A 56,522-nucleotide genomic window follows, 5' to 3' on the forward strand; every position below is an offset into this window, starting at 1 on the left:
CCAACCCTTCCACCAGGCCACCCAACCTTGCGCCGTTGCCTACAACTACGCCAGAATCCGCCCGCTTGTGCGCCTTGTCCCCGGGTTCTATCGTTTCCCTGCCACTGCCCATCAGTGGTCGGGTTTAGTAGCCCGAGGTATTTAGTAGGTGCATTAGCTCCGTCAGACAGGCGTCTCCATGCCTGTATTTGATGGCGGTTGTGCGCAGGGCGCCTTCGGGCGCGCCGGCTTGCTAAGTCCCCGGTCTACTAACCTGCGTACAGCTGCCTCCCCTTGTTTAGTAGCTAGAGGGTTGCGGCTTCACCTATAGGACTTAGTACATGTTCAAACCTACACCGAATCCGCCAGAGGCGGACCGTACTTCCCCGCACACCAAATCCAAGGCCAAAAAGCACGACGAAGTCACCAATCGCGCCTTGGATTACTACCTGCTACCAAAACCGGAAAAATCAGAAGATACGTCCCAACCGGGTCAGCTCTTCACCGTCGCAAAAAACGCCGACAACGAATCCCTTCTCGCAAACCTCACCGAAACCCTGGCGGCAGCCGACGCGATGGTCAGCAACCTCGCCTTCGACCTGGAAGGCCCCCGCCGTCATATTGCTCTCGGTATCCAGCAATTGATCGAATTGAGTTCATTGCTAGCGAATCGGGTGTTGGATAACGTTGATCCGCGATAGCGGGTAAGCATCCTCTTAAAAAGCAAATCCGGCACCCGTGTCGGGTTTGCTTTATTTGTGCTTGTTTCAAGGGAACAACAATCATGAGGGACATTAGTTGCCTGCGAGGGCACCAGTTGCGTCGGGTATGGCCTCTCCGGCCCGCTCGGCGGGTACCTCAGCGGTCTTCTGATGTTCTAGGCCGCTGCTGGGCATTGTGACTTTGGCGATACGATCTGAAAAATACTTGTCGAACGGTTCCAATTCCGGATATTCATCAGGTGCAACCAACAAGGCTGTCAGGCGCCCGATAAGGCCGCAGATCCAGTCGGCGCACTGGATGGTTTGGAACAAGTGGCTTTCGGTAGCCGGAAGAATCAGGCCAGCAAATCCGAAAGCGGGATGGGTTTTGTACCTTGGATGGTGACGTGAGACGTACTGGCCGACGTGCCCGAATTTGTCCAGGTACACGACGTAATGCGTCATAGTGACCGGATTCCTTGCCATAGAAACACGAAAGCCCGCAGAGATTTCTCTCAAGCGGGCCTCGGAAGGTAGGCACGAGAGTCACCCCTCATGCGTTGGGATAAGTATTGTTGCGGGACAATCGCTATGTCAATCACGTTGATGGATGCCCATGATCTTGAGGGCCTTTCCTTAACGCCGCATATTTCCGAGCAAAAAAAAAACGGGCCTGCATTCCCACGCAGCCCCGTTTTTTCACCACCCGATCAGATCAAAACGCCGGCAAAACCGCGCCTTTGTACTTCTCAAGAATAAAAGCCTTCACTTCCGGCGTATGCAGCGCAGCAACCAGCTTCTTCATCGCCTCACTGTCCTTGTCATCCTCACGAGCCACCAGGATGTTCACATACGGTGAGTCGCTACCTTCGATAACCAAAGCATCCTTGGAAGGATCAAGCTTCGCCTCCAACGCATAGTTGGTATTGATCAACGCCAGATCCACCTGGGTCAGTACCCGCGGAATGGTCGCCGCTTCCAGCTCACGGAATTTCAGGTCCTTCGGGTTCTCAACGATGTCCTTGGTGGTCGACAGGATGTTGCTCGAATCCTTCAACTTGATCACCCCAGCCTTCGCCAGCAGCAACAACGCACGGCCGCCGTTGGTAGCGTCGTTCGGGATCACCACGTTGGCGCCGCCTGGCAGTTCGTCGAGCTTCTTGTACTTGCTGGAGTACGCGCCCAGGGGTTCCAGGTGCACACCGGCCACGCTCACCAGGTTTGTGCCCTTGGCCTTGTTGAACTCATCCAGGTACGGCTGGTGCTGGAAGAAGTTGGCGTCCAGGCGCTTTTCCGCGACCTGTACGTTCGGCTGGATGTAGTCGGTGAAGACCTTGACCTTCAGGTCGACGCCTTCTTTGGCCAGGGCCGGTTTGACGAATTCGAGGATTTCCGCGTGCGGCACCGGCGTTGCGGCGACGGTCAGGGTGTCGGCGGCGTGGGCGGAAAACGCTGCGGCGGCAGCGAAGGCAACCAGTAGTTTTTTCATTCAGCTAACTCCTTTTGAGGCGCCTGCTCTCGGCGCCTGCCAGCGAATGGCCGGCTCATGGTTTATTGGCCGCGAGGCCTTATTTTCTAGAGAAATGCACAACCAGTTTGTCGCCCACGGTTTGCAGCACCTGGACCAGCACCAGCAGCAACACCACCGTGACCACCATGACGTCGGTCTGGAAACGCTGGTAGCCGAAGCGGATCGCCAGGTCGCCCAAACCACCGGCGCCGACCACACCGGCCATGGCCGTGTAGGACACCAGCGTAATCGCTGTCACCGTAATCGCGGCAAAAATGCCTGGGCGGGCTTCTGGCAGCAAGGCGTTGACGATGATCTGCCGCGTGGTGGCGCCCATGGCCTGGGTCGCTTCGATAATGCCGCGGTCGACTTCGCGCAGGGCCGTTTCCACCAGGCGGGCGAAGAACGGTGTCGCGCCGACCACCAGCGGTGGGATCGCGCCGGCCACGCCCAGGGAGGTGCCGGTGATCAATACCGTGAACGGGATCATCACGATCAACAGAATGATGAACGGCAGCGAACGCAGGATGTTCACGATCAGCGACAGCAGCGCATACACACCGCGGGCCTCAAGCAACTGGCGCGGGCTGCAGAGGAACAGCAACACGCCCAGGGGCAGGCCGAGCAGCACGGTGAACAGCAGCGAACCGAACAGCATCAGGAAGGTGTCGCCGGTGGCCAGCCAGATTTCCAGCCAGTCGATGTTGGAGAAGAACGAACTCAACAGTTCCATTAGCGCAGCACCTCCATGTGGACATCGGCCGCGGTGAAGCGGGCGAACGCCGCCTCCATGTCACCGCCGGTGATGGCGAGGGTCAGTTGCCCGTAGGGGGTGTCTTTGATGCGGTCGATACGACCGGCCAGGATGCTGTAGTCCACACCGGTTTCCCGGGCGACGGTGCCGAGCAATGGCGCGTAGGTCGCGTCGCCCTGGAACGTCAGACGCACGATGCGTCCGGGCACGTGGGCAAAATCGTCGCGCTGTTCGCTTTCGTCGATCTGCTCGTCCTCCTGGACGAAACGCTTGGTGGTCGGGTGCTTGGGGTGCAGGAACACCTCGGCCACCGGGCCTTGCTCGACGATCACACCGGCGTCCATCACCGCCACTTGATCGCAAACACGGCGGATCACGTCCATTTCATGGGTGATCAGTACGATGGTCAGTTTCAGCTCGCGGTTGATTTCCGCCAGCAGTTGCAGGACCGAGGCGGTGGTCTGCGGGTCGAGGGCGCTGGTGGCCTCGTCGCACAGCAGGATCTTGGGTTTGGTCGCCAGGGCGCGGGCGATGCCGACGCGCTGCTTCTGGCCGCCGGACAATTGCGCCGGGTACTTCTTGGCGTGGTCGGACAAGCCGACGCGGGCGAGCAACTCGGCGACGCGCTGGTCGATTTCGCTGCGGGACAATTCACCCGCCAGCGTCAGTGGCAGCGCCACGTTGTCGGCCACGGTCTTGGACGCCAGCAGGTTGAAGTGCTGGAAGATCATCCCGACTTGCTGGCGGAAGCGGCGCAGACCGCTGGCGTCCAGGGCGGTGACTTCTTCGCCGTCGACGATGATCTTGCCGCCAGTGGAGTCTTCCAGGCGATTGATCAGGCGCAGCAGGGTACTTTTTCCCGCACCGGAATGGCCAATCAGGCCGAAGACCTGGCCGTTCTCAATCGTCAGACTGGTCGGATGCAGGGCGGGGATATCCCTACCGGCGACCCGGTAGGTTTTATGGACGTCTTGAAACTCGATCACGTAGCGAACCTTGTGGGGCGCGTTGGAAAAGGATCAGCGGTTAGCCGGGCGCGCATTTTAGCCTGTCCGTATAGAGGTTCTTAGCATTTATTTGCGATCAGACCAGTCATTTGGCAATAACGCGATCAAAGGCCATAAAAAAGGAACACGGCCAAACGGCATGGGTCACTCATTAAGCCACTCGAAAATGCCCGGGTACGGAACCTGCGGTATCGAACTCAAAAGTCCTGGCCTCCGGGATCGCAAAGAGGAGTTATGCCTGATGAGTACCAAAAAACCCACGGCCAACAAGAGCCAACTGGCCGGGACCGACACCCTGGATCGCGGCAACACCAACGCCAAGCTCGAGAGCCTGGAACAGTTTCGCTCCGACGCCACCGAACAGGCGTTGCGCACCAATCAGGGTGTGAAGATCGCCGATAACCAGAACACCCTCCGGGTCGGCGCCCGGGGCCCGTCGCTGCTGGAAGACTTCATCATGCGTGAAAAAATCACGCATTTTGACCATGAACGCATCCCGGAACGCATCGTTCACGCCCGTGGGACCGGCGCCCATGGCTACTTCCAGAGCTATGAAGCGCATTCGGCGCTGACCAAGGCTGGTTTCCTACAGGACCCGAGCAAGAAAACCCCGGTGTTCGTGCGTTTTTCCACCGTGCAAGGTCCACGGGGTTCCGGCGACACCGTGCGGGACGTTCGTGGCTTTGCGGTCAAGTTCTTCACCGATGAGGGCAACTTCGACCTGGTGGGCAACAACATGCCGGTATTTTTCATCCAGGATGCGATCAAGTTTCCCGACTTCGTCCACGCGGTGAAGCCCGAACCCCACAATGAAATCCCTACGGGCGGTTCAGCCCACGACACGTTCTGGGATTTCGTCTCGCTGGTGCCGGAATCGGCGCACATGGTGATCTGGGCGATGTCCGACCGGGCCATTCCTAAAAGCCTGCGGAGCATGCAGGGCTTCGGTGTGCACACCTTCCGCATGATCAACGCCGAAGGCAAAAGCAGCTTCGTCAAATTCCATTGGCGGCCAACAGTCGGTACCTGCTCGTTGGTTTGGGACGAAGCCCAGAAGCTGGCCGGCAAGGATACGGACTACCACCGTCGCGATCTCTGGGAGTCGATCGAGATGGGCGACTACCCGGAATGGGAGTTCGGCGTGCAGATCGTTGCCGAGGAAGACGAGCATAAGTTCGACTTCGACCTGCTCGACCCGACCAAGATCATCCCTGAAGAGCTGGTGCCCATCACGCCCCTGGGCAAGATGGTGCTCAACCGTAACCCGGACAACTTCTTCGCCGAGGTCGAACAGGTTGCGTTCTGCCCCGGGCATATCGTGCCGGGCATCGACTTTTCCAACGACCCATTGCTGCAAGGCCGGCTGTTTTCCTACACCGATACGCAGATCAGCCGACTCGGTGGGCCGAATTTTCATGAGCTGCCGATCAACCGTGCCATCACGCCTGTGCACAACGGTCAGCGCGATGCGATGCACCGCACCACCATCGACAAGGGCCGCACCTCCTACGAGCCGAACTCCATCGATGGTGGCTGGCCGAAGGAAACCCCACCTGGCCCGGAAGATGGCGGCTTCGAAAGTTATCCAGAGCGCATCGATGCCTACAAGATCCGCCAGCGCAGTGAGTCGTTCTCCGACCATTTCTCCCAGGCGCGGTTGTTCTACAAGAGTATGAGCGCCCACGAGCAAGAGCACATCATCGCGGCCTACAGCTTCGAGCTGGGCAAGGTAGAGCGGGAGTTCATCCGGGCGCGGCAGGTCAACGAGATCCTGGCCAACATCGATTTGGAACTGGCCGCGCGGGTGGCGAAAAACCTGGGCCTGCCCGCCCCCACCGCCGGCACCGTCGATGTGCCGAAACCCTCGCTGAAGCAATCCCCGGCCTTGAGTCAGGCGAACCTGCTGTCTGGGGACATCAAGACGCGAAAAGTGGCCGTGCTGGTGGCTAACGGCGTCGATGGGGCGATCATCGAGGCGCTCAAGAAGGCTTTGAAAGCGAAGGGCGCCCACGCCAAGGTGCTGGGGCCGACTTCTGCGCCAGTGACCACCGCTGATGGGAAAACACTACCGGTGGATGCGTCCATGGAAGGGTTGCCGTCTATTGCCTTTGATGCGGTGTTCGTGCCGGGTGGCGCGGAGTCGATCAAGGCCTTGAGTACCGACGGCGTGGCCCTGCATTACTTGCTGGAAGCCTATAAGCACCTCAAGGCCATCGCTCTGAATGGCGAAGCGCGGCAGTTGCTGGTGTTGTTGAAACTGGAGGCGGATGCGGGGCTGATTCCTGACGTGGATGCTGGCAAGTTCCAGGCGTTCTTCGACGCGATTGCCCAGCATCGGGTGTGGGCGCGGGAGCCTAAGGCGAAGGCGATTCCGGCTTGATGAGTGTCTGAAAGAGCTTGGTTGCTTGATCGGACGCTATCGCGGGCAAGCCTTGCTCCCACAGATCAGTTCTCACAGGGAAGATATTGACCTATGGGGGCAGCTCTCACAGGGAACACATTGAGCTGTGGGAATTGCCCTGTGGGAGCAAGGCTTGCCCGCGATGCTTTTAGGGTTTGCGCGGAGTCAGCACGATCTGCGCCGGCACACTGCGCACAATCTGCTTCTGCAGTTTCAGATCAAACCCGGGATCAAGTTTCTTGACCCGCTTGGTCAGCAACGTCGCCAACCACGGATAATCATCGGTGCGCGGCGCCTGAATGCTTACGTCGCACTGGTAATTCACCACATCCGCGGCAATGGCATCCAGTTGCCGACGCATTTGCTGTATATCGGCGAGGTTGAGCGCAACCGTGGTGCTGGGGGCGCTCGGGTCGATCACTTTGGCGACCGGTTTGGCTTCGGCGGCCTTGAGGTCGGCCTCGGCTTTTTCCAGGTCGGCCTTGCGGGCTTCGGCGATGGCGCTGTTGACCTCGCCGGTGAGGGCCGGGGCCTTGGGCATCAACGCCCGGGCACGGCTCAGGGCGGTGGCGGCGGCGTTTACGTCGCCTTTTTGCAAGTCGATCTGGCTGCGGCGCAAGTACGCCTCGGCCAATTGCCGCTGGTAGGGTTCCAGCGACCGGTCTTCGGGCGACTGGGCTTGCAAGGCAGCCAGCTGGTCTTCAGCGGTGGCCAGCTCATTGCTGGCCAGGCTTTGCTCGAGCTGCGCGATGGCCGGGCCCCGCGTATCGGGAGCCTGGGTGACCGGCGGTATACTCTGGCAAGCGCCCAGCAGCAGGGAAAATGCGACAAGGAGCAGATAACGGGAGGCGAACGGCTTCATTCCTGCGACTCTCTATTTGCGCAAAAAGCGAGCAAGTCTACACCCCTCGACGAGGCAGGACAAAACTCAGCAGAAACAACGCAGCGGCGCTGACCACGATCGACGGGCCGGCCGGGGTGTCCTTGAACCAGGAAAGCGCCAGGCCGCCACACACCGCGAGCATGCCCAGCAGGCTCGCGCCGAGCGCCATCTGCTCGGGCGAGCGGGCGTGACGCTGTGCCGCAGCCGCCGGGATGATCAGCAATGACGTAATCAGCAACACACCGACGATTTTCATCGCCACGGCGATGACCACCGCAATCAGCAGCATCAGCGCCAGTCGCAAACCCAGTACAGGCAAGCCTTCGACCCGGGCCAGCTCTTCGTGCACGGTGACGGCCAGCAATGGTCGCCAGAGCGCCACCAGCAACAGCAGCACCGCCGCGCTACCGCCCAGGATCCACGACAGGTCCGTCGGACTGATCGCCAGCAGGTCGCCGAACAGATAGGCCATCAGGTCGATGCGCACGTCATGCATGAAGCTCAGCACCACCAGCCCGAGGGACAAGGTGCTCGGCGCGAGGATGCCCAGCAACGTGTCGGACGCCAGCGGCTGGCGGTGTTGCAGGGTCACCAGGACCACCGCCAGCAACAGGCAACCAACGGTCACGGCTACCGCCGGGCTGACATCCAGCAGAAACCCCAGGGCTACGCCGAGCAAGGCGGCGTGGGACAAGGTGTCGCCGAAATAGGCCATGCGCCGCCAGACCACGAACGAACCCAGGGGGCCGGCGACCAGGGCGAGTGCCAGGCCTGCGAGCAGGGCGTACAACAGAAAATCAGCCATGCTTGCAGCCATCTCCATGAACATGATTGGAAGCGGAAGGGGCGCTGACCACCGAGCCATGCAGGTCGTGGGCGTGGTCATGGTGGTGGTGATAAATCGCCAGGCTTTGTGCGTTTTTTCCGAACAGCTCGACAAAGGCCGGATCGCCACTGACCTGCTCAGGGTGCCCGGAACAGCAGACGTGGCGGTTGAGGCAGACCACCTGGTCGGTGGTGCTCATCACCAGGTGCAGGTCGTGGGACACCATCAGCACGCCGCAGCCGTGACGGTCGCGCAGGCGGGTGATCAGGCTGTACAGCTCGGCCTGCCCCGCCACATCGACGCCTTGTACCGGTTCGTCGAGCACCAACAGTTCAGGCTCGCGCAGCAGGGCGCGGGCCAACAGCACGCGTTGCATCTCGCCGCCGGAGACACTTTGCACCGGGCTGTCGATCACCTGTTCGGCACCGACTTCGTTGAGCGCGGCCAAGGCCCGTGCGCGGTCCACGCCAGGCACCAGGCGCAGGAAGCGCAGCACGGACAGCGGCAGCGTCGGATCGACGTGAAGTTTTTGCGGCATGTAGCCGACGCGCAACCTGGGCTTGCGCCAGACGCTGCCGCTGTCGGGCTTGAGCAAACCCAACACGGCGCGCACCAGGGTGGTCTTGCCGGCGCCATTGGGGCCGATCAGGGTCACGATCTGCCCCGGCTCGACGCTCAGGTGAATGTTGTCCAGCACGTTCTGCCCGGCGAACGTCACGGCCACCTGCTCGAGACGGATCAACGCATTGCTCATCAGGCCCCCTGGCAGCCGGAGCAGAGACCGACCACTTCGACGGTCTGGGTGTCGACCACGAAGCCGACCTCCTGGGCGCTGGCGATAATGGCATCGCTGATGGACTTCTGTTCCAGCTCGATGGCGGCGTGGCATTCGCGGCAGATCAGGAACTGGCCTTGGTGGGCGTGCTCCGGATGGTTGCAGCCGACGAAGGCGTTCAGCGACGAAATGCGATGCACCAGGCCGTTTTCCAAGAGGAAATCCAGCGCCCGATAGACCGTTGGCGGCGCGGCCCGGCGGCCGTCCTGTTCGCTGAGCACGGCCAGGATGTCGTAGGCGCCCAGCGGCTTGTGGCTTTGCCAGACCAATTCCAGCACGCGCCGACGCAGGGCGGTCAGGCGCAACCCTTGGCGCGCGCAGATGGCGTCGGCCTCGGACAGCGCGGTGTGCACGCAGTGGGAGTGATCGTGGGGACGACTGGCAAGGGGTGTAATAGGCATGGGCAGCGACGAGTTTAGTGAGAGACGTTATTATGTTACCCGTTCTCGCCTCTTCGAGTGGTCATCGTGTCCCGATTTTTTTCGCTCTTTGTCGCTTTTGTCGCAAGTTTTCTACTGATTGGCCCGGCCCAGGCCGAGGTCAAGGTCCTCACTAGCATCAAGCCGTTGCAGTTGATTGCCGCCGCCGTGCAGGAGGGCGTGGCCGTTCCGGAAGTGTTGCTGCCGCCAGGGGCTTCGCCGCATCACTATGCGTTGCGGCCATCGGACGTGCGCAAGGTGCAGTCGGTGGACCTGCTGTACTGGATTGGGCCGGACATGGAAGGTTTCCTACCACGCGTGTTGAACGGTCGTACGCTGCCGTCGGTCGCGGTGCAGGCGCTGCCGGGGCTCAAGTTGCGTCACTTCGCCCAGGACAGCGCGTCCCACGAGGACGATGACCATGACGGCGATGAGCACGATCACGACCACCGCCCCGGCACCGTGGATGCCCACCTGTGGCTATCGCCGCACAATGCGCGGGTGATCGCCGCGAAAATGGCGGCTGACCTGAGCGCGGCAGATCCGGCGAATGCGGCCCGCTACCAGAGCAACCTCGCGGGTTTCAACCAGCGTCTCGACGCTTTGGACGCGCGCCTCAAGACGCGACTGGCCGGGGTCGCGGGCAAACCGTATTTCGTGTTCCACGAAGCGTTCGACTATTTCGAAGACAACTACGGCCTCAAGCACGCCGGGGTGTTCGCCGTGGCCGCCGAAGTCCAGCCCGGCGCCCAGCATGTGGCGGCGATGCGCACGCGCTTGCAAGCGGTGGGCAAGACCTGCGTCTTCAGCGAACCGCCGTTGCGCCCGCGCCTGGCCGAAACCCTGGTGGCCGGGTTGCCGGTGAAACTGGCGGAGCTGGATGCACTGGGCGGCTATACCCCGGCGACGGCGCAAGGGTATGAGCAGTTGTTGGAGAAGCTGGGGAATGATCTGGCGGGGTGTCTGGAGTCGCTATGACCCCAGCCCCGCGCGCTCCTGCCGAACATGGATCCTGTGGCGAGGGAGCTTGCTCCCGCTCGGTTGCGCAGCGACCGCAAGATTTTGGGGCTGCTCCGCACCCCAGCGGGAGCAAGCTCCCTCGCCACAAAAGCAGCGTTCGGCGAAAGCCTTCTATTGGTACTTAGAGGGCGAACGGCAGCAACGCGTGAACCGTCTGCCGCTGCGCCAGGCGCTGCTGGAACTCCATCGGATCGTGAATCAACACATCCTGCCCGGCGAACGACTCGGCGGCGATCAACCGCGACAGCCAGAACCGCACGCACGCCACGCGCAGCATGGTTGGCCATAGCTGGGCCTCGGCGGCGGTGAACGGCCGCAGCGCCGCATAGGCACCCAGTAAAGCTCGCGCCCGAGGGCCATCGAGCACACCGTTGTCATCCGAACACCAGTCGTTCAAGGCGATGGCGACGTCATACAGCATCGGCCCGGAGCAGGCGTTGTAGAAGTCGATCAGCCCGGTCAGGTGCGTGCCCTCGAACATCGCGTTGTCGCGGAACAGGTCCGCGTGGATGTTGGCCCGGGGCAGCGCCAGGATGCCTACCTTCTTCAACGAAATTTCATCCAGCGCAGCCTCCAGCAACTGACGCGGCGCGGTATCGAGGTGCGAGAGCAGCTTGGCGCCCTCCTCCTGCATCCAGTCCAGGCCACGATCGGTCTTGCGCTTGATCATGTTGTCGCGGGTCGCCAAGTGCAGATGCGCCAGCAGCTCCCCGACCTGGGCGCAGTGCTGGGCGTTGGCCTGCTTGATGTGCTTGCCCGCCAGGCGCGGTTGCAACAGCGCCGGCTTGCCCGCCAGCTCCCGCAGCGCGACGCCGTCGGTGGTGCGCAAGGCGTAAGGTACCGGCAGGTCGGCGTCATGCAGCACGTCCAGCAGTTCGATGAAGAACGGCATTTCCTGCACCGGGCCGCGCTCGACCAGGGTCAGGACGAATTCGCCCTGCTCCAGGCTGATGAAGAAATTGGTGTTTTCGCTGCCGGCGGCGATCCCCTGGAAATCAAGCAGACGGCCAAGCCCGTAAGGGGCGAGAAAGGTTTCCAGCTCGGGCCGAGCCAGGGGCGTGAACACAGACATGGTTAAAACTGCCAGTACGGGCGCCCTTCAGCGGGCGCCGGTTGAAGTGCAGAGTGGGGCTACCACTCAAAGATTTTCCACGAAGGGATCAGCATATCCGGCTGGTCCGAGCGGATGAAGTTTGCATCAGTGCCATCGGCGCGTACCAGGAAATAAGGCTTGCCGTTCTTGGGCGTGACCTTGATCGCGTACAAAAATCCGTTTTGCCGATACTCCTGAATGGTTTTATCGCCTTCGGTGCGGATGGTGACATCCGGGTCCGCCGAGGGTGCGTCATCCGCTGCCATGGCGGCCAACGGGGTGATTGCAAACAAGCCAGCCAGTAACAGGCGATTTAGTGTACGCATGATAACCTTGTCCCTTTGTCGTCAACGGTCCCGCTATTCTAGCCCCGGACCCGCCGAAAAGGTTGATGCTGCTCATGAGCCAAGCCCCCCTCGTCCTGGTGGACGGTTCTTCTTATCTGTACCGCGCCTTTCACGCGCTGCCACCGCTGACCACGTCCAAAGGCCTGCCGACCGGTGCGGTCAAAGGCGTGTTGAACATGCTCAAGAGCCTGCGCAAGCAGTATCCGGACAGTCCGTTCGCCGTGGTGTTCGACGCCAAGGGTGGGACATTTCGCGATGCGCTGTACGCCGAGTACAAGGCCAACCGCCCGAGCATGCCCGACGACATGCGCGTGCAGATCGAGCCACTGCATGCCAGCGTCAAGGCCCTGGGCTTCCCGCTGCTGTGCGTGGACAACGTCGAAGCCGATGACGTGATCGGCACCCTGGCCCGCAGCAGCGCGGCGGCCGACCGCCCGGTGGTGATCTCCACCGGCGACAAAGACATGGCGCAGTTGGTCGATGGGCACATTACCTTGGTCAATACCATGACCGGTAGCGCCCTGGACGTGGCTGGCGTGAAGGAGAAGTTTGGCGTCGCTCCAGAGCAGATCATCGATTACCTGGCGTTGATGGGCGATTCGTCCGACAACATCCCCGGCGTTCCGGGCATCGGACCGAAGACCGCTTCCGGCCTGCTGGTGGGCGTCAATGGCGGCTTGACCGAGCTGTACGCGCAACTGGATATCGTCGCCACCTTGCCGATCCGTGGCGCCAAGACCCTGGCCGCCAAGCTCGAAGAGCACAAGGAAATGGCGTTACTTTCCTACGAGCTGGCGACCATCAAGACCGACGTGCCATTGGATGTCGGCCTGGACGACCTGCAAATGGGCGCACCCGATCACGAGAAGCTGGCCGAGCTGTACACGTTGCTGGAGTTCAAGAGCTGGTTCGAGGAAAACCAGCGGGACGCCAAGCGTGCCGGCCAGGAGATCGTCGAAGTGGCCGAAGAACAGCCTGGCGCCGCCGAGGCCAAGTACGAGGTCATTCTCGATCAGGCGCGCTTCGAGGCGTGGCTGGCGAAACTGGACAAAGCGCCGCTGTTCGCTTTTGTCACCGAAACCAACGGCGGTGATGCCCAGCATTCGCAACTGGTCGGCTTGTCGTTCGCCGTGGCCCCTTTCGAGGCGGCCTACATCCCGCTGACCCACTCCTACATGGGCGTGCCGGAGCAGTTGGACCGCGACACGGTGCTCAAGGCGCTCAAACCGCTGTTGGAAAACCCGAACAAGCTCAAGATCGGCCAGCACGCCAAGTTCGAAACCAACATCCTGGCCAACTGCGCCATCGGTGGCGATCAGAACAACGGCATCCTGGTCCAGGGCATCGCCTTCGACACCATGCTCGAATCCTACGTGCTGGACTCCACCGCGACCCGCCACGACATGGACAGCCTGGCGCTCAAGTACCTGGGCCAAAGCAAGACCGATTTCCAGGACATCGCTGGCAAAGGGGTCAAGCAACTGACCTTCGACCAGATCTCCCTGGAACTGGCCGGCCCTTACGCCGCCGAAGACGCCGACGTGACTTTCCGCCTGCATCAAGCCTTGCAGGAAAAGCTGGCCGCCACGCCAAGCCTGGGGCGGGTGCTCAACGACATCGAAATGCCGCTGATGCCGGTCCTGGCGCGCATCGAGCGCCAGGGGGCGTTGGTCGATGCCAACCTGCTGGGCGTACAGAGTGTCGAGCTGGGCGAAAAACTGGTGGCGCTGGAGCGTGAGGCGTTTGCCATCGCCGGCGAGGAATTCAACCTGGGTTCGCCGAAGCAATTGGGCGTGATCCTGTACGAAAAGCTCGGTTTGCCGGTGCTCAGCAAAACCGCCAAGGGCCAGGCGTCCACCGCCGAAGCGGTGCTCGCCGAGCTGGCTGAGCAGGATTACCCGCTGCCCAAGGTGCTGATGCAGTACCGCTCCCTGAGCAAGCTCAAGAGCACCTACACCGATCGCCTGCCGGAACAGATCAACAGCCGCACCGGCCGCGTCCACACCAATTACCAGCAGGCCGTCGCCGCGACCGGGCGCCTGTCATCCATCGACCCGAACCTGCAGAACATCCCGATTCGCACGGCCGAAGGCCGACGCATCCGCCAGGCGTTCGTCGCGCCGAAAGGCTACAAACTGCTGGCGGCGGACTATTCGCAAATTGAACTGCGAATCATGGCGCACCTGGCCAAGGACGAAGGGTTGCTTCATGCGTTTCGTAATGACCTGGACGTGCACCGGGCCACGGCGGCCGAGGTGTTCGGCGTCGATTTGGACGCGGTTACCCATGACCAGCGCCGCAGCGCCAAGGCGATCAACTTCGGTTTGATCTACGGCATGAGCGCGTTCGGCCTGGCCAAGCAGATCGGCGTCGATCGCAAGCAGTCCCAGGCCTATATCGACCGCTACTTCACTCGCTACCCGGGTGTGCTGGCGTACATGGAGCGCACCCGCGCCCAGGCGGCCGAGCAAGGTTTTGTCGAAACCATTTTCGGTCGCCGGTTGTACCTGCCGGACATCAACGCGAAAAACCCGGCCCTGCGCAAAGGCGCCGAGCGCACCGCCATCAACGCGCCGATGCAAGGCACGGCCGCTGACATCATCAAGAAAGCCATGGTCGCCGTGGACCGCTGGCTGACTGCTTCAGGGCTGGATGCGAAGGTCATCCTGCAGGTCCACGACGAACTGGTGCTGGAAGTGCGTGAAGACCTGGTCGATCAGGTGCGCGAAGAAATCCGCCAGCACATGAGCACCGCGGCCACGCTGGACGTGCCGCTGTTGGTGGAAGTGGGTGTGGGCAATAACTGGGACGAGGCGCACTGATTCCCAAGCCCTGAGGTCGAGGGCTCTTGTGGCGGCTGATAAATCTGCGGGGAATGAAATATGGTCATCGCGAGCAAGCTCGCTCCCACAATGGTTTTGTGTCGAGCCGAATACCGAGCCCAACACCCATTCCCTGTGGGAGCGAGCTTGCTCGCGATAGCGTCGGCCCAGACACCCATGCTCCATTGAGTCACCGAAAACCCAGGTGCGGCCTCATTAGCTCGGAAAATTCCTACGGTTATTTCCAAAAATAATCTGAACTAAACCCGTGAATCGCCACTCAGAGATTTTGAATGGCTGGTGAAGCCCTTCAATGCTCCTATGTTGTGTTAAGTGTTGGCAGATATCTGGACCCCGCCCTAGCGGTCCGGAACTTGGACCCCGAACTTCCCCCTCCCCATAAGAAGTCCGGGGTTTTTTTTGCCTGCGATTTGGCTTATTCGGCCTCTTCGCTGCCCTTGTCCGCCAATTCCATCCAGTCGGCCAGCACCGTGTAGGCTTCTTCCAGGCCCATGCGCTTGGGCGCCGAGAACAGTTGGATGGTGATCGCGTCGCCCCAGCCCTTGCGAATTTCCGACTGCACTTTGAGCAAGGTATTTTTCGCCGCGCCGTAGGTGAGCTTGTCGGCCTTGGTCAGCAGGATGTGCATCGGCATGCCGCTGGCGACCGCCCAATCGAGCATCAACAAGTCGAAGTCGGTCATCGGATGGCGAATGTCCATCATCAGGATCAGGCCTTTCAAACTCTCGCGGCTGCCCAGGTACGCTTCCAGGTGGCGCTGCCAGTGTTGCTTGAGCGGGATCGGTACTTTCGCGTAGCCGTAGCCGGGCAGGTCGACCAAACGCCGTTCATCGTCTAGCTTGAAGAAGTTCAAGAGCTGCGTGCGACCCGGGGTTTTCGAGGTGCGTGCCAGGCTCGCATGGGTCAAGGTGTTCAGCGCGCTGGATTTGCCGGCGTTGGAACGCCCGGCAAAAGCCACTTCGAAGCCTTCGTCGTCTGGGCATTGATCGACTTTGGCGGCGCTGAGCATGAAGGTGGACTGTTGGCACAGGCCAAGGATGGGGTTCTTCAGTTGCATGGGATTTCCGATGTGGGCGGCGTCGGGAATGGACGCGGCAAGCTGTGTCGTTTCCGTTTCAGTGACGCCAGTATATAATGCCGCAGATTTTGTGTGCGCTTTGTCCCAGCGTAGGATGAAGCTCACGGGAGCGACCGACCGAAATTGCGCATTAGAACGCAGCTCGTTCCCAACCCTGAAAAGGTCGTTTTATGACGAAATGGCTGCTAGCTGCCGGTGTCTTGATGCCGCTTTACAGCGCTCAGGCTACACAGGATCCGGAAGCTGTGTACAACCGTGTTTGTGGTGCCTGTCATTCCGGCCAACTCCCCATGGCGCCCCGCAAGGGTGATCAGGAAGCTTGGACGCCGAGGTTGGCGAAAGGTATGGAGACGCTGGTGCAACACGTGACCCAGGGTTTCAAGGCGATGCCGCCGCGTGGTTTGTGCATGGACTGCAGTGCCGAGGATTACCGAGCCATCATCCAGTGGATGAGCGAGTAAACCCGGTCCATAACTCTTTAACCCTTAGCCGTAGTTGGATTAGCTGATGAACAAACTGATCGTGAGTCTGCTGTTGACCTTGGGGATATCCGGCGTAGCCCACGCCGCTGGCGATGCCGCTGCCGGTCAGGCGAAAGCGGCCGTATGCGGGGCCTGCCACGGCCCGGATGGCAATAGCATGGCGCCCAACTTTCCGAAACTGGCGGGCCAGGGCGAGCGTTACCTGAACAAGCAACTGCACGACATCAAGTCCGGCAAGCGCACGGTGCTGGAAATGACCGGCCTGCTGACCAACCTGAGCGATCAGGACCTGGCGGACATCGCGGCCTATTTCGCCAGCCAGAAGGGCAGCGTCGGCGCCGCCGATCCAAAACTCGTGGCTCGCGGTGAAGCGCTGTTCCGCGGCGGCAACCTCGACAAAGGCTTGCCAGCCTGCACCGGTTGCCACTCCCCGGATGGCAAAGGCAACGCGGCTGCCGGTTTCCCACACCTGGGCGGCCAGCATGCCCAGTACGTCGGCAAGCAACTGGCCGACTTCCGTAAAGAAGAAGGCGGCCGGACCAACGATGGCGACACCAAGCCCATGCAGAGCATCGCCAAAAAGCTGAGCGACGAAGATATCGCGGCAGTCTCCGCCTACATTCAGGGCTTGCACTAAGGCCGTTGAGGGGGATACACCTCTTGCAACGTTAACGCTCGATTAATCTGTCGATGCGAGCATCAAAAGGGTGGCTTTGGCCGCCCTTTTTTGTGGCCGCTGCCGTTACACTAGAGAACTTGAACCCGCCACGGTCTGTCTTAGAAGCAGGTCTTGCGAGGCCCCCTCATTGTCCAGGAGTAAAGCATGCGTAATCTGATCATCAGCGCCGCGCTCGTCGCCGCCAGCCTGTTCGGCATGACTGCCCAAGCGGCTGAAAAGCCCGCCGCACCCTATGTCGAATTGACCAACCCCGTTGCGGTGGCAGCGCCTGGCAAGATCGAAGTCGTGGAGTTGTTCTGGTACGGCTGCCCGCATTGCTACGCGTTCGAACCGGTCATCAACCCATGGGTCGAGAAACTGCCGTCCGACGTTAACTTCGTTCGCATCCCCGCCATGTTCGGTGGCCCATGGGACGCTCACGGCCAGATGTTCCTGACCCTCGAAGCCATGGGCGTCGAGCACCAGGTTCACGCAGCCGTTTTCAACGCGATCCAGAAAGAACACAAGAAGCTGACCGACAAACAAGACATGGCCGATTTCCTGGCGACCCAAGGCGTGGACAAGGACAAGTTCCTGGCCACCTTCGACTCCTTTGCCATCCAGGGCCAGATCAAGAAGGCCCGTGACCTGGCGAAGAAATACGAGATCACGGGCGTGCCGACCATGATCGTCAACGGCAAATATCGCTTTGACATCGGCTCTGCCGGCGGGGCCGAACAAGCGCTGCAACTGGCCGACCAACTGATCGCCAAAGAGCGAGCGGCCACCAAGGCTGTCGCCAACTAAGCGCGGCCCACGCCCATGGCCCGCTGGAGTACCGAACGCATCGTTGGCCTGCATGAACCACGGGTCAACGAGCACCATGTCACGTCCACGGGCCTGCCTGGCGACAGCCGCTTGCGGCTGCTCAGCTTCAATATCCAGGTGGGCATCAGCACCGAACGCTACCGGCATTACCTGACCCGCGGCTGGCAGCATTTGCTGCCGCACACCGGGCGTGCCGGCAACCTGCAGAAAATCGGCGACCTGCTCAAGGACTTCGACCTGGTGGCCCTGCAAGAGGCCGACGGCGGGAGCCTGCGGTCAGGCTACGTCAATCAGGTGGAACACCTGGCCCAATTGGGCGCCTTCCCCTACTGGTATCAACAACTCAATCGCAACCTCGGACGTCTCGGCCAGCACAGCAATGGCGTGTTGAGTCGTTTGCGTCCCTGGGCGATCGAGGACCATCCGCTGCCAGGCCCCAAGGGGCGCGGGGCGATTCTTGCGCGTTTTGGCGAAGGTCCGGAAGCGCTGGTCGTGGTCATGATGCACCTGGCACTCGGGGCGCGTACCCGGACGATGCAGCTGGCGTACATTCGCGAGCTGATCGGCGGCTACAAGCACCAGATACTGATGGGCGACATGAACACCCACGCCACCGACCTGCTGCAGACCTCGCCCCTGCGCGATCTCGGTCTGCTCGCACCACAACTGGAAGCGACATTCCCCAGCTGGCGCCCCCAGCGCTGCCTGGACCATATCCTGTTGAGCCCGACCCTGACCCTCGAACGTGTCGAGGTGTTGGCCCAACCCATTTCCGATCACCTGCCGGTCGCGGTAGAAATTCGTTTGCCGGGTTCGCTCACGGCCGATGCATTCCCCGCGCTGAGTACTGCCCCTCGCGGATCCGATGAATGAGCGACGAAGCCGAACGCTGGAGAGAGAAATACCTCAAGAGTATCGAACAGCAGGAAAAGCTCGAGCGCCGTTGGGATGCTCGACTCGACTTGCTGCGTCGTGGCCTGGTGCGCAGCACCCTGGCCGCCGAGGGCACTGATCGGGTCGTCGACCAATGCATGAAAGAGATGCGCGAGGTGGTGCGCACCGATGACATGGACGCCGGCCTCGCCGCCCTGCTGCCGCGCCTGGAGAAAGCCGTACTCGATTCCGAGCAGCGCCGCGAAACCCGCATCGAGCAGATGAGCACCGCATTGACGGCCCTGGTGGCCCAGCTGCAAAGCCTGCCGCTGCCGAAGGAAGTCAGCCGGCCCCTGAAGAAATTTTCCAAGCAGTTGGAAGAGCGGGTCGGCCAGGCCCGGGAGATTCCGCTGCTGCTCAGCGAATTGAGCGGTTTGCAAGGCAAGGCACTGAGTGCCCTGGACGCCCCTGTCGAACCGAGCCGCCCCGGATTGCTGCAACGGCTGTTTGGTGGCCAAGGCCATGAGGAAGCGACGCCCCAGCCTCACGAGCCTGCCCAGGCCAGCGTGGCGCCTCTGGCAGACACGGCCCTGCCAGTCGTCGTTGAGCCGGCAGTTCACACAGCATCCGTCGCACCAGCACCAGCACCAGCACCAGCACCAGCAACCGTCCCGTCGGTAGCGGAGCAAGCTCCCACGCTGGAGGCAACGCCCGAACCGGTCGGCCAGGTTACCCCGCAGACCGAACCTGCGCCGACGTCCGCTCCGGCACCAGCCGCTGAAGTGGCTAAGCCGATCAGCGAGCCGGACGAAGCCGCCGAGCCCGCCCCCTTGCAGACGGTGGCCGCCGACGAACTCCCGGTAGCGACACCCGCCCTGGAAAATCCCGACGAGCTGATGTCCGAAGAGGTGTCACAGACCCTCCCCGACCCCTCGCCGCCTCCAGTTGAAGCCGAGCCTGACGAGCCTTTGGCCGCCGCCGATTTGGCTGATGCCCAATACGCCCTGCCCGATTCGCCGGAACCGTCCTACAGCTCGGTCGCCAAGCACATCGAAGACACTTTGCTGGGCCTGTTGGGCGACCTGACCTTACCCGAGCGTCATCGACCACAAGCCGAGGCCATGGGTGAGCGGTTGCGAAATGGCTTGAACTGGTACGAACTGCTGCCGATCCTCGATGATCTGGCGGTGTTGATGCTGGCCATCACCGACACCGGCCAGCATGAATTCGAAGCGTACCTGCAACGCCTCAATGATCGTCTCGAGTCCTTCCAGAGCAGCCTGCAGGCCGCCAGTGAAGACCACGCCGACAATCTGTCGGCCTCCCGGGAAATGGACACCCAGATTCGCGAACAGGTGGATGGCCTGCAAAGCAGCGTGCAACAAGCCGATGACTTGGAAGGCCTCAAGCAGGTGCTTGAGAATCACCTTGAAGGCTTGCTCGGGACAATGGACCAGCACCGCCGGCAACGTGATCAACGCGAGCAGGAAGTCTCGGCGCGCCTCAAAAGCCTGGCCGATCGCGTCGCGCTGATGGAGCAGGACGCCCAGGTCGTGCGGGAAAATCTCGAGGAACAGCGGCAGAAAGCGCTGGTCGATCCGCTCACCGGGTTGCCCAACCGCGCCGCCTGGTCCGAGCGTCTGGAGCATGAAGTCGTCCAGTGGCAGCAGCACGGCAACAGCTTGCTGCTGGCCATGCTCGATCTCGATCATTTCAAGCGCATCAATGACAACTACGGCCATCTGGCCGGTGACCGGGTGTTGAAGCTGATCGCCTCGGTCCTGCGCAAACGCCTGCGTGGCGGCGATTTCATTGCGCGTTTTGGTGGCGAGGAGTTTGTCCTGCTGGTGCCGGATACCCCCCTGGCGGCTGGCGCCAAGCTGGCCGAGGCGCTGCGTCTGGCCATCGAAGCCTGCCCGTTTCATTTCAAGGGCGAACCGGTGACGGTGACGGTATCGGTGGGCATGACGGCTTTCAAGCCAGGTGAACACAGCGATTTGGTGCTTAAAAGAGCCGATCAGGCGCTCTATCGGGCCAAAAATGCCGGACGCAACCGCGTGGAGCTGGGCTGAGGGCTAATTGTTCCAATTTGTTTAATATCGACCCGCGCACCGGATCATCGCGGGGCGATACGTTACACTGTTGCATTACTTCCAGCGCGTAATGCCCTCCGCCATGAAATTTTTCTCGCTCATTGTTTCTTTATTTATCCTTGCCGGCTGCACCAGCGGCCCTCGTTTCGATACCAGTCACCCCTCCGTCAACCATGACAACCGCATCCAATTCGTGGTGGTGCATTACACCTCGGCGTCCCTGGAGCGTTCACTGGCCCTGCTGACCCATGGCGAAGTCAGTGCCCACTACCTGATTGGCGACGATAAAGACGCGACCATCTACAAGCTGGTGGATGAAAGCCGGCGCGCCTGGCACGCCGGGGAAAGTGAATGGGAAGGCCGGACCTGGCTCAATTCCAGTTCCATCGGCATCGAAATCGTCAATCCGGGTTTCCTCGACACGCCCACCGGGCGCCTCTGGTATCCCTACAGCGAAGCTCAGGTCCAGGCCTTGACCGTCTTGCTCAAGGACATCATCCAGCGCAACGGGATCAGCCCGCGCAGCATCATCGGCCACAGCGACATCGCGCCCCTGCGCAAGCTCGATCCGGGGCCGCTGTTCCCCTGGAAGCGTCTGGCGCAAGCGGGCCTGGGTGTGTGGCCGGATGAACAGGCCGTCGCACGCCAGCAGGTTTTCTTCGCAACGCAGCTACCGCCTGCCAGTTGGTTCCAGGCCGAGCTGGCCCGTCTGGGCTACCCGACGCCCCAGACCGGCGAATGGGACGTGGCCACCCACCACGTGCTGGCCGCGTTTCAGATGCACTACCGGCCAACCCGCTTCGATGGCATGCCGGACCCGCAAAGCGCGGCGATTCTGCAGGTGCTCAACCAGACAAAATAATGACGCCCGTCCGACGAATCGGGCCAAATCCAAATCAGAAGCTATAACTCATTGGTAACTTTCGGATTACCCATGATGACGGCTGCCCGCGAAACCTTACAGAGCTGGCTCCATCGCCCCCTGTTCCTGGCGATGATGGCGGCTGCCCTGAGTACCTTCCTACTGCTGACGGGCAGTCTGTTCGTGGTCGTGCAGCAGATCCAGCAGCGTGAAAGCGACCAGATGAATGCCCAGGGCGAGCGCTTCCTGCAACGGCTGGAACAGCTTTTCGGGCAATTGCGGGAAAGCCTCGACGACCTGCAAAACCAGCCGTTGCGCGGCTGCGACGATGAGATGATCGCGACCTTGCGAGAGGTCAGCTTCAATTACCGTTTCGTTTATGAAGCGGTGTACATCGATGGCAGCGGCGTCTGTTCCAATCGTCCGCGCCAAAGCGGGCTGTCGGTGGCCCGTCCGCCCGATCTTCGAGGCCCGACCTACAGCTATTGGCTCAATACCACCACCGAACCCAACGAAGACCGCGCTGCGTTGATGCTGGGCCGTGGCAATTTCCGAGTCGCCACCTCCCGGGGGCATTTGGCCGACGTGGTCGACCTGCCACCGGGCAGCAGCCTGCTGGTGGTCCTGGATCATGGCACGCGGGCCATTCCCGTGTTGGGCACTCAACAATACTGGCCGCCCACAGAGCCTTGGCCACCGAAAAGCCAGAATGCCTTGCAGGTGACGCAGACCCGGCTGATTTATCGGATGCCCACCGACAGCCCGGAATATCAACTGGTGCTGATCGCCCAGCGCAACGGTTTCAAGATCCCGGCCAATGCCTGGTGGATGCTGCCCATCAGCCTGGTGCTGGGCCTGGGGATTGGTTTCCAGGTGTTTCTGCTGGCGCGCCATCGCCAGTCCATGGATGCTGAGCTGCACGGGGCCATCCGGCGCGGTGAATTGCAGGTGCTGTACCAGCCGATTTTCGACCTGGACAGTCGCAACTGCGTCGGTGCCGAAGCCTTGCTGCGCTGGCGACGACCGGACGGCACCCTGACCAGCCCGGACTTGTTTATCCCGATGGCCGAGAACACCGGGCAGATCCGCCAGATCACCGATTTCGTGCTGCAGCGGCTGTTCGATCAATTGGGCCAGCTGTTGCGGGCCAATCCGCAGCTGTATATCTCGGTGAACCTGGCGGCCTGCGATGTGATGGTGCCGCGTATTGGCGAAGTGATCGCTCGCCTGCTGGCGTTGCATCGGGTCTCGGCGCGCCAGATCGCCTTCGAAGTGACCGAGCGCGGGCTGATCGACGTGTTGGTTGCCCGGGATAACCTGCAATCGCTGCGCGACGTCGGGCATCAGGTGCTGATCGACGATTTTGGCACGGGTTATTGCAGCCTGGCCTACCTGCAAACCCTGCCGGTGGACTGCCTGAAAATCGACAAGGCCTTCATCGACGCCTTGGGCCACGATGCCGCTAGCAGCGGCGTGGCCCCGCACATCATCCGCATGGCCCACGCGCTGCAGCTCAAGGTGATCGCCGAAGGCATCGAGCATGAAGCCCAGGCCTCTTATTTGAGCAGCGAAGGGGTGAGGTTCGGCCAGGGCTGGCTGTTCGCCCATGCCCTCAGCGCGGTCCAACTCATCGAATTGATTACCCGTGGCCGACGCCTGCGTGGGCGTCGCCTTGATGATGAAGCCTAGGTTTCCCAGGCCTTGCGCTCAGACTGACAGCGCCATGTAGAACTGCGTGCCCTGCCCCGGCCTTGAATAAACGCCCATGCGGCCACCGTGGAGCTGGACGATCTCCTTGCACAGGGCCAGACCGAGGCCGGCGCCACCCTTCTTGCGTCCGACCTGGACGAAAGGCTCGAAGATCCTTCCCTGTTGGCCGTAGGCAATGCCTTCGCCGTTGTCTTCGACACTGATGATCACCCGCTCGCCGTGGCGTCGGGCCTGCAAGCGGATCTGGCCGTCTTCGCCGGTATGGCGCATGGCGTTGTCGATCAGGTTATCGAGCACCCGATCCAGTTGCGCAGCGTCGGCATGCAGCCGTGGCAATGGGCCCTGGATCGCCACGAGCAGCTCGATACCCTTGGCTTGGGCCTGTTCGGCGAACCGTAGGCGGGCCTCTTCCAACAGGTCGTCGATGGAACAAGGCGCCAGGGTCAGCTTTTGCAGGCCGTTCTGGTAGCGAGAGAAATTCAGCAGGTCGTTGATCAGTTGCATCAGCCGCTGCATTTCTTCCGTGACGGTGTTGAGCAGGTCCGCCTCGCGGGACTCCGGCGGGAAGTGCAGGCGCTCCTGCAACAGGCCGAATGCCATGTGCATGCCCGTCACCGGCGTGCGCAGCTCATGGGAGGCTCGCAGGACGAACTCGCTGCGCACCCGTTCGAAGGCGCGCTGTTCGGTGACGTCATGCAGCACCATGACCGCGCCGAGGATGTGGCCCTGGGTGTGGCTGACCGGCGTGAGGCTGTAGGTCAGCACCCGCGACTCGCCATCGACCTCGATGGTCAGGTCTTCCGGCGCCCGCTCCAGGGTTCCACCGCGCAGCACCAGGTGCAATTCTTCATCCAGTTCCAGGCGTCCCAGCGCCTCGCCGAGCCCTTGGCCCAGGCGCGCCTCATCCCAGCCCAATTGACGCTGGGCCACCGGGTTGAGGTGCTCCAACTGGCCTTGGCGATCGATCATCAGCAAGCCGTCGTCGATACTGTCGAGCACCGCTTGCAAACGCTGCTGGCCGGCGAGCAGTTCATCGACATTGGTGGCCTGATGTTCGCGCAGTGCCTGGGCCATGACGCCGAAACGACGGGTCAGCAAATTCAACTCGGCGGCGGAAGAAACGGGCAGCGTGACCTCGAAATTGCCCTGGCCGATGTCATCCGCCGCCGCGGCCAGCGCCTCGATCGGTGCGCCGAAACGCCGGGCAAGGCCATGGGCCGTGATAAAACCGATGACCAGGACCGCAAACCCCACCAGCCCCAGCAGCCCGGAAATCCACAAGGCGCGTTCGCGTGCGCGGTCCTGGGTTTCACCGATCTTGGTCAGGGCCTGGCGATAACCTTCGATCAGTCCATTGCGCAGCACGTTGAATTTTTCGGTGAGGTCCTTGATGCCCGTGAGCTGTCTCGGTTGCTGGCGAGACGCGCTGAAGGCCTCGAGAAATTCAACGTAGTCGGCCTTGGCCCTGCTGAAGCTGGCGGCCGTGTTGTCCAGCTTTCTTTCGTGGGCGATCCCTTGGTCGATCAACGCCAGGTATTGCCGCTCGGATGCCTCCAGAGCGGCCAGGTCGGGGTTGTCGTCGAGCATGATGATCAACTGATCGCCGAGGGTCTGGCGCAGCTTGAGACCCAGGTCCAACAGGATGAAGTTGTCGCGTACCGATTGTTCCTGGGTATTGGCCATTTGCATGACGCTGACCAAGCCAAGCACCAATCCCAGCAATGCCACGGTGATCAGGGCCGAGATACTGAGAAACAGCCGTGTGCGCAGCTTCATCGCCAGTTTCATAAGGTGTCGCTCACAGGTTGTACTGCTTGCGTTTGCGATACAGCGTGGAGGCATCGATACCCAGGGTCTTGGCCGCCTGATCGAGGGTATCAGCCGTGGCCAGCACCGCCCCGATGTGGGCTTTTTCCAACTCGTCGAGGCTCAGTGCGGCACCGATGCGCGGTGCATTGTTGACTGGCTGCTCGGCCATGCCCAGGTGACTGATTTCGACTTTTTCCTGCGGGCAGATGATGCTGGCGCGCTCGACCACGTTGCGCAGTTCACGGATGTTGCCGGGCCATCGGTAACCTAGCAGCGCTTCGCGAGCCTCGTCGCTGAAGCCCCGGGCCGGGCGCGCATATTCCTTGACGAAGCGGGCCAGGAAGCGGTCGGCCAGGGTCAGGATGTCTTCGGCGCGCTCACGCAACGGTGGCAGATGCAGGGTGATGACGTTCAGGCGATACAGCAGGTCTTCGCGAAAGCGCCCGTCGCGCACCATGTCCTCGAGGTTGAGGTTGGTGGCGGCGAGAATCCGCACGTCGGCGCGGCGGGTGACTGGGTCCCCTACCCGCTCATATTCCTTGTCCTGGATGAACCGCAACAACTTGGGCTGCAACGTCAGGGGAAAATCGCCGATCTCGTCGAGAAACAGCGTACCGCCGTCGGCCTGGTTGACCCGTCCCAGGGTACTTTCGCTGGCGCCGGTGAAGGCCCCACGGCTGTGGCCGAACAATTCGCTTTCCATCAACTCGGCGGTCAGCGACGGGCAATTGATGGTGACGCAGGATTTTTTCGCCCGCTTGCTCCAGCCATGGATCGCCCGGGCCAGCTCACCTTTACCGGTACCGGATTCGCCGAGGATCAGGATGTTGGCGTCGGTGCTGGCGACCTGGCGGGCGGTCTCCAGGACGACTTTCATCGCCGGGCTGTGGGAATCGAGGCCGTCCTTGGGCTTGCGCACTTCCCCTTCCAGGGCTTCGAGCCTTGCCGACAGCTGGCGCACTTCCAACTGCTTGGCGGTGGCCAGGCGCAGTTGATCCGGGCTGCAAGGCTTGACCAGGTAGTCGGCGGCCCCGGCCTGGATCGCATCGACTGCGGTGTCGACGGCCGAGTGGGCGGTGACGATGACAACCCGCATCCAGGGCGCCTGGATACGCATTTGTGCCAGGACATCCAGGCCGTTGTCCTCCCCCAGGCGCAGGTCGAGAAAACACAGGTCGAACACCTGGCGTTGCAGGAGTGTGTCGGCCTGGGCGGCGCTGTTGGCGGTGGCGACGGTATAGCCTTCGTCTTCCAGGCAGTAACGGAACGTACGCAGGATGGCGGACTCATCGTCTACCAGCAGAATGCGGCCTTGGTGCTCAGTGGCGGATTCCATTTTCCTACGCTCCTTAATGAATGATGTTGGTTAGTGTCAGAAAAATCGGGCAAGTTGCATGGTCGATTCTGAGGGGATATTACCCATCGAACCTGCCTCTGTAGACGTCTGACTCCTAAAAGACTGATTTGAGTTCCTTTTTTTATGATTCTTACGGTGCGGACGGTTCGCATCGCTGATTCCGACGGCTGCGTCTGACAGGAAATTCCAAAACAACCTTACGCCTTTTCCTTTCCATTCGTGCAATACGCACGACGTGCGCATGGGCCATCGTGCAGGATGCGTTCCCCATGTCTCGCAATCATTTATTAACTATTTGATTTTAAAGGGGTTTATCTCTTAAAAAATCCTGGCACGCCGGCTGCAATGCTCTGGTCAACGTGGCGTAAGAGCGCCTCAACCAGATCACCACACCCGGGTGGGAGGAATTTCAGGATGAATCGTCAATGTGCCGCGCAGTTTCGACTCTCTTCCTTGAACATCCAGCAGGGCTTATGGGCTGCCCTGGCATTGCTGGTCACGCTCGTGATCGGCCAGCAATGGCTGCTTTGGCACGAACGTCAACAGCCAGAGGCGCCACAGGTCTCCATTTCCCGTGCCCCACAAACCCATTTCACCGCCGTCAGCGTCGCAGAAGCTTCCGCTTCCATGCGCATGATGGATGTCGATCAGGCTCAGCCAGTGACCGACATGCCGCGTGAAGAGCGCTGGGTGTTTTAACCCGATGTACCGGTCGTCCACTGTGCCGGAACCATCACCGCGAGACCCTCACTAAATAGAAAAGCGTAAGGAGAATCACCATGTTGAGCTGGGCAATTACCTTCCTGATCATTGCCATCATCGCCGCCGTACTGGGCTTCGGTGGTATCGCAGGCACCGCCACGGGCATCGCCAAGATTCTCTTTGTCGTGTTCCTGGTGATGTTTATCGCTTCCTTCTTCTTTGGCCGTCGTGGCCGAGGCTGACCATGAGCGTTTCATTCAAAGGACTGGCCGCCGCCCTGTTGTTGGGCGGCAGTGCCGTGGCAATGGCTGCCAATGACGGACAGATGCGCGCCAACCAGTTGCTGGAGGCGGACCCGCAATACCGCGAGACTTGGCAGCATGTCGTCAAAAAAGAAGAACGCCTGCCCGAATGGGTGATGAACCTGTCAGGCGATTCGGAACAGATGAATGCTGTCGAGGAGGACGGCGACAAGTACTTGGTGGGACCGCTGTGTGAAACCCAGGCCACGTGTCGCAGCAAGCGCCTGATCGTCGCCTTCAGTTTCGACAAGGACGAGGCCTACGCCATGTTGGTGGAAGTCCCTGCCGGACTGCCGGCCGACAAGTCGCCGACCCGTCATGCCGACTACCGTTTTCTCGGTAATCCCGATGACGGTATGCAAAAACTGTTAATGGAACAACTCAAGAAAGATCCGAACTGGTACTGATTCTGAAATGGAAAAAGCAGCCCTGTTTTTTCCTGTTGCACAGCCCGAGGAGGGCCAGTGCATGACCAAGGGGCTGGGACGTTCTGGCGGATGTGCGTCGGAGTGACCTACGGGCACAAGGGGTGCCTGCGAAAGGGCCGGGTCAGGTAAAAAGCTGTGACGCAAGTTCGCAAAGCCCTCCCGGCTTGGCGAACTTGCGTAGAGCTTCGTGTCGCACCCTGCGTGGGCCAGAGCGGTTGCTCGATTCTGGCGTCGCAAGCAGGCCGCGATGCGGCATTTTGTCTCCTCTCGCCAATTTATTACCCTTTCCCTGACCGTATATCGGAGAATAGCGAGACGATTTCTCTCGTGGATCGCGTCTCGACCCGTTGCCGTTTCATCGAATCCTCACGCTTGGAAGAAAAAGCCCAGCTACGCTGAAATGGCCGGTTCACGGCACTTATGCCTGCAAAAATGTCGCATTCGAACCGCTTGTAATGCGGGTTTCGTTTGGAAATTCTCATGCCGATTCGGCATGGGGTAGGCGTTTACGGCATTAGACGAGCCCCCCTGGCATCGCAATAGTTGCGCCTTTTTTCGCCTGCCAGTAAGCCGCTAATGCGCTCGGGGTGACCTTATACGGGGGCAGTGGCGCGAACGTTTTTCGTCATCGACGAGCCGTTCGTGCCACTGCCCGAGTCCAACTGAAGTAAGGGTAACGATATGAAGAAGGCACGACTAAGCCTCGCCTGGCAGATCCTCATCGGTCTGGTGCTCGGGATTGCATTGGGCGCGCTGCTCAACCATTTCAGTGCCGAAAAGGCCTGGTGGATCAGCAATGTGCTGCAACCGGCGGGCGACATCTTTATCCGTCTGATCAAGATGATCGTGATCCCGATCGTGATTTCCTCGCTGATCGTCGGCATTGCCGGGGTCGGTGATGCCAAGAAGCTCGGGCGTATCGGCCTCAAGACCATCCTTTACTTTGAAATCGTCACCACCATCGCCATCGTCGTCGGCCTGCTATTGGCCAACTTCTTCCAGCCGGGCAGCGGCATCGACATGAGCACCCTGGGCACGGTGGACATTTCCAAGTACCAGGCCACCGCCGCTGAAGTCCAGCATGAGCATGCGTTCATCGAGACCATTCTCAACCTGATCCCGTCGAACATCTTCGCAGCGGTCGCCCGCGGCGAGATGCTGCCGATCATCTTCTTCTCCGTATTGTTCGGCCTGGGTCTGTCCAGCCTGCAATCGGACCTGCGCGAACCGCTGGTGAAGATGTTCCAGGGCGTGTCGGAAAGCATGTTCAAGGTCACCCACATGATCATGCAATACGCGCCGATCGGTGTGTTCGCCTTGATCGCGGTGACGGTTGCCAACTTCGGCTTCGCATCCCTGCTGCCGCTGGCGAAACTGGTGATCCTGGTTTATGTCGCTATCGCCTTCTTCGCCTTCGTGGTGCTGGGTCTGATCGCCCGTCTGTTCGGCTTCTCGGTGCTCAAGCTGATGCGCATCTTCAAGGATGAACTGGTGCTGGCCTACTCCACCGCCAGCTCCGAAACCGTGTTGCCGCGGGTGATCGAGAAGATGGAAGCCTACGGCGCGCCGAAGGCCATTTGCAGTTTCGTGGTGCCCACCGGTTATTCGTTCAACCTCGACGGTTCGACGCTGTACCAGAGCATCGCGGCGATCTTCATTGCCCAGTTGTACGGCATCGACCTGTCCATCAGCCAGCAATTGCTGCTGGTGCTGACCCTGATGGTCACCTCCAAAGGCATCGCCGGCGTACCGGGCGTGTCGTTCGTGGTGCTGCTGGCCACCCTGGGCAGCGTGGGCATTCCCCTGGAAGGCCTGGCCTTCATCGCCGGTGTCGACCGCATCATGGACATGGCCCGTACCGCGCTGAACGTCATCGGCAACGCCCTGGCCGTGCTGGTCATCGCCCGTTGGGAAGGCATGTACGACGATGCCAAGGGCCAGCGCTACTGGAACTCCCTGCCGCACTGGCGCAGCAAGGAGCCGCTGCCGGCGGGGGAACCTTCCAGCCATTGAGATCCATTGTGGGAGTTTGGGCCAGCAGCCAAGTGCCTGAACAACCCCGGCCATTGTGGGAGCCGAGCTTGCTCGCGATTGCGGTGTGTCAGCCAACATCAATGCTGACTGATCCGACGCTATCGCGAGCAAGCTCGGCTCCCACAGGAATTTTTGTCAGGCGCAAAGATTCTGAACAACCCCGGCTCCCACAGGATCTGCCATAGGACTTCTGTCAGTCCCCGCGCAGTGCCAAGCAAACCCCGGAGAAATCCGGGGTTTGTCGTTTCTGCCAGCCCCGCTATCATTCGCCGCATCTTCCGGGGGATTTAACCGATGCTCAATGGCCTGTGGCTTGGCTTCTTTATCGTGGCAGCCGTGTCGGCGCTGGCGCAGTGGCTGATCGGTGGCAACGCCGGGATCTTCGCGGCCATGGTGGAAAGTATTTTCGCCATGGCCAAGCTGTCGGTGGAGGTCATGGTCCTGCTGTTCGGCACCCTGACCCTCTGGCTGGGCTTCCTGCGCATCGCCGAAAAGGCCGGCATCGTCGACTGGCTGGCCAAGGCCCTCGGCCCGCTGTTCTTGCGCTTGATGCCGGAAGTGCCGGCCGGCCATCCGGCGATCGGCCTGATCACCCTCAACTTCGCCGCCAACGGCCTGGGGCTGGACAACGCGGCCACCCCCATCGGCCTCAAGGCCATGCGTGCCCTGCAAGACCTCAACCCCAGCCCGACCATCGCCAGCAATGCGCAGATTCTGTTCCTGGTGCTCAACGCCTCGTCGTTGACGCTGCTGCCGGTGACCATCTTCATGTACCGCGCCCAGCAAGGCGCGCCGGACCCGACCCTGGTGTTCCTGCCAATCCTGATCGCCACCAGCGGCTCGACCCTGATGGGGTTGTTGTCCGTGGCATTCATGCAGCGCCTGCGCCTCTGGGACCCGGTGGTGCTGGCCTACCTGATCCCGGGGGCGTTGCTGCTGGGCGGCTTCATGGCGTTGCTGGCGACGCTCTCGGCCACGGCCCTGGCGGGGTTGTCATCGATCCTCGGCAATCTGACCCTGTTCGGCCTGATCATTATGTTTCTGGTGGTAGGCGCGCTGCGCAAGGTCAAGGTGTACGAGGCCTTCATCGAAGGCGCGAAAGAAGGGTTCGACGTTGCCAAGAACCTGTTGCCGTACCTGGTGGCGATGCTTTGCGCCGTCGGCGTGCTGCGAGCGTCGGGGGCGCTGGATTTCGGCCTGGACGGCATCCGCCACCTGGTGCAATGGGCCGGCTGGGATACGCGGTTCGTCGATGCCTTGCCGACCGCCATGGTCAAGCCGTTCTCCGGCAGCGCCGCCCGGGCGATGCTGATCGAGACCATGAAGACCTCCGGCGTGGACAGCTTCCCGGCCCTGGTAGCGGCGACTATCCAGGGCAGCACCGAGACCACGTTCTACGTGCTGGCGGTGTACTTCGGCGCCGTCGGCATCCAGCGGGCGCGCCACGCCGTGGGTTGCGCGCTGTTGGCCGAACTGGCGGGCGTCCTGTCGGCGATCGGGGTCTGCTACTGGTTCTTTGGCTGAGGCCGTCAGGGGGCCGGCGTGGCGAAACGCTGGCCCTGCTCCAACGTCCAGTTCACCACCTCGGCGGTCAGCCGGTCGCTGGCCCGGCCGAAGCCGTCCACCACCGCTGGCACCTTCACGTCGTTCAATGGCTGGCGCACTTCGAAACGGCGGCTGGCCAGGATGCGCTGGTCGAATCCTCGCACCAGCAACGCGTCCAGGCGGACCACCACGCTGGCGGCGCTGCCCTGGTACTCGGTCTGGAACGCCTGCAATTGCCCGCCCAGCTCCAGGTCTGCTTGCAGGTTGCTGTCAGCGACACTCAACAGCCGGACCCGCCCGTCCTGGGCAAAGCCGTCGAGCAAGCGGTTGCGCACCAATACCGGGGCGGGGTCGCTCCAGCGCGAGGCGGCGTAGCTGCTGAACAGGTTGCCTTGGGGAATGACCGCGATTTTCGGGCTGTTGAGCACTTCGCTGGCCTGCGGGCTGGCCAGGCGCAACGACCAGCTCACCGGCGTGCCGGCGGAGGCCGGTGCCTGGGCGGCGGGCAGGCGATAGATGTCCGAAGGCTCGGCCTTGGGCAGGATCGAACAACCGGCCAACAGGATAAACCCCGCCAGCACCAGGCCCGGACAGACGAATCGATGGAACGGTTTCATGGCGTGAATTCCTTGTCCTTGTCATTGCCCAGCAAATAGCCGCTGGGGTTGGCATCCAGGCGTCGGGATATACCGCGCAGGGCACTCAGGGTTTCGCGCAGCTCGCGCACGGCTGGCGCCAGGGAATTGAGGCCCTGCATGCCGTTGTTCAGCGAATCGCGGTTGTCGTTCAGCAGTTTGTCGAGGGTCGCGGTGCTGCGGGCCAGAGAATCCATGGCCTGGCCGGCACTGCCGAAGGCCTGTTTGCCCTGGTCGTTGAGCAGCCCATTGGCATTGCGCATCAACGCCGTGGTCTGTTCCAGCGTGGCGCTGGCCTGTTTGCCGACGGCCGCCAATTGCTGCATGGCCTGGCGAATATCGCCACGCTGATCGGCGATGACCCCGGTGGTTTGCTCCAGATGATCGAGGGTATTGCTCAGGCGCTGGACGTTGTCCGAGGAAAACACTTCATTGGCGTTGTGCAGCAGCAGGTTGATGCTGGTCATCAAGTCATCGCTGTTGTTCAACAGGCGGGCGATCGGCGAGGGCGCGGCGATGATCACCGGCGGTTCGCCGTCGTGCCCGGTCAATGGCGGGCTCTGGGGCGTGCCGCCGCTGAGCTGGATGATCGAGGTGCCGGTGATGCCGGTCAGCGCCAGCTTGGCCTGGGTGTCTTGCTTGATCGGGGTCTCACCGCTCAAGCGCACCCGCGCCAGCACCCGACGCGGGTCGTTCGGGTCCAGGCGCAGGTTCACCACGTCGCCGACCTTGATGCCGCTGTATTCCACCGAGCTGCCCCTGGACAAGCCGCTGACGGCCTCGTTGAACACCACTTCGTAATCCTTGAACTCGCTGTCCACGCTGGACTTGGCCAGCCAGAGGCCGAACAGCAGGGCGCTGACCACCACAATGACGGTGAACAGGCCGATCAGCACATGATGGGCTCGGGTTTCCATGTCAAACCTCGTTGGACTGTGTAGCGGCGGATAAAGCCGCGCGGCCGCGAGGGCCATGAAAGTATTCATGAATCCAGGCGTCGTCGGTTTCCGACACCTTGTCGATGACATCGGCCACCAGCACTTTTTTCTGCGCCAGCACCGCCACCCGGTCGGTGATGGTGTAGAGGGTGTCCAGGTCATGGGTGACCAGGAACACGCTCAGGCCCAGGGCGTCGCGCAGCGTCAGGATCAACTGGTCGAACGCCGCCGCGCCAATGGGGTCGAGGCCGGCGGTGGGTTCGTCGAGAAACAGGATGTCCGGGTCCAGGGCCAGCGCACGGGCGAGGGCGGCGCGCTTGATCATGCCGCCGGACAGCGAGGCGGGGTACTTGTCCGCGGCCGAGAGCGGCAGCCCGGCCAGGGCGAGTTTCACCGCCGCCAGGTGTTCGGCATCGGCCCGACTGAGGCCGGCGTGCTCGATCAGGGGCAGGGCGACGTTTTCTGTCACGGTCAGGGATGAAAACAGCGCGCCTTTCTGGAACAGCACGCCAAAGCGCCGTTCCACCCGCGAACGCTGCTCCTGGGACAGGCTCGGCAAGTCCTGGCCGAACACCCGCACTGAACCCTCGCTGGGCTGGTTCAGGCCGACGATGCTGCGCAGCAGCACCGACTTGCCACTGCCGGAGCCACCCACCACGGCGAGGATCTCGCCCTTGTAGACGTCCAGGTCGAGGTTTTCATGCACGCTCTGGCGGCCAAAGCGGTTGCACAGGCCACGCACTTGAATCACCGCCTCGGCGGGCGTCCTGGAAGGTCGACTCACCAGCTCATCTCCATGAAAAACAGCGCGGCCACGGCATCCAGCACAATCACCACGAAAATCGACTGCACCACGCTGGAGGTGGTGTGGGCCCCGACCGATTCGGCGCTGCCGCTGACCTTGAAGCCTTCCAGGCAGCCCACGGCAGCGATCAGGAAGGCAAAGATCGGCGCCTTGACCATCCCCACCACGAAGTGCTGCACGCCAATGTCCGATTGCAGCAGTGACAGGAACATCGCCGGGGAAATGCCCAGCGACAGCGCACACACGACACCGCCGCCAATGATGCCCGAGAGCATGGCCACGAACGTCAGCATGGGCAGCGCCACCAGCAGGGCAAGCACCCGCGGCACCACCAGCAGCTCGACGGGGTCGAGGCCAAGGGTGCGGATCGCGTCGATTTCTTCGTTGGCCTTCATCGAGCCGATCTGCGCGGTGAAAGCGCTGGCAGTGCGGCCCGCCATGAGAATCGCCGTCAGCAACACGCCGAATTCCCGCAGGAACGAGAACGCCACCAGGTCCACGGTAAAGATACTGGCGCCGAAATCCGCCAGCACCGTCGCCCCGAGAAAGGCCACCACCGCGCCCACCAGGAACGTCAGCAAGGCCACGATGGGCGCCGCGTCCAGGCCGGTCTGCTCGATGTGCACGACCATCGGCGTGATGCGCCAGCGCCGCGGGTGAAACAGCCCGCGGGCCAGGGTTTCCAGGATCAGGCCGACAAAACCGAGCAATTGCAGGGTGTCCTGCCAGACCTTCTCCACGGCGCGACCGATGCGCGTCAGCAACTGGGTCACGACGCTGACTTTCGGTTCTTTGTCCGGTACGCAGAAATCCGTCAGCGAGCAGTACACCGTCTGCAACAACGCGCGCTCGGCTGCCGGCAAACTGCAGTCCGGGTGTTCGGTGGTCTTGCCCAGCCGTTCGGAGCCCAGCAGTTCCACCAGTAACGAGGCCCCGGCGGTGTCGAGGGCACCGAGGCCGTTGAGGTCGACCCGGGTGTTTTCGTCGTACCGGCCGCGCAGCGATTCGCCCAGGCGCTTGAGCTGTGGGTAATGGGCCAGCGTCCAGTCGCCGCTGATCCACAGCTGCGCCGGCGAGCCGGACGTGTCGAGTCGGGCACTGCCCATGTGGGGGCTGGGGGTCATAAGCTCCATGCTCGTTCGGCTTGAACAGCGCTACCTGATAGCACAATCGCCATCATTTTGCTTCGGGTGCAGCGGCGCTCACGTTGAAACGCAGCACACCGATCATCTGGCCATTTTCCGTCAGCACCCGCACCTGCCATTTGCCGGTCGGGTCGTCCGGGAAATTCTGTTTGTGCGTCCAGGCGCGATAGCCTTCCTTGCGCCCGCCATGGATGTCCAGGGCGATACGATCCACTTCCTTACCGTTGAACTGCCAGACGTGATAGATCCGCTCGTCGAGCCCACGTGGCGCGTTGATCGCGGTGTAGGCGTACAGGCCGTTGCCGCGGATCTGGGCGGCGCTGACCTCCTTGAGGCTGGCCCCGGGGGTGCGGTCTTCCAGTTGGGTGCTGATCGCCACCTCGGTCATCCACAATGTCGCTGGCGGCACCCAGGAGCGCAGCACCCAGCCGGCGGCACCAATCCCGACGGTGATACACAGAATGGCCAGGGCGTTGCGCACGGTGCGGATCGGAAAGATCGAAGCCAGGCTGGGGAACGACAGCAGCATGGCAATGTCCAGGGCCAGCTTGAAGCTCTGGTCGGTGGTCAGGTGCAGGATGACCGGCAACGCGGTGAGCAGGGCGGCGAACAGGGTTAGCGTGTGCAACGCCAGGAACGCCCAGCGCCGTGGCGCCAGCCATTTGTAGTACAGCGGATCGGTGATCGAGATCAGCGCCGCGACCGTCAGCAGGCCGGTGAAAATCAGTTGGCTGCTGTTCCAGGTGGTGGTGATGAAGAAAAACGGCAGGACGAAAAACAGGCTTTCCTGGTGAATCATCTGCGTGGCGTAGCGCAACAGCGGCTGGGGGATCTCCCGTTTGAAAATCCGCGTGAACAGCCGGGTCATGCTGTTCTCGACCATCAGCCAGAGCCAGCTCACCAGCATCATGATGGCGATCCAGGTCGCCAGGCCCTGCTGGCGGTCCACCAGCATGAAACTGCCGACCCCGGAGATGAAACCACCGAGCGCAATGACCCCTGGATAGCGCTTCATCAATTCAAGGATGCGCTGGATATAGACCGTCAGGTTTTGCATTCGGTAGTTTCACAGTAAGTCGTAGGAAATATCCCTGACAGAGTATCGCCAGGGCATCGATGTGACGAGCACTCTTGTGCTGAGGGATTTTTCTGTGGGAGCAAGGCTTGCCTATGATGGACTCGATACGGTCTTTCAGAAATCGAGGGGCCTGTTTTCGCGAGCAAGCTTTGCTCCCACAGAAGACTCCCCCAACCTGTGGGAGCAAGGCTTGCCCGCGATGGGCGCGATGCGCTCTTTCAGTCTTCTTTCGGTCGGGCCCGCCGGCGTACCTGCCACATCACCAAGCCGAGCAGCAGCAACCCCAGCAAGCCGCCCAGCCCCCAGACGAGCTCATCGTCACTGACCAACGGCTTCTCGATGCGCAAGTAACCCGGGTCCTTGAGCAGTTCGCGCAGGGCCACGTTGGCCTGTTCCAGGCTCACCTCCTGCAGGCGCACGGCCGGGTTGGCGAAGCGACCGTCTTCATAGTCGCCCAAGGCGCCCCAGTAGTAATCGGCCAGCGCGCTGTTACCTTGAACCGCCCAGGACTGATGGGCGATGGCCGCGCGTTTGATGCGCACGAAACTGGCGGGGTCCAGGCCATCCTTGAGCAAGGTCTTGCGCAGTTCTTCCAGCGCCTGTTCGGCCTCGGGCAGGTCTTCGCGGGACAGGTCGGCGTTCAGGCTGAAGAAGCCGACGCCGCCGAATACTTCGCGCTCGGTCCATGGCCCGTAGGACAGGCCGCGGGCCAGGCGCAGTTGGCGATAAAGTGCCCAATCCAGATAGTCCTTGAGCAGGTCGAAGGTTTCGTCATGCTGCTCGTCCAGTACCGGTTCCGGGAACAGCCAGTGAAGCTTGGCACTGTCGCCGGCCAGGCCACGGATCAGGTTGCGCTTGGTCACTGCCTTGTAGCGGATCTGCGGCAGCGCCTCGTGGGCACTGGGTTCCACCGGCTCGAGTTCGCCAAAGGCGCGTTCCAGGTAGGCGGGCAGCAGTCGGTCGAGATCCCCGACCACGATCAGCGTCATGTTGTTCGGCGCATACCAGGCCTTGCGCACTTGTTCGAGGCGGGCGAGGGTATGGCGCTGGACCTCGGCCCGTTCCGCGCAGCGCAGGCCCAACTCGACCGCCAGTTGGTTGCTGGCCTTGTGGCCCAGGTCCTGGTGATCGAGCCAGCGTTGCAGGTGGGTGTAGTGACCACCGTCTTCGCGTTCCACCACCCGCTTGGCCGCCTCCAGGGCTTTTTCGTCGATACGGGTGCGGGTCAACAGCGTCAGCAGCAGGTCCAGCACCTTGCGTTGATTGCGCGCCGGCGCCTCGATGACGAACGTGGTGTCGGCGTTGCTGGTGAAGGCATTCCATTCGCCACCCAAGGCCTGCATGCGCTCTTCCAGGCCGCCTTCACCACTGTCGTCGACGCCGCTGAACAGCAGGTGTTCGAGCAGGTGCGGCAGTTCCTTGTCGGCGCAACTGAAGTCGTCCAGGCCCACGCCGACCACCAGCCGGATCGCCACATGCCCGCGCTCGGTGCCGGGCTTGAGCATCAGCTGCATGCCGTTGGGCAGCGTATAGCCTTCGACCTGGAACCGGTCCAGGGCAACCACGGGCAGTGAGCCGAGCAAAAGAAAGGCGAGCAACAGACAACGCATAAGGGCTTCCTGGCGGCTGAGTGAGGGTCCATGGTGCCGGGGCAAGCCGTCATCGGCGGATCGCGCCCGGAGTTGGCTCGCTCCCCCATCGAATTTATGCGGTATTCATGACAACGGGAGCAGGCGGGCCGGTGAACGGTTTCGGGCCCGAGCCATTGTTACTGACTGACCAATGCGCCAGTTGTTCAAGGCGAATGGGTAATGTCGGAAATTTCATCCGCCGCCAGCGCACCGATCTCGGCCGTCTCCAGCACCACATAGGCGCTGCCGCAAAACAGCGAATTGAGGCGCCGCATGTCGGCAATCAGCTCCAGGTGCAGGGAACTGGTCTCCAGGCTTTGGACGACTTTGCGTTGCAGGCGGCTGACATGGGCATGGGCCATGCGCCGTTCCTGCGCCCGAAAACGACGTTTCTCACGTAGCAACTGGCGGGCGCTTTCCCGGTCGGCGCTGAGGAATACCGACAACCCCAGCCGCAGGTTGGCGATCAAGTGGCTGTGCAGCCCCGCCAACTCTTCCAGGCCCACATCGGAAAAGGAGCGGCGCTGCGAGGTCTTCTGCTGCTGGACCTTGCGCAACATGCGCTCGATCAGGTCGCTGGCGAGTTTGAGGTTGATCGCCAGTTCGATGATCTCCGCCCAGCGGCGGCTGTCCTGTTCGCTGAGGTCTTCACGGGGCATTTGCGCCATGTACAACTTGATTGCACTGCACAGTGCCTCGACGTCGTCACTCATGCGCCGCACTTCCTGGGTCACCGCGGTCTGCTGGCCGCGCAGCACGTCCAGCATGGCTTCGAGCATGTTCTCGATCAGGTCGCCGATGCGCAGGGTTTCACGGGCCGCGTTGGCCAGCGCCAGGCTCGGGGTGGCGAGGGCCGTGGGGTCCAGGTGACGGGGCTTGGCCGTGCCGTTGGTCTCGGGCCGTTCCGGCAGCAGCCAGGCACAGAGCCTGGCCATCGGGCCGACGCTGGGCAGCAGCACCAGGCACCGCACGGTGTTGTAGAGCAGATGAAAACCGATCACCGTTTCCTGGGGGCTGAAATCCAGGCTGTCGAGCCAGCCCACCAGCGGATCGAGCACCGGAATGATCAACAACAGCCCGATCAGCTTGTACAGCAGGCTGCCCAGCGCCACCTGGCGTCCGGCGGTGTTCTGCATGCTGGTGCTGAGGAACGCCAATACGCCGCTGCCGATGTTGGCGCCGATCACCAGGCCGATGGCCACCGGCAGGCTGATCATCGCGGCACCGGCCAGCGTCGCGGTCAGTAGCACGGCGGCCAGGCTGGAATAGGAAATCATCGCGAACAGCGCGCCGACCAGCGCATCGAGCAGGATATCGCCGGTCAGTGAGGCGAAGATCACTTTCACGCCTTGGGCGTGGGTGATGGGCGCGGCGGCTTCGACGATCAATTGCAGGGCCAGGATGATCAGGCCCAGACCGATGCCGACCCGGCCCATTTGTCCGACGCGGGTCTGTTTGCGCGAGAGGAAAAAAATCACCCCGAGGAAAATCAGCAGCGGCGACAGCCACGACAGGTCGAGGGTCAGCACCCGTGCCATCAGCGCGGTGCCGACATCGGCGCCCAGCATGGTCGCCAGGGCCGGCGTCAACGCCATCAGGCCCTGGCCGACGAACGAGGTGACGAGCATGGCCGTGGCGTTACTGCTCTGGACCATGGCCGTGACCATGATCCCTGCGATAAACGCCAGCCAGCGCCGGGACATGTTCTGGCCAATGACATGGCGCAGGTTCGAGCCGTAGACCCGCAAGATGCCGGTACGCACGATATGCGTGCCCCAGATCAGCAGGGCCACGGCGGAGAGCAAATTCAGCAGGGTCAGCATGAGAGGCCCCCTGTTAGCGTCCCAAAGGAACAAATTGACGATGCCACATTCTTCGTTCTTGTATTTAAGCTGTAGTTGGCGAACGGTTCGGACGCCAGCATTGCACAGCTAAAGAATCGTTTGAAACAAAACTGTCATAAAAAACACCCGCAGCCCCTGTGGGAGCGAGCTTGCTCGCGATGGGGCCCAGACATTCAACATCTTCTTTGGCTGACAGACCGCTATCGCGAGCAAGCTCGCTCCCACAGGGTTATGCGCACCGGCCTTTCTCTGGGCATGAAAAAGGGGCTCCAAAGAGCCCCTTCATTCAAATGCCCGATGCCATTACTGGCCCGGAACATCCTTGCGCAGTTTCACCGGATCCTGCTGTTTGCGCTTGCGTGCAATCGCGGTACGCATCTTGATGTTGACCGCTTCCACCGCCAGGGAGAACGCCATGGCGAAGTAGACGTAGCCTTTTGGCACGTGCACGTCGAACGACTCGGCGATCAGCACGGTACCGACCACCAGCAGGAACGACAGCGCCAGCATCTTCAGCGACGGGTGCTTGTCGATGAACGTGCTGATGGTGCCCGAAGCCAGCATCATCACCAGTACGGCAACGACGATGGCGGCAACCATCACCGGTACATGGGAGACCATGCCGACCGCGGTAATGACCGAGTCCAGGGAGAACACGATGTCGATGATCGCGATCTGGATGATGGTGTAGATGAAGTTGCCGCCCTTGCCCGAAGGTTCGTCGTTGGTTTCATCTTCGCCTTCCAGCGCGTGGTACATCTCCTGGGAGCTTTTCCACAGCAGGAACAGGCCGCCGAAGAACAGGATCAGGTCACGACCGGAGATGCCCTGGCCGAACACTTCGAACAAATCCGCCGTCAGGCGCATGACCCAGGTGATGGACAACAGCAGCAGGATCCGCGTGATCATGGCCAGCGCCAGGCCGAAGATCCGGGTGCGCGCCTGCATGTGCTTGGGCATGCGGCTGACCAGGATCGAGATCATGATGATGTTGTCGATACCCAGGACGATTTCCAGGGCGGTCAAGGTAAAGAAGGCAACCCAGATTTCCGGGTTGGTCAGCCATTCCATGTGAGTTCCTTTGAGCGAGTGTTAGGCCGAGCCGCGCCTTCTTGTCAGATCGGCACGGCACGGCGAGCGTTGCTTTTATAGAGTGCTGAACAGCGGAAAAATCCCCATCAGCAAGGCGGCGAACATTATGCACAGGCAAACCAGTACTGCCCACTTCAAGGTGAAGCGCTGGTGATCGCCGAACTCGATCCCGGCCAAGGCTACCAGCAGGTAGGTCGACGGAACCAGCGGGCTTAACAGGTGGACGGGCTGGCCGACGATGGAGGCACGGGCCATTTCAACGGCGGTGATGCCGTAGTGGCTGGCGGCTTCGGCCAAAACCGGTAACACCCCGTAATAAAATGCATCGTTAGACATGAAGAAGGTGAAGGGCATGCTCACCAGCGCAGTGATGACTGCCAGGTAAGGACCGAGGAACTCCGGAATGACCGCCAGCAGGCTCTTGGACATGGCGTCGACCATGCCGGTGCCGGACAGGATGCCGGTGAAGATACCCGCGGCGAAAATCAGCCCGACCACCGCCAACACACTGCCGGCGTGCGCCGCGACGCGGTCTTTCTGCTGTTGCAGGCACGGGTAGTTGACGATCATCGCGATACTGAAGGCCACCATGAACAGCACCGGCAGCGGCAACAGGCCAGCGATCAGGGTGCACATCAGGGCCAGGGTCAGCGCGCCGTTGAACCAGATCAGCTTCGGACGGCGAGCGTCCGGGAACTGGGACACGCTGATTTCGCTGTGGTCGATCTCGTCGCCCGCCAGGTGCAATTCACCCAGGCGTGCGCGCTCGCGTTTGCCGTACATGTAGGAGATCGCCAGGATCGCCACGACGCCGGCCAGCATGGCGGGAATCATCGGCACGAAGATGTCGGACGGGTCCACATGCAGCGCACTGGCTGCCCGGGCCGTCGGGCCGCCCCACGGGGTCATGTTCATCACGCCACCGGCGAGGATGATCAGGCCGGCCATGATGCGTGGGCTCATGCCGATACGGCTGTAGAGCGGCAGCATCGCGGCCACGCAGATCATGTAAGTGGTCGCGCCGTCACCATCGAGGGAAACGACGAGCGCCAGAACGGCGGTACCGACCGAAACTTTCAACGGGTCGCCCTTGACCAGCTTGAGGATCTTGCGCACGGCCGGGTCGAACAGGCCGGAGTCGATCATCAGGGCAAAATACAGAATCGCGAACATCAGCATCACCCCGGTCGGGGCGAGCTTGGTGATGCCTTCGAGCATCATCGGGCCGATCTTCGGCGCGAAGCCACCGAACAGGGCGAACAGGATCGGGATGATGATCAGGGCGATCAGCGCGGACAGGCGCTTGGTCATGATCAGGAACATGAACGTGATGACCATGGCGAAGCCAAGGAAAGTCAGCATGGGAAATACTCCAGGCGTGGCGCGGCTATGAAAGGCGAACCGGACAGGTCAGCGCGAAATGCAAAGCACGAGGGGGACGGATGGAGTGGGTGCAGCGGGACGGGTAGCAGCGGACATCAGAATCACCATTGTTGTTGTTAAAAGGGCCGAACGAGCCTTGAAAACTCGCTTTTGGCCGACCGGTCTTTTGCCGGAAGTGAGGTGATCCTAATCGCGCTAGCTTTCAGCAAGCTTTCGCCGTTGCAATGGCTGATGGTTGGTCAAGCGGGTCTGTGTTGCTGTTGTGGCGAGGGAGCTTGCTCCCGCTGGGCTGCGAAGCGGCCCCAGGATTTTGCGGCCGCTGCGCGACCGAGCGGGAGCAAGCTCCCTCGCCACAACAGCAATCAGGTGCTTGCCTTAAACGCTGAAAGATTCAACGGCCGCACCGCGCCCATCCAGATCGCATGCTCGGTGTGGTCCGTCAGGTCATCGCCGGTCTCCGGGTGCAGGAAAATCACCAGGCCCTTGCGATTCAGCGCCAGCCACGGCAGGACCACGCCGATGTACTGCGGATCGAACGCCAACTGACAGCTCCAGTCCGGGTGCGGGCCGACCGGACGTTGATGGACACGGCCCATTTTCAGCGGGAACAACTGCGCCGCTTCCTCGCACAGGGCCCGCGCCTGGTCGAGTGTGCTGGCGTCGAAATACACGTGGGCGTGGTAGCCCTTGATCCGCTGCATCTGTACTCCTTGGAAAAGAGGCCGAACCCTCGCCGTTTGCCGCGGGTCAGAGCCTTTACATGCGCGTTAAAGAGGAAAACAGCCATGAAAAACGCCGAAACCCCGGTCATCAAAGTGGTGCTCTATGGTGCCATGAGCAGCCTCGGCAGTGCGTTGATGGCTGAAATGCTGCGGCGCCAGCATGAGGTCATTGCGATTCTCGACGATCTTACCGCCCTGGCTCCACGCCCGGGCCTGCGGACCAAGACCGGCGATCTTTTCGACCCGGAGCGGGTCAAGCAAAGCGTTGCCGGCGCCAGCGCCGTGGTGTGCCTGTTGAACGCGCCGGGGTTGCCGATGAACAGCGAACAAGTGGAGCGCACCTTGATTCCCGGCCCGGTGGAGCAAGTCCTGGCGGTGGATGCACTGATCGCCGGCATGCAGGCGGTGAGCGTGCCCCGGTTGTTCCTGATCGGCGACTTCGCCGTGCTCGACGAAGAGCAGGCCGACGACGATTTGCAACGTCATGCCGCCGAAGAAGTGCTCGACGCCCTGAAGAACAGCACCTTGCAATGGACCTTGGTCAACGCCCCTTACGCGGCGCCTGGCCTGGGCATCGAGCATTTCAGTCAGGTCAGCACCAGCCTCGAACCCGGCCTGGCCGAATCCCTGGAGCGGCTTAACCGCGTGGCGGTCGGCATCGCCGATGAGCTGCACCTGAAGCTGCATGTGGGCGAGCATGTCAGCTTTGTGGCCGCCCACTAGCTGTCGACATCCACACCCGTGGCGAGGGAGCTGGCTCCCGCTGGGCTGCGAAGCAGCCCCAAAAACATGGCGCTCGCCACGGCCTCAAACCGCAATCGAAGGCAACGGCAACCCCGTGAGCGATTCGGCGCTATTGGCCTGTTCTTCCATCAGCCAGTCGACGAATTGCCTGATCAACACACCGCGTCGTTTACGCTGGGGCAAGACCACGTAATACCCCAGCCGCGACAGCACCGTTTCGGCGATCGGACGACACAGCAGCCCCTGGGCCAATAAGTTATCCACAAGGTGTCGCCAGCCGATGGCGACGCCTTGGCCACCAATCGCCGCCTGGATGAGGAGCGTGTAGTTGTCGAAGCGCAATTGCCCGGGGGCGGGCGGCGATGTGATGCCCAGCTCGCGGAATACGCCACTCCAGTCGAACCAGCTATTGCTGTTGCTCGCGCGCAGGTGCAGCAATGGAAACTCCGCCAAGGCCTGGGCGGGCAAGGGCAGGGGGCGATCCTTGAGCAGCAGCGGGCTGCACACCGGAAAGACTTCTTCGCTGAACAGCCAGCGACTTTCACCTTGTTTGAAGCGACCGTCGCCGAACAGCACGGCAACGTCGATATCGGTCCGCAACATGTTGTGATTGCGTTCGCTGGTCACCAGGCTCACGTCCACCTGGGGGTTGGCGGCGTGAAAGCGATGCAGGCGCGGCATCAGCCAGTAAGCGGCGAAGGCGAAGTCCGTGGCGACCTGCAGCACCTCATGTTGGTGTTGGGCGGTGATCGCGCTCAGCCCGGCATCGATGCTTTGCAAACCGGCCTGCACTTGCTCGAACAGGATCGTCCCGGCCTCGGTCAGTTCGATGCCACGGTAGATCCGGTCGAACAACCGCGTACCCAGTTGCTCTTCCAGGCGCTTGATCTGCTGGCTGATGGCCGGTTGCGTGGTGCCCAGCTCAATCGCCGCCGCCGTAAAACTTTGTTGGCGGGCCGCGGCTTCAAAGGCACGGAACAGTTCCAGGGACAGGTCACCCAAGGCGTCATACATAAGCTGTGCTTATCCTAGTCATTATCCTGCATGGGCTTTACCCCAAAACCCGGGGGCTACATGCTCAATCGCAGCAATGTCGCATAACTGCCTACTATGGAATGCCGCGAATACATGAAGCGCAAGAACATTCTTTTCATCATGGCCGATCAAATGGCCGCGCCAATGTTGCCGATCTACGGTCCTTCGCCGATCAAGCTGCCGAACCTGTCGCGCCTGGCCGCCGAGGGCGTGGTGTTCGACGCCGCCTATTGCAACAGCCCGCTGTGCGCGCCGTCGCGTTTCACGTTGGTGAGCGGCCAGTTGCCCAGCAAGATCGGCGCCTACGACAACGCGGCGGATTTTCCTGCAGACGTGCCGACCTACGCCCATTACCTGCGCCGTCTCGGCTATCGCACGGCGCTGTCCGGCAAGATGCACTTTTGCGGTCCCGACCAACTGCACGGCTACGAAGAGCGCCTGACCAGCGACATTTACCCGGCCGACTACGGCTGGGCAGTGAACTGGGACGAGCCGGACGTGCGGCCGAGCTGGTACCACAACATGTCGTCGGTGTTGCAGGCCGGCCCTTGCGTGCGCACCAACCAGCTGGATTTCGATGAAGAAGTGGTGTTCAAGGCCCAACAGTACCTGTTCGACCACATCCGCGAAGACGGTGACCAGCCGTTCTGCCTCACCGTATCGATGACCCACCCACACGACCCGTACACGATTCCCAAGGCGTTCTGGGATTTGTATGACGACAACGACATTCCGTTGCCGCAGACCCCGGCGCAAACGGACCTCGATCCACATTCCCAGCGGCTGTTGAAGGTCTATGACCTGTGGGACAAACCACTGCCTGTGGATAAGATTCGTGATGCCCGCCGCGCCTATTTCGGCGCGTGCAGCTACATTGACAGCAACGTCGGCAAGCTGCTGCAAACCCTGGAAGATACCGGTCTGCTGGACGACACGATCATCGTCTTCTCCGGCGATCATGGAGACATGCTCGGCGAAAAAGGCCTGTGGTACAAAATGCACTGGTTCGAAATGGCTGCCCGCGTACCGTTGCTCATCAGCGCGCCGGGGCAGTTCGCCAGCGGCCGGGTGGGGGCGGCGGTGTCCACCGCCGACTTGCTGCCGACCCTGGTGGAACTGGCCGGCGGTACCCTGGAACCCGGCTTGCCACTGGATGGCCGTTCGCTGGTGCCGCATCTGCAAGGGCAGGGCGGGCATGACGAAGTTTTCGGTGAATACATGGCCGAAGGCACCATCAGCCCCTTGATGATGATCCGTCGTGGCCCGTGGAAATTCATCTACAGCGAAGATGACCCGTGCCTGCTGTTCGACGTGCGCAACGATCCCAAGGAGCTGGAAGATCTCAGCCAATCTCCCGAGCATCAAACCCTCTTCGCCGATTTTCTCGTCGAGGCGCGGGCCAAGTGGGATATTCCGGCTATTCACCAACAGGTGCTCGCCAGCCAGCGCCGCCGCCGTTTTGTCGCCCAGGCGCTGACCCTGGGCAAACTCAAGAGCTGGGACCACCAGCCGCTGGTGGACGCCAGCCAGCAGTACATGCGTAACCACATCGACCTCGACGATCTGGAGCGCAAGGCCCGTTATCCACAACCCTGCCAAAACCAATAACGTAAGGGGCACGCACATGCAAAAGTTATCCACAGTACTCACCGCTGGACTGTTGGCGTTGAGCAGTGTTTCGGCCTGGGCCGAGCAGAGCTGCGAGACCGTGAAGATGGCTGACCCGGGCTGGAGTGACATCGCCGCGACCAACGCCATCACCGGTTTCCTGTTGGACGGCATGGGCTACAAGGCCAAGGTCGATACCCTTGCGGTGCCGATCACCTTCGGTGGCCTCAAGGACGGCCAGGTGGATGTGTTCCTGGGTAACTGGATGCCGGCGCAGCAGGGTTTCTATGACAAGTTCGTGGCCACTGGCGATGTCACGCAACTGGCCAAGAACCTCGACGGCACCGAGTTCACCCTGGCGGTCCCGGACTACGTCTGGGACGCCGGTGTGCATAACTTTGCCGACCTGAACAAATTCGCCGACAAGTTCGACAAGAAGATCTACGGCATCGGTTCCGGCGCCCCGGCCAACCTCTCCCTGAAAGAAATCATCAAGACCAATGACTTCGGCATGGGCGAGTGGAAACTGGTGGAGTCCAGCGAGCAGGCGATGCTGGCGGAAGTCTCCCGGGCGGTGAAAAAACAGAAGTTCGTGACCTTCCTCGGCTGGACGCCGCACCCGATGAACGTGCAGTTGAAAATGCACTATCTCAAGGGCGGCGAGAAGTATTTCGGCGACACCGGCAGCGTCTACACCCTGACCCGCAAGGGTTATGCACAGGCCTGCCCGAACGTTGGCAAGCTGCTGACCAACCTGAGCTTCACCCAGGAAATGGAGAACAGCATCATGGCCGAGGTGGTGAACAACAAAGTCAGCAACGCCGATGCGGCCAAGGCCTGGATCAAGGCCAACCCGGCGGTGCTGGATAAGTGGCTGGACGGTGTGAAGACCCTGGATGGCAAGGATGCGTTGGCGGCGGTGAAGGCCAAGCTCTGACAGCCCCGCTGCTTTGCGGGCGCGGAGCACTGTAGAGAGGAAATCCATGTGGGAGCAAGGCTTGCCCGCGATGAAGACGACTCGGTCTTTCAGAGACCGAGGTGCCTGTTTCGCGAGCAAGCTTTGCTCCCACATAAATCCCCTCGCCACAGGGAGAACGGTGCCCGGTCCTGATACCCTTGCCCCATTCCCCCATCCTTGAGGCCCCATGGCAATCCCCACGCGCCATTCACTCTTTCCGTTCCTGAGCTGGCTGCCCCGACAGACCCGCCAGAGTGTCGGCCGCGACCTGATCGTCGGCCTGAGCGGCGCGATTCTCGCGTTGCCGCAATCCATTGCCTACGCCCTGATTGCCGGTTTGCCGCCTGAATATGGCTTGTACGCGGCGATCGTGCCGGTGCTGATCGCCTGCCTCTGGGGTTCGTCGTGGCACCTGATCTGCGGCCCTACGGCGGCAATCTCCATCGTCTTGTACGCCACCGTCAGTCCGTTGGCCGTGCCCGCCAGCCAGGACTACATCACCTTGATCCTGCTGCTGACCGTCCTGGCGGGGATTTTCCAGTGGCTGCTGGGGCTGTTGCGTTTCGGCGCGCTGGTGAATTTCGTCTCCCACTCGGTGGTGCTGGGTTTCACCCTGGGGGCGGCGGTGGTGATCGCATTGGGGCAGTTGCCGAACCTGCTGGGCCTCGATTTGCCCAATGAAGCCACGGCATTGAAGGGCCTGCTGATGTTGGTCAGCCATATCGAGGCTGTGGATAAACCGTCATTGCTGCTGGGATTGGGCACGCTGCTCCTGGGCGTGGTGCTCAAGCGCTTGCTGCCGCGCTGGCCGAGCCTGTTGATAACTTTAATCATCAGCAGCCTGGTGGTCTGGCTGTGGCCGGCGATGTTCGGGCATGTGGCGCTGGTCAGCGCCTTCGCCGGGCGCCTGCCGCCGCTGACGCTGCTGCCGCTGGACCTGGAACTGATCCTGCGCTTGCTGCCCGGGGCCGTCGCGGTGGGCATGCTCGGGCTGGTCACCAGCCTGTCCATCGCCCGTTCGTTGTCGGTACGTTCCGGGCAATTGCTCGATGCGAATCAGGAGGTGAGGGCGCAGGGGCTTTCCAACCTCGTTGGCGGATTTTTCTCCGGATCCTTGTCGGCCGGTTCCTTCACCCGTTCCGGCCTCAGCTATGAAGCCGGCGCCTGCTCGCCCCTGGCCGGGGTGTTCTCGGCCTTGTGGGTGGCGTTGTTTGCGGTCGCCGGGGCGAAACTGATCGCACACATCCCGATTCCGGCCATGGCCGGCAGCATCCTGCTGATCGCCTGGGGGCTGGTGGACCACCGTGGTATCCGGGCGTTGTACCGCGTGAGCCGCGCCGAATTCATGGTGATGAGCCTGACCTGCCTGGCCACGTTGCTGCTGGAACTGCAAACTGCCATCTACGCCGGTGTACTGGCTTCGCTGTTCTTCTACCTCAAGCGCACCTCACAGCCGCGGGTGCAGCACTTTCGCGAGGGGGAGGCGGAGATCCTGCGGGTGGGTGGCTCGATCTTTTTCGGCGCCAGCCATTACCTGCAAGTACGCCTGCAACGGCTGCAGGCGCAGCGGGTGGTCATCGATGCCCAGCAGATCAACTTCATCGATTATTCCGGGGTGGAAATGCTCCACCAGGAAGCCCGGCGCCTACGCGCCCAGGGGCGTAGCCTGACCTTGCGCAAGGCCAGGCCCCAGGTGGTGGAGGAGTTGTTGAAGCTGGAGGGACCGGAGCATTGCCCGATCCATTTTGAGGATTGAACTGATTCAACCCTGTAGGAGCTGCCGAAGGCTGCGATCTTCTTTCATGTGCGACTCAATTGTCTGGGGCAAGATCGCAGCCTCGTTGCACTCGACAGCTCCTACGCAGTTCCTACAGCGCCAATTGGCGGCGCAACTCGGCCAGCACCGGCGCGGTGTCCGGGCGTACCCCGCGCCACAGGTAGAACGCTTCGCCCGCCTGCTCGGCCAACATGCCCAGGCCATCCATCGACACCGCCGCACCGTGTTCGCTGGCCCAACGGCAGAATGAGGTCGGTTCCTTGCCATACATCATGTCGTAGCAGACCGTCTTGCCGGGCTCGATCAAGCTGGCGGCAATCGGCGGTACATCCCCCGACAGGCTCGCGGAGGTGGCGTTGATGATCAGGTCCACCGGCTCTTGCAGCCAATCGAAGCCACTGGCCGAGACCGGGCCCAGGTCGGCGAACGACTTGGCCAGCCCTTCGGCTTTTTCCACCGTGCGGTTGGCGATGATCACCGAGGCCGGCGCTTCGGCCAGCAGCGGCTCCAGCGCGCCGCGCACCGCGCCGCCGGCCCCCAGCAACAGGATGCGCTTGCCCTGGAGGCTGAAGCCGGCATTGACGGTCAGGTCCCGGACCAGCCCGGCACCGTCGGTGTTGTCACCCAACAGGCGACCGTCGGCCAGTTTGCTCAAGGTATTGACCGCCCCGGCCCGCTGGGCCCGCTCGGTCAGGGTGTCGGCCAGGCGGAAGGCGTCTTCCTTGAACGGCACCGTGACGTTCGCACCACGGCCCTCGCGGAAAAATGCCCGGGCGCAACCGGAGAAATCCTCCAGCGGTGCCAGCAGCGTGCTGTAGTCCAGCACCTGCCCGGTCTGCTCGGCAAACAGGCGATGGATCAACGGCGACTTGCTGTGGCCGATCGGGTTACCCATTACAACGTAGCGATCCATGGAATATCCCCGTTCAGGCCTTCGCCAGCCAATCGCGATCCTGCAGGAAGTACTCGGTCAGCCGCGCCTCTTCGCTGTCCGGCTCGGCTTTCCAGTCATAGCCCCAGCGTACTTGCGGCGGCAGGGACATCAGGATCGACTCGGTACGTCCGCCTGATTGCAGCCCGAACAGGGTGCCGCGGTCGTAGACCAGGTTGAATTCCACGTAGCGCCCACGGCGAAATTCCTGGAATTCCCGTTGCTTGGCGGTGAACGCGTCATGCTTGCGGCGACGCACGATGGGCAGGTAGGCATCGATGTAGGCGTCGCCGATGGCGCGGATGAAGGCGAAGCAGGTGTCGAAACCCCACTCGTTCAGGTCGTCGAAAAACAGGCCGCCGATGCCCCGGGGCTCGTTGCGATGCTTGAGGTGGAAGTAGCTGTCGCACCAGGCCTTGTAGCGCGGGTACACCTCGGGGCCGAACGGCGCGCAGGCTTGCTCGGCGACGCGGTGCCAATGCACGCAATCCTCTTCTGCGCCGTAGTAAGGGGTCAGGTCGAAGCCGCCGCCAAACCACCAGACCGGCTCTTCGCCTTCCTTTTCGGCGATGAAGAAACGCACATTGGCGTGGGAGGTTGGTACGTGGGGGTTGTGCGGGTGGATCACCAGCGACACGCCCAAGGCTTCGAAGCTGCGCCCGGCCAGTTCCGGCCGATGGGCGCTGGCCGAGGGTGGGAGGCCGCTGCCGAAGACGTGGGAAAAGTTGACACCGCCCTTTTCGATCACCGTGCCGTTTTCGATCACCCGCGTGCGACCGCCACCCCCGGCGGGCCGGGCCCAGGCATCTTCGACGAAGCGCGTGCCGCCATCCTCGGCTTCCAGGGCGGCGCAGATTCGGTCTTGCAGGTCGAGCAGATAGGCTTTCACGGCCTCGGTACGAGTGGACATGACGTCACCTTGATCAGGGCTACGCTACGCGGCGTATAGCGGGCCGGTGGCAAATGGGCGCACAGGATACCACCGCACTTGCCCACGCCACAGTTGACGACGGTCAAGCTTAGGAGTCCGATAGCAGGCTTGGTAAAAAGTCTGCGACAAGGAGAAAGTGAAGATGGCCAAACGTATCCAGTTCCGTTCCCACGGCGGTCCCGAAGTACTCGAGTATGTCGACTATCAGCCGGCCGAGCCGGGCCCGCAGCAGGTACGCGTCAGCAACAAGGCAATCGGCCTGAATTTCATCGACACCTACTACCGCAGCGGTCTTTATCCGCCACCGGCGCTGCCTTCGAGCCTGGGCGCCGAGGGTGCGGGCGTGGTCGAGGCCATCGGTCCCGGTGTCACGCGGTTCAAGGTCGGTGACCGGGTGGCGTACGGCAGCGGACCGCTGGGGGCCTACAGCGATGTGCATGTGTTGCCCGAAGCCAACCTGGTGCATCTGCCCGAATCCATCAGTTTCGAACAGGCCGCCGGCGTGATGCTCAAGGGCCTGACCGTGCAATACCTGTTGCGCCAGACCTATGAGCTCAAGGGTGGCGAAACCATCCTGTTCCATGCCGCCGCCGGTGGCGTGGGCTCCTTGGCCTGCCAGTGGGCCAAGGCCTTGGGCGTGAAGCTGATCGGTACCGTCAGTTCGCCGGAAAAAGCCGCCATCGCCAAATCCCACGGCGCCTGGGAAACCATCGACTACAGCAAGGAAAACGTCGCACAACGGGTGCTGGAATTGACTGACGGCAAGAAGGTGCCCGTGGTGTACGACGGCGTTGGCAAGGACACCTGGTTGACCTCCCTGGACAGCGTCGCCCCCCGTGGCCTGGTGGTGAGCTTCGGCAATGCCTCGGGGGCGGTGGAGGGTGTGAACCTGGGGATTCTTTCGGCCAAGGGCTCGCTGTACGTCACCCGCCCGACCCTGGCGACGTACGCCAACAATGCCGAAAACCTGCAGCGCATGGCCGATGAACTGTTCGGGATGATCAGTAGCGGCAAGCTCACGGTGGACATCAACCAGCGTTATCCATTGGCGGAAGCGGCCAAGGCCCAGACCGAGCTGTCGGCGCGGCGGACGACGGGGTCGACCATTCTCCTGCCCTGAGATTTGGTGGTTCAGATTGTTTGAAAACCTGTGGGAGCGAGCTTGCTCGCGATAGCGGTGCGTCAGTCAACATCAATGCTGGCTGATCTGATGCCATCGCGAGCAAGCTCGCTCCCACAAGGGTTTTGCAGTGTCCACAGATCCGGCATTCGCCACAAATTCCTGTGGGAGCGAGCTTGCTCGCGATAGCGGTGTGTCAGTCGATATCAATACTGGCTGACCTGACGCCATCGCGAGCAAGCCCGCTCCCACAGTGGTTTTGTGCAAGATGCAGAGTTTGTATCCGGGCTCAGTCCGGGCGCACGACCTTGCCAGTAGCCAAGTCACGAATCACGCTGGGGTTCTTGCGCCCGCCCAGGTTGCCGCCGAGCACCAGATCGATCTGCCCACGAAAATACTGCTCGACGCGAATCCGCGTGCGCGCCGCCGGGCGTCCTTGGGGGTTGGCCGAGGTGGACACCAGCGGCCCGACCAACGAGCACAAATCGCGCACGGTGGGATGATCGCTGACCCGCAGCGCGACGGTGTCGTGTACCCCGGTGATCCATTCCGGCAGCAGGTTCTGGTGCGGCACCAGCCAGGTGTTGGGGCCCGGCCAGGTGCTGGCCATGCGGTCCATCCAGGTTTCGGGGAAGTCTTCGAACAGGAAGTCGAACTGGTGGATGTTGTCAGCCACCAGGATCAGGCCTTTGTCGGGCAGCCGCGACTTGATCGCCAGCAGGCGCTCCACCGCCTCCTCGTTCCACGGGTCACAACCCAGGCCCCAGACCGCTTCGGTTGGATAGGCAATCACCGCCCCGGCGCGAATTTCTCGCGCGGCTTGTTGCACACGCCAACTGTTGACCATGAAAGTTTCTCCCGCAACGCAAATAAGGCTGTGGGCAGTTTACCGATCTTCCCCATAAAACCTAGCGTGCAAACCAGCGCCCGTTGTCACAGGTGGCGCGTCCTTCCATTTCCAGCTCGGTCAACGCCGCCAACACTTTGGGCAAGCCCCAGCCGCTGGCGTCGGCCAATGCCTCGCTGCTCAGCGGCGCGGCATGCAGCAGGCGCAGCAGCGGATGGGTCACCGGCTCAGGCGTCGCGGCCAGCGGCAACTGCTGCCAACCGCGCAACGCCTCAAGGATGTGCTCGACGGTTTCCACCAGCGCCGCACCGTCGCGGATCAGCTGATGGCAGCCCCGGGCGCCGGGGTGATGGATCGATCCAGGAATGGCATACACCTCGCGGCCCTGTTCCGCCGCCAGTCGGGCGGTGATCAGCGAGCCGCTGGCGACACTGGCTTCCACCACCAGCACCCCCAGGGACAAGCCGCTGATGATTCGGTTGCGACGCGGAAAGTTGCTGGCGTGGGGCGCCGCGTCCAACGGAAACTCCGACAGCACCGCGCTGCCTTGGGCAATCATCGCGTCCGCCAGCCGACGATTGCGCTGTGGATAAAAATTTTCCAGGCCGGTGCCCAGCACGCCGACGGTGCGCCCGCCAACGTCCAGCGCCGCCTGATGGGCCGCCGCATCGATACCCAAGGCCAGGCCGCTGGTGATGACAAAACCGGCCCCGGCCAGGCTGCGGGAAAACGCCGCCGCAGTGTCCATGCCCGGCCGCGAGGCCCGGCGACTGCCGACCATCGCCAGCTGCGGTTTTTCCAGAATGGTGGCGTCGCCCGCGACGAACAGCAGCGGTGGCGCGTCGCTGATCTGTGCCAGCAGCGCCGGGTAGTCGAGTTGGTCCCACATCAGTAAATGCTGGCCCGCACGCTCTAGCCAGGCCAATGCATGGGCGGCGCCGTCACGCACATCCGGGTTGCGTCGCGCCTCGGCGCAGGTGATCGGCAGGCCCAGCGCTCGCCAGGCACTCGCCGGTGCACTGATGGCTTTGGAGGCCGAGCCGAAGGCCTCCATCAGGGTCATGAAACGCTTGGGACCGAGTTCCGGCAAGCGGTGAAGACGTAGCCGGGCCTCCAGTTCCGCAGGGGAAACCGGAGCAGATTCAGGTAATGACATGCGATCATCCTTGACCGTTATGAGCCCCGTACAAACGGGAACAAGCTGTGGATAACTCTGTTGGTAACTTGTGAGACCCGTTATGGATTACGGACCTTGTCCAGCACCGACAGCGAGCGCGAGGCGTACAGCACCAAGCCGTAGCTGAGCTTGTCGTAAGTGCGGAACACCATCAGCAGGCCGGCCCGCTCATCGGGGATTTTCACCGGCTCGCCAGTGATGCGGTCGCGCACGGTTTCACCGGTCTTCATCACCGCCAGCACGTTGCCTTCGATCAGCCCATCGCGGCGGCCCTTGTTCAGGGTGACCACGTCCAGCGCGCCGATCTGGGTCACGCCCCGGGGCACGTCCAGGATCAACCCGTTGATGTCCGATTTTGGCGCGCTGGGCATGAAGGTCGAATTGATCGAGCGCTCTTCGCCGCTGAACAGGCGATCGCCCAGGCGCACTTCCTGGGTGGTGCGCTGCAGGGCCAGGGTGGTGACATCGCCCTCGGTAGCGACCACTTCGCCGCCGCCGATGTCGTCGGCGTTGATGCCCAGAAATTCCTTGGTCTCGGGGTCGGTGTAGACCTTGCCCTGGCGGAAGATGCCGTAGGCCGACTGGTTCGAGTCGAATGTGCCACGGGCGAAGACCCGATCCCCCATGCCACTGAGTACCCGCTCGGCATTGCCGGCGACGACGTAGGGCGCCTTGTCGAAATCCTCAGGCGTATCGACGATGCGGTTGCTCAGCAGGAAGCTGTTGATGGCTTGCAGCGGAATGCTCGGGATGGCGTCGGCCACCGGCGAACTGCGAATGCGTGGCGACAGCTTGATGGTGCCGCGGGAGGCGCCGCGATTGAGGGTCAGGCGCGGCTGGCCGTTGACGTAGACCAGCGACAGGGTATCGCCCGGATAGATCAGGTTGGGGTTTTCGATCTGCGGGTTGGCCTGCCAGAGTTCGGGCCATTTCCACGGCTCGCGCAGGTATTTGCCGGAAATGTCCCACAATGTGTCCCCCGTCACCACCGTGTATTGCTGGGGAAAACCTTCCCGAAGTTGCACTTGCCCATGCGCGATACCGGCCGAAGCCAGGAGCAGCAGGGCGAGTAGTGATTTCCTCATGCGGTGAATCCCTTTATTATGTGCGTTCGCGTAAAACGCCAGAGCCCCCGTGGCTCGCCGCCCTGCGGAGCTGTTTTCCCCAAGGGCAACGTTTTACAACGGTAGCCTGCATCCCAAGACACGCCAGGCCAGCCACTCGACTTTACCTCACACGTGCATTTATCAAGCTTATGGCCATTTTGAACATTCTCGAATTTCCGGACCCGCGCCTGCGCACTATCGCCAAACCGGTGGCCGTAGTGGACGACGAAGTGCGTCAGTTGGTCGATGACATGTTTGAAACAATGTATGAGGCGCCAGGCATCGGCCTCGCCGCGACCCAGGTCAACGTGCACAAGCGTATCGTCGTGATGGACCTTTCCGAAGACCGCAGCGAGCCGCGGGTGTTCATCAACCCCGAGTTCGAAACCCTGACCGACGAGATGGACCAGTATCAGGAAGGCTGCCTTTCGGTTCCAGGCTTCTATGAAAACGTCGACCGTCCGCAGAAGGTCAAGATCAAGGCCCTGGACCGTGACGGCCAGCCTTATGAACTGATCGCCGAAGGCTTGCTGGCGGTGTGCATCCAGCACGAGTGCGACCACCTCAACGGCAAGTTGTTCGTGGATTACCTGTCTACCCTCAAGCGTGACCGGATCAAGAAAAAACTGGAAAAACTCCATCGCCAGAATGCTTGATGCCCCCTTCAAAGGCTTGCCGCGGCAAGCCTTTTTCTTTTTGCGACTGCTTTGTAATTGAGAGCTTCCCATGACTGAGCCCCTGCGCATCGTCTTTGCCGGCACTCCCGAATTTGCCGCCGAACACCTCAAGGCCCTGCTGGCCAGCCCCCACGACATCGTCGCGGTCTACACCCAGCCGGACCGGCCGGCCGGTCGCGGGCAAAAACTGATGCCCAGCCCGGTCAAGCAGCTTGCCCTGGAACACGGCATCCAGGTGTTGCAGCCACCGACCCTGCGCGACGCGCAGGCCCAGGCCGAACTGGCCGCGCTGCAGCCGGACTTGATGGTGGTGGTCGCCTACGGCCTGATCCTGCCCCAAGTGGTGCTGGATATCCCGCGCCTGGGCTGCATCAACAGTCACGCCTCGCTGCTGCCGCGCTGGCGCGGCGCCGCGCCGATCCAGCGTGCGGTGGAAGCCGGCGATGCCGAGAGCGGCGTGACGGTGATGCGCATGGAAGCCGGCCTGGACACCGGGCCGATGCTGCTCAAGGTCAGCACCCCCATCAGCGCCGACGACACCGGCGGCAGCCTGCACGACCGCCTCGCACTCATCGGCCCGCCCGCCGTGGTCGAGGCCATTGCCGGCCTGGCTGCCGGCACGCTGGAAGGCGAAGTGCAGGATGACAGCCTCGCCACCTACGCGCACAAATTGAACAAGGACGAAGCCCGTATCGACTGGAGCCGCCCAGCCATCGAGCTGGAGCGCCTGGTGCGGGCCTTCAACCCGTGGCCGATCTGCCACAGCACCTTGAACGGCGAAGCCCTGAAAGTGCTGGCGGCCAATTACGCCGAAGGGAAGGGCGCAACGGGTGAAATCCTCAGCGCCAGTAAGGACGGTCTCGTCGTTGCCTGCGGTGAGCAGGCGCTGTGCCTGACGCGCCTGCAACTGCCCGGTGGCAAGGCGCTGAACTTCAGCGACCTGTTCAACAGCCGCCGTG

52 protein-coding genes (1 of these 52 running past the window's edge) are annotated in these 56,522 nt (G+C 61.9%); 23 read left to right on the forward strand and 29 right to left on the reverse strand.

Annotated features, from left to right (window positions below):
• Nucleotides 1–320: 320 nt before the first annotated feature.
• Nucleotides 321–680: a DUF6124 family protein gene (locus J4E53_RS06485; protein ID WP_060739891.1), complete on the forward strand. Its 360-nt coding sequence runs from the start codon at nt 321–323 to the stop codon at nt 678–680.
• 93 nt (nt 681–773) lie between these two features.
• On the opposite strand, the gene J4E53_RS06490 is transcribed toward J4E53_RS06485, so the two are convergent.
• The 4 genes from J4E53_RS06490 to J4E53_RS06505 form a co-directional block, all read right to left on the reverse strand.
• On the reverse strand, nt 774–1,145 hold the full coding sequence (locus J4E53_RS06490; RefSeq protein ID WP_081015347.1) for a DUF3800 domain-containing protein: 372 nt from the start codon (nt 1,143–1,145) through the stop codon (nt 774–776).
• Between the two features lie 250 nt (nt 1,146–1,395).
• Nucleotides 1,396–2,169 carry a MetQ/NlpA family ABC transporter substrate-binding protein gene (locus J4E53_RS06495; RefSeq protein ID WP_060739890.1) on the reverse strand — a complete coding sequence of 258 codons (774 nt, stop codon included), beginning with the start codon at nt 2,167–2,169 and terminating at the stop codon, nt 1,396–1,398.
• Between the two features lie 79 nt (nt 2,170–2,248).
• On the reverse strand, nt 2,249–2,923 hold the full coding sequence (locus J4E53_RS06500; protein ID WP_003196204.1) for a methionine ABC transporter permease: 675 nt from the start codon (nt 2,921–2,923) through the stop codon (nt 2,249–2,251).
• Nucleotides 2,923–3,930 (reverse strand): methionine ABC transporter ATP-binding protein, encoded by a 1,008-nt coding sequence (locus tag J4E53_RS06505; protein ID WP_060739889.1) that lies wholly within the window; start codon nt 3,928–3,930, stop codon nt 2,923–2,925. Before J4E53_RS06505 ends, J4E53_RS06500 begins: the two co-directional genes overlap by 1 nt.
• A 262-nt stretch (nt 3,931–4,192) precedes the next feature.
• On the opposite strand from J4E53_RS06505, the gene katE reads away from it, so the two are divergent.
• Entirely contained in the window at nt 4,193–6,331 is a 2,139-nt protein-coding gene (gene katE / locus J4E53_RS06510; RefSeq protein WP_103309409.1) for a catalase HPII, read from the forward strand.
• A gap of 169 nt (nt 6,332–6,500) precedes the next feature.
• Here the strand turns inward: katE and J4E53_RS06515 are convergent, their stop codons facing one another.
• Genes J4E53_RS06515 through zur form a run of 4 tightly spaced genes read right to left on the reverse strand, consistent with a single transcriptional unit; the run spans nt 6,501 to nt 9,297 of the window.
• Nucleotides 6,501–7,214 (reverse strand): PA5502 family lipoprotein, encoded by a 714-nt coding sequence (locus J4E53_RS06515; RefSeq protein ID WP_103309407.1) that lies wholly within the window; start codon nt 7,212–7,214, stop codon nt 6,501–6,503.
• Nucleotides 7,215–7,251: 37 nt separating this feature from the next.
• On the reverse strand, nt 7,252–8,040 hold the full coding sequence (znuB, locus tag J4E53_RS06520) for a zinc ABC transporter permease subunit ZnuB (RefSeq protein WP_003196213.1): 789 nt from the start codon (nt 8,038–8,040) through the stop codon (nt 7,252–7,254).
• Nucleotides 8,033–8,815, reverse strand: a complete 783-nt coding sequence (gene znuC, locus J4E53_RS06525) for a zinc ABC transporter ATP-binding protein ZnuC (protein ID WP_060739886.1) — start codon at nt 8,813–8,815, stop codon at nt 8,033–8,035. Before znuC ends, znuB begins: the two co-directional genes overlap by 8 nt.
• Complete coding sequence (gene zur, locus J4E53_RS06530; RefSeq protein ID WP_060739885.1) at nt 8,815–9,297, reverse strand: zinc uptake transcriptional repressor Zur; 483 nt, start codon at nt 9,295–9,297, stop codon at nt 8,815–8,817. Before zur ends, znuC begins: the two co-directional genes overlap by 1 nt.
• 66 nt (nt 9,298–9,363) lie before the next feature.
• On the opposite strand from zur, the gene znuA reads away from it, so the two are divergent.
• Nucleotides 9,364–10,293, forward strand: coding sequence for a zinc ABC transporter substrate-binding protein ZnuA (gene znuA, locus J4E53_RS06535; RefSeq protein WP_103309405.1), 930 nt, complete (start codon nt 9,364–9,366; stop codon nt 10,291–10,293).
• A 163-nt stretch (nt 10,294–10,456) separates the two neighbouring features.
• Here the strand turns inward: znuA and J4E53_RS06540 are convergent, their stop codons facing one another.
• Nucleotides 10,457–11,407, reverse strand: a complete 951-nt coding sequence (locus tag J4E53_RS06540) for a homoserine kinase (protein WP_060739883.1) — start codon at nt 11,405–11,407, stop codon at nt 10,457–10,459.
• Between the two features lie 59 nt (nt 11,408–11,466).
• Nucleotides 11,467–11,754 (reverse strand): DUF2782 domain-containing protein, encoded by a 288-nt coding sequence (locus tag J4E53_RS06545; protein ID WP_060739882.1) that lies wholly within the window; start codon nt 11,752–11,754, stop codon nt 11,467–11,469.
• 74 nt (nt 11,755–11,828) lie between these two features.
• Here J4E53_RS06545 and polA point away from each other — a divergent pair, with 74 nt between their 5' ends.
• Nucleotides 11,829–14,597: a DNA polymerase I gene (gene polA, locus J4E53_RS06550; RefSeq protein WP_103309411.1), complete on the forward strand. Its 2,769-nt coding sequence runs from the start codon at nt 11,829–11,831 to the stop codon at nt 14,595–14,597.
• A 436-nt stretch (nt 14,598–15,033) separates the two neighbouring features.
• On the opposite strand, the gene yihA is transcribed toward polA, so the two are convergent.
• Complete coding sequence (gene yihA, locus J4E53_RS06555; RefSeq protein WP_003196227.1) at nt 15,034–15,675, reverse strand: ribosome biogenesis GTP-binding protein YihA/YsxC; 642 nt, start codon at nt 15,673–15,675, stop codon at nt 15,034–15,036.
• A 191-nt stretch (nt 15,676–15,866) separates the two neighbouring features.
• Here yihA and J4E53_RS06560 point away from each other — a divergent pair, with 191 nt between their 5' ends.
• The 7 genes from J4E53_RS06560 (at nt 15,867) to J4E53_RS06590 (ending at nt 23,181) form a co-directional block, all read left to right on the forward strand.
• Nucleotides 15,867–16,157: a cytochrome c5 family protein gene (locus J4E53_RS06560; RefSeq protein WP_003196231.1), complete on the forward strand. Its 291-nt coding sequence runs from the start codon at nt 15,867–15,869 to the stop codon at nt 16,155–16,157.
• Between the two features lie 46 nt (nt 16,158–16,203).
• Nucleotides 16,204–16,815 carry a cytochrome c gene (locus tag J4E53_RS06565; protein WP_060739880.1) on the forward strand — a complete coding sequence of 204 codons (612 nt, stop codon included), beginning with the start codon at nt 16,204–16,206 and terminating at the stop codon, nt 16,813–16,815.
• 186 nt (nt 16,816–17,001) lie between these two features.
• Nucleotides 17,002–17,643, forward strand: coding sequence for a thiol:disulfide interchange protein DsbA/DsbL (locus J4E53_RS06570; protein ID WP_060739879.1), 642 nt, complete (start codon nt 17,002–17,004; stop codon nt 17,641–17,643).
• Nucleotides 17,644–17,658: 15 nt separating this feature from the next.
• A complete protein-coding gene (locus tag J4E53_RS06575; RefSeq protein ID WP_060739878.1) occupies nt 17,659–18,537 on the forward strand; it encodes an endonuclease/exonuclease/phosphatase family protein in 879 nt (292 codons plus the stop codon).
• Entirely contained in the window at nt 18,534–20,609 is a 2,076-nt protein-coding gene (locus J4E53_RS06580; RefSeq protein ID WP_103308619.1) for a GGDEF domain-containing protein, read from the forward strand. Before J4E53_RS06575 ends, J4E53_RS06580 begins: the two co-directional genes overlap by 4 nt.
• Nucleotides 20,610–20,712: 103 nt before the next feature.
• Nucleotides 20,713–21,492, forward strand: coding sequence for an N-acetylmuramoyl-L-alanine amidase (locus J4E53_RS06585; protein ID WP_060739876.1), 780 nt, complete (start codon nt 20,713–20,715; stop codon nt 21,490–21,492).
• A gap of 75 nt (nt 21,493–21,567) precedes the next feature.
• On the forward strand, nt 21,568–23,181 hold the full coding sequence (locus J4E53_RS06590; protein ID WP_103308620.1) for an EAL domain-containing protein: 1,614 nt from the start codon (nt 21,568–21,570) through the stop codon (nt 23,179–23,181).
• Nucleotides 23,182–23,199: 18 nt separating this feature from the next.
• Here the strand turns inward: J4E53_RS06590 and J4E53_RS06595 are convergent, their stop codons facing one another.
• Nucleotides 23,200–24,990 (reverse strand): ATP-binding protein, encoded by a 1,791-nt coding sequence (locus J4E53_RS06595; RefSeq protein ID WP_103308618.1) that lies wholly within the window; start codon nt 24,988–24,990, stop codon nt 23,200–23,202.
• A 10-nt stretch (nt 24,991–25,000) separates the two neighbouring features.
• Nucleotides 25,001–26,347 carry a sigma-54-dependent response regulator transcription factor AlgB gene (gene algB / locus J4E53_RS06600; RefSeq protein ID WP_053126909.1) on the reverse strand — a complete coding sequence of 449 codons (1,347 nt, stop codon included), beginning with the start codon at nt 26,345–26,347 and terminating at the stop codon, nt 25,001–25,003.
• A 435-nt stretch (nt 26,348–26,782) separates the two neighbouring features.
• Between algB and J4E53_RS06605 the strand changes: the two genes are divergently transcribed.
• From J4E53_RS06605 to J4E53_RS06625, 5 genes are all read left to right on the forward strand, one after another.
• Nucleotides 26,783–27,067, forward strand: a complete 285-nt coding sequence (locus tag J4E53_RS06605; protein ID WP_060739874.1) for a hypothetical protein — start codon at nt 26,783–26,785, stop codon at nt 27,065–27,067.
• 80 nt (nt 27,068–27,147) lie between these two features.
• A complete protein-coding gene (locus J4E53_RS06610; protein ID WP_003177151.1) occupies nt 27,148–27,312 on the forward strand; it encodes a DUF1328 domain-containing protein in 165 nt (54 codons plus the stop codon).
• Nucleotides 27,313–27,314: 2 nt separating this feature from the next.
• Nucleotides 27,315–27,779 carry an inhibitor of vertebrate lysozyme family protein gene (locus J4E53_RS06615; RefSeq protein WP_103308617.1) on the forward strand — a complete coding sequence of 155 codons (465 nt, stop codon included), beginning with the start codon at nt 27,315–27,317 and terminating at the stop codon, nt 27,777–27,779.
• Between the two features lie 702 nt (nt 27,780–28,481).
• Nucleotides 28,482–29,813: a glutamate/aspartate:proton symporter GltP gene (gltP, locus tag J4E53_RS06620; protein ID WP_060739872.1), complete on the forward strand. Its 1,332-nt coding sequence runs from the start codon at nt 28,482–28,484 to the stop codon at nt 29,811–29,813.
• A gap of 315 nt (nt 29,814–30,128) precedes the next feature.
• Nucleotides 30,129–31,358, forward strand: coding sequence for a nucleoside recognition domain-containing protein (locus tag J4E53_RS06625; RefSeq protein ID WP_060739871.1), 1,230 nt, complete (start codon nt 30,129–30,131; stop codon nt 31,356–31,358).
• Between the two features lie 5 nt (nt 31,359–31,363).
• Here J4E53_RS06625 and J4E53_RS06630 read toward each other — a convergent pair whose 3' ends face one another.
• The 10 genes from J4E53_RS06630 to J4E53_RS06675 all read right to left on the reverse strand — a co-directional run bounded on the left by J4E53_RS06630 (nt 31,364) and on the right by J4E53_RS06675 (nt 42,631).
• Nucleotides 31,364–31,996, reverse strand: coding sequence for an ABC-type transport auxiliary lipoprotein family protein (locus J4E53_RS06630; protein ID WP_060739870.1), 633 nt, complete (start codon nt 31,994–31,996; stop codon nt 31,364–31,366).
• On the reverse strand, nt 31,993–32,931 hold the full coding sequence (locus tag J4E53_RS06635) for an MlaD family protein (RefSeq protein ID WP_103308616.1): 939 nt from the start codon (nt 32,929–32,931) through the stop codon (nt 31,993–31,995). Before J4E53_RS06635 ends, J4E53_RS06630 begins: the two co-directional genes overlap by 4 nt.
• A 1-nt stretch (nt 32,932) precedes the next feature.
• Nucleotides 32,933–33,736 carry an ABC transporter ATP-binding protein gene (locus J4E53_RS06640; protein ID WP_060739868.1) on the reverse strand — a complete coding sequence of 268 codons (804 nt, stop codon included), beginning with the start codon at nt 33,734–33,736 and terminating at the stop codon, nt 32,933–32,935.
• Nucleotides 33,733–34,881 (reverse strand): ABC transporter permease, encoded by a 1,149-nt coding sequence (locus J4E53_RS06645; RefSeq protein WP_103308615.1) that lies wholly within the window; start codon nt 34,879–34,881, stop codon nt 33,733–33,735. Before J4E53_RS06645 ends, J4E53_RS06640 begins: the two co-directional genes overlap by 4 nt.
• 52 nt (nt 34,882–34,933) lie before the next feature.
• Nucleotides 34,934–35,959: a DUF5924 family protein gene (locus tag J4E53_RS06650; protein WP_103308614.1), complete on the reverse strand. Its 1,026-nt coding sequence runs from the start codon at nt 35,957–35,959 to the stop codon at nt 34,934–34,936.
• Between the two features lie 239 nt (nt 35,960–36,198).
• Nucleotides 36,199–37,590 (reverse strand): pitrilysin family protein, encoded by a 1,392-nt coding sequence (locus J4E53_RS06655; RefSeq protein WP_103308613.1) that lies wholly within the window; start codon nt 37,588–37,590, stop codon nt 36,199–36,201.
• 185 nt (nt 37,591–37,775) lie between these two features.
• Nucleotides 37,776–39,434, reverse strand: a complete 1,659-nt coding sequence (locus J4E53_RS06660) for a Na/Pi cotransporter family protein (protein ID WP_103308612.1) — start codon at nt 39,432–39,434, stop codon at nt 37,776–37,778.
• 324 nt (nt 39,435–39,758) lie between these two features.
• Nucleotides 39,759–40,526 carry a TerC family protein gene (locus J4E53_RS06665; RefSeq protein ID WP_060739863.1) on the reverse strand — a complete coding sequence of 256 codons (768 nt, stop codon included), beginning with the start codon at nt 40,524–40,526 and terminating at the stop codon, nt 39,759–39,761.
• Nucleotides 40,527–40,601: 75 nt separating this feature from the next.
• Nucleotides 40,602–41,909, reverse strand: a complete 1,308-nt coding sequence (locus J4E53_RS06670) for a CitMHS family transporter (protein ID WP_060739862.1) — start codon at nt 41,907–41,909, stop codon at nt 40,602–40,604.
• A gap of 383 nt (nt 41,910–42,292) precedes the next feature.
• The gene (locus J4E53_RS06675) at nt 42,293–42,631 is read right to left on the reverse strand and encodes a DOPA 4,5-dioxygenase family protein (protein ID WP_060739861.1); all 339 of its coding nucleotides are present in this window, start codon (nt 42,629–42,631) and stop codon (nt 42,293–42,295) included.
• Nucleotides 42,632–42,715: 84 nt separating this feature from the next.
• Here J4E53_RS06675 and J4E53_RS06680 point away from each other — a divergent pair, with 84 nt between their 5' ends.
• Entirely contained in the window at nt 42,716–43,375 is a 660-nt protein-coding gene (locus J4E53_RS06680) for an NAD(P)-dependent oxidoreductase (protein ID WP_103308610.1), read from the forward strand.
• A gap of 84 nt (nt 43,376–43,459) precedes the next feature.
• On the opposite strand, the gene J4E53_RS06685 is transcribed toward J4E53_RS06680, so the two are convergent.
• Nucleotides 43,460–44,410 (reverse strand): choline sulfate utilization transcriptional regulator, encoded by a 951-nt coding sequence (locus J4E53_RS06685; protein WP_103308609.1) that lies wholly within the window; start codon nt 44,408–44,410, stop codon nt 43,460–43,462.
• A 114-nt stretch (nt 44,411–44,524) separates the two neighbouring features.
• Between J4E53_RS06685 and betC the strand changes: the two genes are divergently transcribed.
• The 3 genes from betC (at nt 44,525) to J4E53_RS06700 (ending at nt 48,753) form a co-directional block, all read left to right on the forward strand.
• Nucleotides 44,525–46,039, forward strand: a complete 1,515-nt coding sequence (gene betC / locus J4E53_RS06690; protein WP_103308608.1) for a choline-sulfatase — start codon at nt 44,525–44,527, stop codon at nt 46,037–46,039.
• A gap of 16 nt (nt 46,040–46,055) precedes the next feature.
• Nucleotides 46,056–46,976 (forward strand): choline ABC transporter substrate-binding protein, encoded by a 921-nt coding sequence (gene choX / locus J4E53_RS06695; RefSeq protein WP_092167778.1) that lies wholly within the window; start codon nt 46,056–46,058, stop codon nt 46,974–46,976.
• Between the two features lie 208 nt (nt 46,977–47,184).
• Complete coding sequence (locus tag J4E53_RS06700) at nt 47,185–48,753, forward strand: SulP family inorganic anion transporter (RefSeq protein ID WP_103308607.1); 1,569 nt, start codon at nt 47,185–47,187, stop codon at nt 48,751–48,753.
• A 112-nt stretch (nt 48,754–48,865) separates the two neighbouring features.
• On the opposite strand, the gene aroE is transcribed toward J4E53_RS06700, so the two are convergent.
• Nucleotides 48,866–49,687 carry a shikimate dehydrogenase gene (gene aroE, locus J4E53_RS06705; RefSeq protein WP_103308606.1) on the reverse strand — a complete coding sequence of 274 codons (822 nt, stop codon included), beginning with the start codon at nt 49,685–49,687 and terminating at the stop codon, nt 48,866–48,868.
• A gap of 13 nt (nt 49,688–49,700) precedes the next feature.
• A complete protein-coding gene (gene hemF, locus J4E53_RS06710; protein ID WP_103308605.1) occupies nt 49,701–50,615 on the reverse strand; it encodes an oxygen-dependent coproporphyrinogen oxidase in 915 nt (304 codons plus the stop codon).
• Nucleotides 50,616–50,778: 163 nt separating this feature from the next.
• Between hemF and J4E53_RS06715 the strand changes: the two genes are divergently transcribed.
• The gene (locus tag J4E53_RS06715; protein ID WP_060739853.1) at nt 50,779–51,756 is read left to right on the forward strand and encodes a quinone oxidoreductase; all 978 of its coding nucleotides are present in this window, start codon (nt 50,779–50,781) and stop codon (nt 51,754–51,756) included.
• Between the two features lie 289 nt (nt 51,757–52,045).
• Here J4E53_RS06715 and J4E53_RS06720 read toward each other — a convergent pair whose 3' ends face one another.
• The 3 genes from J4E53_RS06720 to J4E53_RS06730 all read right to left on the reverse strand — a co-directional run bounded on the left by J4E53_RS06720 (nt 52,046) and on the right by J4E53_RS06730 (nt 54,865).
• Nucleotides 52,046–52,603: an L-threonylcarbamoyladenylate synthase gene (locus tag J4E53_RS06720; protein WP_014335849.1), complete on the reverse strand. Its 558-nt coding sequence runs from the start codon at nt 52,601–52,603 to the stop codon at nt 52,046–52,048.
• Nucleotides 52,604–52,664: 61 nt separating this feature from the next.
• Nucleotides 52,665–53,759 (reverse strand): DNA-processing protein DprA, encoded by a 1,095-nt coding sequence (gene dprA / locus J4E53_RS06725; RefSeq protein WP_103308604.1) that lies wholly within the window; start codon nt 53,757–53,759, stop codon nt 52,665–52,667.
• Between the two features lie 80 nt (nt 53,760–53,839).
• Entirely contained in the window at nt 53,840–54,865 is a 1,026-nt protein-coding gene (locus tag J4E53_RS06730; protein WP_060739850.1) for a LysM peptidoglycan-binding domain-containing protein, read from the reverse strand.
• A gap of 170 nt (nt 54,866–55,035) precedes the next feature.
• Between J4E53_RS06730 and def the strand changes: the two genes are divergently transcribed.
• The gene (gene def, locus J4E53_RS06735; RefSeq protein WP_003196300.1) at nt 55,036–55,542 is read left to right on the forward strand and encodes a peptide deformylase; all 507 of its coding nucleotides are present in this window, start codon (nt 55,036–55,038) and stop codon (nt 55,540–55,542) included.
• Nucleotides 55,543–55,612: 70 nt separating this feature from the next.
• Nucleotides 55,613–56,522, forward strand: the 5' portion of a protein-coding gene (fmt, locus tag J4E53_RS06740; protein WP_103308603.1) for a methionyl-tRNA formyltransferase. It continues 50 nt past the right edge of the window; the window shows 910 of its 960 coding nt (coding positions 1–910); it begins with the start codon at nt 55,613–55,615; its stop codon lies beyond the right edge, outside the window.

This window comes from Pseudomonas sp. FW305-28, assembly GCF_017351395.1.
Lineage (GTDB): Bacteria > Pseudomonadota > Gammaproteobacteria > Pseudomonadales > Pseudomonadaceae > Aquipseudomonas > Aquipseudomonas fluorescens_AA.

Bases quoted from the DNA above. Each gene is read 5' to 3' on its own strand.
- J4E53_RS06485 (WP_060739891.1), top strand. From the start codon at position 321: ATGTTCAAACCTACACCGAATCCGCCAGAGGCGGACCGTACTTCCCCG.
- J4E53_RS06490 (WP_081015347.1), bottom strand. From the start codon at position 1,145: ATGACGCATTACGTCGTGTACCTGGACAAATTCGGGCACGTCGGCCAG.
- J4E53_RS06495 (WP_060739890.1), bottom strand. From the start codon at position 2,169: ATGAAAAAACTACTGGTTGCCTTCGCTGCCGCCGCAGCGTTTTCCGCC.
- J4E53_RS06500 (WP_003196204.1), bottom strand. From the start codon at position 2,923: ATGGAACTGTTGAGTTCGTTCTTCTCCAACATCGACTGGCTGGAAATC.
- katE (WP_103309409.1), top strand. From the start codon at position 4,193: ATGAGTACCAAAAAACCCACGGCCAACAAGAGCCAACTGGCCGGGACC.
- J4E53_RS06515 (WP_103309407.1), bottom strand. From the start codon at position 7,214: ATGAAGCCGTTCGCCTCCCGTTATCTGCTCCTTGTCGCATTTTCCCTG.
- znuB (WP_003196213.1), bottom strand. From the start codon at position 8,040: ATGGCTGATTTTCTGTTGTACGCCCTGCTCGCAGGCCTGGCACTCGCC.
- znuC (WP_060739886.1), bottom strand. From the start codon at position 8,815: ATGAGCAATGCGTTGATCCGTCTCGAGCAGGTGGCCGTGACGTTCGCC.
- zur (WP_060739885.1), bottom strand. From the start codon at position 9,297: ATGCCTATTACACCCCTTGCCAGTCGTCCCCACGATCACTCCCACTGC.
- J4E53_RS06540 (WP_060739883.1), bottom strand. From the start codon at position 11,407: ATGTCTGTGTTCACGCCCCTGGCTCGGCCCGAGCTGGAAACCTTTCTC.
- J4E53_RS06545 (WP_060739882.1), bottom strand. From the start codon at position 11,754: ATGCGTACACTAAATCGCCTGTTACTGGCTGGCTTGTTTGCAATCACC.
- polA (WP_103309411.1), top strand. From the start codon at position 11,829: ATGAGCCAAGCCCCCCTCGTCCTGGTGGACGGTTCTTCTTATCTGTAC.
- yihA (WP_003196227.1), bottom strand. From the start codon at position 15,675: ATGCAACTGAAGAACCCCATCCTTGGCCTGTGCCAACAGTCCACCTTC.
- J4E53_RS06560 (WP_003196231.1), top strand. From the start codon at position 15,867: ATGACGAAATGGCTGCTAGCTGCCGGTGTCTTGATGCCGCTTTACAGC.
- J4E53_RS06565 (WP_060739880.1), top strand. From the start codon at position 16,204: ATGAACAAACTGATCGTGAGTCTGCTGTTGACCTTGGGGATATCCGGC.
- J4E53_RS06570 (WP_060739879.1), top strand. From the start codon at position 17,002: ATGCGTAATCTGATCATCAGCGCCGCGCTCGTCGCCGCCAGCCTGTTC.
- J4E53_RS06575 (WP_060739878.1), top strand. From the start codon at position 17,659: ATGGCCCGCTGGAGTACCGAACGCATCGTTGGCCTGCATGAACCACGG.
- J4E53_RS06580 (WP_103308619.1), top strand. From the start codon at position 18,534: ATGAGCGACGAAGCCGAACGCTGGAGAGAGAAATACCTCAAGAGTATC.
- J4E53_RS06585 (WP_060739876.1), top strand. From the start codon at position 20,713: ATGAAATTTTTCTCGCTCATTGTTTCTTTATTTATCCTTGCCGGCTGC.
- J4E53_RS06590 (WP_103308620.1), top strand. From the start codon at position 21,568: ATGACGGCTGCCCGCGAAACCTTACAGAGCTGGCTCCATCGCCCCCTG.
- J4E53_RS06595 (WP_103308618.1), bottom strand. From the start codon at position 24,990: ATGAAACTGGCGATGAAGCTGCGCACACGGCTGTTTCTCAGTATCTCG.
- algB (WP_053126909.1), bottom strand. From the start codon at position 26,347: ATGGAATCCGCCACTGAGCACCAAGGCCGCATTCTGCTGGTAGACGAT.
- J4E53_RS06605 (WP_060739874.1), top strand. From the start codon at position 26,783: ATGAATCGTCAATGTGCCGCGCAGTTTCGACTCTCTTCCTTGAACATC.
- J4E53_RS06610 (WP_003177151.1), top strand. From the start codon at position 27,148: ATGTTGAGCTGGGCAATTACCTTCCTGATCATTGCCATCATCGCCGCC.
- J4E53_RS06615 (WP_103308617.1), top strand. From the start codon at position 27,315: ATGAGCGTTTCATTCAAAGGACTGGCCGCCGCCCTGTTGTTGGGCGGC.
- gltP (WP_060739872.1), top strand. From the start codon at position 28,482: ATGAAGAAGGCACGACTAAGCCTCGCCTGGCAGATCCTCATCGGTCTG.
- J4E53_RS06625 (WP_060739871.1), top strand. From the start codon at position 30,129: ATGCTCAATGGCCTGTGGCTTGGCTTCTTTATCGTGGCAGCCGTGTCG.
- J4E53_RS06630 (WP_060739870.1), bottom strand. From the start codon at position 31,996: ATGAAACCGTTCCATCGATTCGTCTGTCCGGGCCTGGTGCTGGCGGGG.
- J4E53_RS06635 (WP_103308616.1), bottom strand. From the start codon at position 32,931: ATGGAAACCCGAGCCCATCATGTGCTGATCGGCCTGTTCACCGTCATT.
- J4E53_RS06645 (WP_103308615.1), bottom strand. From the start codon at position 34,881: ATGACCCCCAGCCCCCACATGGGCAGTGCCCGACTCGACACGTCCGGC.
- J4E53_RS06650 (WP_103308614.1), bottom strand. From the start codon at position 35,959: ATGCAAAACCTGACGGTCTATATCCAGCGCATCCTTGAATTGATGAAG.
- J4E53_RS06655 (WP_103308613.1), bottom strand. From the start codon at position 37,590: ATGCGTTGTCTGTTGCTCGCCTTTCTTTTGCTCGGCTCACTGCCCGTG.
- J4E53_RS06660 (WP_103308612.1), bottom strand. From the start codon at position 39,434: ATGCTGACCCTGCTGAATTTGCTCTCCGCCGTGGCCCTGCTGATCTGG.
- J4E53_RS06665 (WP_060739863.1), bottom strand. From the start codon at position 40,526: ATGGAATGGCTGACCAACCCGGAAATCTGGGTTGCCTTCTTTACCTTG.
- J4E53_RS06670 (WP_060739862.1), bottom strand. From the start codon at position 41,909: ATGCTGACTTTCCTTGGCTTCGCCATGGTCATCACGTTCATGTTCCTG.
- J4E53_RS06675 (WP_060739861.1), bottom strand. From the start codon at position 42,631: ATGCAGCGGATCAAGGGCTACCACGCCCACGTGTATTTCGACGCCAGC.
- J4E53_RS06680 (WP_103308610.1), top strand. From the start codon at position 42,716: ATGAAAAACGCCGAAACCCCGGTCATCAAAGTGGTGCTCTATGGTGCC.
- J4E53_RS06685 (WP_103308609.1), bottom strand. From the start codon at position 44,410: ATGTATGACGCCTTGGGTGACCTGTCCCTGGAACTGTTCCGTGCCTTT.
- betC (WP_103308608.1), top strand. From the start codon at position 44,525: ATGAAGCGCAAGAACATTCTTTTCATCATGGCCGATCAAATGGCCGCG.
- choX (WP_092167778.1), top strand. From the start codon at position 46,056: ATGCAAAAGTTATCCACAGTACTCACCGCTGGACTGTTGGCGTTGAGC.
- J4E53_RS06700 (WP_103308607.1), top strand. From the start codon at position 47,185: ATGGCAATCCCCACGCGCCATTCACTCTTTCCGTTCCTGAGCTGGCTG.
- aroE (WP_103308606.1), bottom strand. From the start codon at position 49,687: ATGGATCGCTACGTTGTAATGGGTAACCCGATCGGCCACAGCAAGTCG.
- hemF (WP_103308605.1), bottom strand. From the start codon at position 50,615: ATGTCCACTCGTACCGAGGCCGTGAAAGCCTATCTGCTCGACCTGCAA.
- J4E53_RS06715 (WP_060739853.1), top strand. From the start codon at position 50,779: ATGGCCAAACGTATCCAGTTCCGTTCCCACGGCGGTCCCGAAGTACTC.
- J4E53_RS06720 (WP_014335849.1), bottom strand. From the start codon at position 52,603: ATGGTCAACAGTTGGCGTGTGCAACAAGCCGCGCGAGAAATTCGCGCC.
- dprA (WP_103308604.1), bottom strand. From the start codon at position 53,759: ATGTCATTACCTGAATCTGCTCCGGTTTCCCCTGCGGAACTGGAGGCC.
- J4E53_RS06730 (WP_060739850.1), bottom strand. From the start codon at position 54,865: ATGAGGAAATCACTACTCGCCCTGCTGCTCCTGGCTTCGGCCGGTATC.
- def (WP_003196300.1), top strand. From the start codon at position 55,036: ATGGCCATTTTGAACATTCTCGAATTTCCGGACCCGCGCCTGCGCACT.